The organism is Streptomyces sp. WG7, from assembly GCF_049975785.1.
Classification (GTDB): Bacteria; Actinomycetota; Actinomycetes; order Streptomycetales; family Streptomycetaceae; genus Streptomyces.
The window spans coordinates 1-41,792 of sequence record NZ_JBNGGE010000059.1; the positions used below are offsets into that span (position 1 = coordinate 1).

At 71.4% G+C, this 41,792-nt stretch carries 34 protein-coding genes and 4 pseudogenes; 16 read left to right on the top strand and 22 right to left on the bottom strand.

The genetic code is table 11. From position 1 onward, the window contains the following. From ACP4J0_RS34255 to ACP4J0_RS34275, 5 genes are all read right to left on the bottom strand, one after another. Positions 1 to 3,692 (bottom strand): type I polyketide synthase (locus ACP4J0_RS34255; protein WP_426602716.1); only part of this gene is annotated, 3,692 nt, incomplete at its 3' end. A 267-nt stretch (positions 3,693 to 3,959) separates the two neighbouring features. After that, entirely contained in the window at positions 3,960 to 5,573 is a 1,614-nt protein-coding gene (locus ACP4J0_RS34260; RefSeq protein WP_426602718.1) for a PH domain-containing protein, read from the bottom strand. Next, positions 5,570 to 6,070 carry a PH domain-containing protein gene (locus tag ACP4J0_RS34265; RefSeq protein ID WP_426602720.1) on the bottom strand — a complete coding sequence of 167 codons (501 nt, stop codon included), beginning with the start codon at positions 6,068 to 6,070 and terminating at the stop codon, positions 5,570 to 5,572. Before ACP4J0_RS34265 ends, ACP4J0_RS34260 begins: the two co-directional genes overlap by 4 nt. Before the next feature lie 26 nt (positions 6,071 to 6,096). Then, complete coding sequence (locus tag ACP4J0_RS34270; protein ID WP_426602722.1) at positions 6,097 to 8,925, bottom strand: AAA family ATPase; 2,829 nt, start codon at positions 8,923 to 8,925, stop codon at positions 6,097 to 6,099. 261 nt (positions 8,926 to 9,186) lie between these two features. Beyond that, positions 9,187 to 9,939: a thioesterase II family protein gene (locus ACP4J0_RS34275; protein ID WP_426602772.1), complete on the bottom strand. Its 753-nt coding sequence runs from the start codon at positions 9,937 to 9,939 to the stop codon at positions 9,187 to 9,189. A 247-nt stretch (positions 9,940 to 10,186) separates the two neighbouring features. Between ACP4J0_RS34275 and ACP4J0_RS34280 the strand changes: the two are divergent. The 4 genes and pseudogenes from ACP4J0_RS34280 to ACP4J0_RS34295 form a co-directional block, all read left to right on the top strand. Then, positions 10,187 to 10,672, top strand: a pseudogene (locus ACP4J0_RS34280) (ISAzo13 family transposase); the annotation flags it as partial. Positions 10,673 to 10,813: 141 nt separating this feature from the next. Beyond that, the gene (locus ACP4J0_RS34285) at positions 10,814 to 11,878 is read left to right on the top strand and encodes a lipoate--protein ligase family protein (RefSeq protein ID WP_426602724.1); all 1,065 of its coding nucleotides are present in this window, start codon (positions 10,814 to 10,816) and stop codon (positions 11,876 to 11,878) included. Between the two features lie 445 nt (positions 11,879 to 12,323). Then, positions 12,324 to 12,986 (top strand): hypothetical protein, encoded by a 663-nt coding sequence (locus ACP4J0_RS34290; protein WP_426602726.1) that lies wholly within the window; start codon positions 12,324 to 12,326, stop codon positions 12,984 to 12,986. A gap of 343 nt (positions 12,987 to 13,329) precedes the next feature. Next, positions 13,330 to 13,752 (top strand): cold shock domain-containing protein, encoded by a 423-nt coding sequence (locus ACP4J0_RS34295; protein ID WP_426602728.1) that lies wholly within the window; start codon positions 13,330 to 13,332, stop codon positions 13,750 to 13,752. A gap of 76 nt (positions 13,753 to 13,828) precedes the next feature. On the opposite strand, the gene ACP4J0_RS34300 is transcribed toward ACP4J0_RS34295, so the two are convergent. From ACP4J0_RS34300 to hydA, 3 genes are all read right to left on the bottom strand, one after another. After that, positions 13,829 to 14,260: a hypothetical protein gene (locus ACP4J0_RS34300; RefSeq protein WP_426602730.1), complete on the bottom strand. Its 432-nt coding sequence runs from the start codon at positions 14,258 to 14,260 to the stop codon at positions 13,829 to 13,831. An 88-nt stretch (positions 14,261 to 14,348) separates the two neighbouring features. Then, a complete protein-coding gene (locus ACP4J0_RS34305) occupies positions 14,349 to 15,350 on the bottom strand; it encodes a TIGR03842 family LLM class F420-dependent oxidoreductase (protein WP_426602731.1) in 1,002 nt (333 codons plus the stop codon). Positions 15,351 to 15,360: 10 nt separating this feature from the next. Next, complete coding sequence (gene hydA / locus ACP4J0_RS34310; protein WP_426602733.1) at positions 15,361 to 16,806, bottom strand: dihydropyrimidinase; 1,446 nt, start codon at positions 16,804 to 16,806, stop codon at positions 15,361 to 15,363. Here hydA and ACP4J0_RS34315 point away from each other — a divergent pair. Continuing rightward, the gene (locus ACP4J0_RS34315) at positions 16,805 to 16,969 is read left to right on the top strand and encodes a hypothetical protein (RefSeq protein ID WP_426602735.1); all 165 of its coding nucleotides are present in this window, start codon (positions 16,805 to 16,807) and stop codon (positions 16,967 to 16,969) included. The genes hydA and ACP4J0_RS34315 overlap by 2 nt on opposite strands. Positions 16,970 to 17,033: 64 nt before the next feature. On the opposite strand, the gene ACP4J0_RS34320 is transcribed toward ACP4J0_RS34315, so the two are convergent. The 3 genes from ACP4J0_RS34320 to ACP4J0_RS34330 form a co-directional block, all read right to left on the bottom strand. Then, on the bottom strand, positions 17,034 to 18,317 hold the full coding sequence (locus tag ACP4J0_RS34320) for an aspartate aminotransferase family protein (protein WP_426602737.1): 1,284 nt from the start codon (positions 18,315 to 18,317) through the stop codon (positions 17,034 to 17,036). Beyond that, positions 18,314 to 19,156 (bottom strand): nitrilase-related carbon-nitrogen hydrolase, encoded by an 843-nt coding sequence (locus ACP4J0_RS34325; RefSeq protein ID WP_426602739.1) that lies wholly within the window; start codon positions 19,154 to 19,156, stop codon positions 18,314 to 18,316. The genes ACP4J0_RS34320 and ACP4J0_RS34325 overlap by 4 nt, the downstream gene beginning before the upstream one ends. 177 nt (positions 19,157 to 19,333) lie before the next feature. After that, entirely contained in the window at positions 19,334 to 19,585 is a 252-nt protein-coding gene (locus ACP4J0_RS34330; protein WP_398135859.1) for a helix-turn-helix domain-containing protein, read from the bottom strand. Between the two features lie 63 nt (positions 19,586 to 19,648). On the opposite strand from ACP4J0_RS34330, the gene map reads away from it, so the two are divergent. Further along, complete coding sequence (gene map, locus ACP4J0_RS34335; RefSeq protein WP_426602741.1) at positions 19,649 to 20,425, top strand: type I methionyl aminopeptidase; 777 nt, start codon at positions 19,649 to 19,651, stop codon at positions 20,423 to 20,425. A 131-nt stretch (positions 20,426 to 20,556) separates the two neighbouring features. Next, on the top strand, positions 20,557 to 23,088 hold the full coding sequence (locus ACP4J0_RS34340) for an ATP-dependent Clp protease ATP-binding subunit (protein ID WP_426602743.1): 2,532 nt from the start codon (positions 20,557 to 20,559) through the stop codon (positions 23,086 to 23,088). 6 nt (positions 23,089 to 23,094) lie between these two features. On the opposite strand, the gene ggt is transcribed toward ACP4J0_RS34340, so the two are convergent. Next, the gene (ggt, locus tag ACP4J0_RS34345; RefSeq protein WP_426602745.1) at positions 23,095 to 24,897 is read right to left on the bottom strand and encodes a gamma-glutamyltransferase; all 1,803 of its coding nucleotides are present in this window, start codon (positions 24,895 to 24,897) and stop codon (positions 23,095 to 23,097) included. A 151-nt stretch (positions 24,898 to 25,048) separates the two neighbouring features. Between ggt and ACP4J0_RS34350 the strand changes: the two are divergent. Beyond that, positions 25,049 to 25,336, top strand: a pseudogene (locus tag ACP4J0_RS34350) (hypothetical protein); the annotation flags it as partial. Between the two features lie 225 nt (positions 25,337 to 25,561). After that, a complete protein-coding gene (locus tag ACP4J0_RS34355; RefSeq protein WP_426602747.1) occupies positions 25,562 to 26,449 on the top strand; it encodes a septum formation family protein in 888 nt (295 codons plus the stop codon). Here ACP4J0_RS34355 and ACP4J0_RS34360 read toward each other — a convergent pair. After that, positions 26,352 to 27,146, bottom strand: coding sequence for a transposase (locus tag ACP4J0_RS34360; RefSeq protein ID WP_426602749.1), 795 nt, complete (start codon positions 27,144 to 27,146; stop codon positions 26,352 to 26,354). The genes ACP4J0_RS34355 and ACP4J0_RS34360 overlap by 98 nt on opposite strands. Before the next feature lie 267 nt (positions 27,147 to 27,413). On the opposite strand from ACP4J0_RS34360, the gene ACP4J0_RS34365 reads away from it, so the two are divergent. Both ACP4J0_RS34365 and mgtA read left to right on the top strand, forming a co-directional pair. After that, positions 27,414 to 27,776, top strand: coding sequence for an ArsR/SmtB family transcription factor (locus ACP4J0_RS34365; RefSeq protein WP_426602751.1), 363 nt, complete (start codon positions 27,414 to 27,416; stop codon positions 27,774 to 27,776). After that, entirely contained in the window at positions 27,769 to 30,423 is a 2,655-nt protein-coding gene (mgtA, locus tag ACP4J0_RS34370) for a magnesium-translocating P-type ATPase (protein WP_426602753.1), read from the top strand. The genes ACP4J0_RS34365 and mgtA overlap by 8 nt, the downstream gene beginning before the upstream one ends. A 576-nt stretch (positions 30,424 to 30,999) precedes the next feature. Here mgtA and ACP4J0_RS34375 read toward each other — a convergent pair. Both ACP4J0_RS34375 and ACP4J0_RS34380 read right to left on the bottom strand, forming a co-directional pair. Beyond that, positions 31,000 to 31,584 carry a TerD family protein gene (locus ACP4J0_RS34375; RefSeq protein ID WP_426602755.1) on the bottom strand — a complete coding sequence of 195 codons (585 nt, stop codon included), beginning with the start codon at positions 31,582 to 31,584 and terminating at the stop codon, positions 31,000 to 31,002. 147 nt (positions 31,585 to 31,731) lie between these two features. Beyond that, complete coding sequence (locus tag ACP4J0_RS34380) at positions 31,732 to 32,163, bottom strand: sec-independent translocase (RefSeq protein WP_426602773.1); 432 nt, start codon at positions 32,161 to 32,163, stop codon at positions 31,732 to 31,734. 185 nt (positions 32,164 to 32,348) lie between these two features. Here ACP4J0_RS34380 and ACP4J0_RS34385 point away from each other — a divergent pair, with 185 nt between their 5' ends. Further along, positions 32,349 to 32,924, top strand: a complete 576-nt coding sequence (locus ACP4J0_RS34385) for a TerD family protein (RefSeq protein WP_426602757.1) — start codon at positions 32,349 to 32,351, stop codon at positions 32,922 to 32,924. A gap of 127 nt (positions 32,925 to 33,051) precedes the next feature. Further along, positions 33,052 to 33,636 carry a TerD family protein gene (locus ACP4J0_RS34390; RefSeq protein ID WP_364907053.1) on the top strand — a complete coding sequence of 195 codons (585 nt, stop codon included), beginning with the start codon at positions 33,052 to 33,054 and terminating at the stop codon, positions 33,634 to 33,636. A 641-nt stretch (positions 33,637 to 34,277) separates the two neighbouring features. On the opposite strand, the gene ACP4J0_RS34395 is transcribed toward ACP4J0_RS34390, so the two are convergent. Together ACP4J0_RS34395 and ACP4J0_RS34400 are read right to left on the bottom strand one after the other, a co-directional pair. After that, positions 34,278 to 34,436, bottom strand: coding sequence for a hypothetical protein (locus ACP4J0_RS34395; protein ID WP_426602759.1), 159 nt, complete (start codon positions 34,434 to 34,436; stop codon positions 34,278 to 34,280). A gap of 42 nt (positions 34,437 to 34,478) precedes the next feature. Then, a complete protein-coding gene (locus ACP4J0_RS34400) occupies positions 34,479 to 36,017 on the bottom strand; it encodes an LCP family protein (RefSeq protein WP_426602761.1) in 1,539 nt (512 codons plus the stop codon). 137 nt (positions 36,018 to 36,154) lie between these two features. On the opposite strand from ACP4J0_RS34400, the gene tatA reads away from it, so the two are divergent. The 3 genes and pseudogenes from tatA to ACP4J0_RS34415 all read left to right on the top strand — a co-directional run. Beyond that, the gene (gene tatA, locus ACP4J0_RS34405; RefSeq protein ID WP_426602763.1) at positions 36,155 to 36,436 is read left to right on the top strand and encodes a Sec-independent protein translocase subunit TatA; all 282 of its coding nucleotides are present in this window, start codon (positions 36,155 to 36,157) and stop codon (positions 36,434 to 36,436) included. 473 nt (positions 36,437 to 36,909) lie between these two features. Continuing rightward, positions 36,910 to 37,041: pseudogene (locus ACP4J0_RS34410) on the top strand (hypothetical protein); the annotation flags it as partial. A gap of 37 nt (positions 37,042 to 37,078) precedes the next feature. Then, positions 37,079 to 37,330: pseudogene (locus tag ACP4J0_RS34415) on the top strand (hypothetical protein); the annotation flags it as partial. 217 nt (positions 37,331 to 37,547) lie between these two features. Here the strand turns inward: ACP4J0_RS34415 and ACP4J0_RS34420 are convergent. The 5 genes from ACP4J0_RS34420 to ACP4J0_RS34440 all read right to left on the bottom strand — a co-directional run. Next, positions 37,548 to 37,955, bottom strand: a complete 408-nt coding sequence (locus ACP4J0_RS34420) for a DUF6278 family protein (protein ID WP_426602765.1) — start codon at positions 37,953 to 37,955, stop codon at positions 37,548 to 37,550. A 200-nt stretch (positions 37,956 to 38,155) separates the two neighbouring features. Then, complete coding sequence (locus tag ACP4J0_RS34425; RefSeq protein ID WP_426524003.1) at positions 38,156 to 38,935, bottom strand: exodeoxyribonuclease III; 780 nt, start codon at positions 38,933 to 38,935, stop codon at positions 38,156 to 38,158. A gap of 72 nt (positions 38,936 to 39,007) precedes the next feature. After that, entirely contained in the window at positions 39,008 to 39,643 is a 636-nt protein-coding gene (locus ACP4J0_RS34430) for an MBL fold metallo-hydrolase (RefSeq protein WP_426602767.1), read from the bottom strand. A gap of 44 nt (positions 39,644 to 39,687) precedes the next feature. Beyond that, a complete protein-coding gene (gene pcaC / locus ACP4J0_RS34435; RefSeq protein WP_426602768.1) occupies positions 39,688 to 41,055 on the bottom strand; it encodes a 4-carboxymuconolactone decarboxylase in 1,368 nt (455 codons plus the stop codon). Then, a partial coding sequence (locus tag ACP4J0_RS34440; RefSeq protein ID WP_426602770.1) for a site-specific integrase occupies positions 41,034 to 41,792 on the bottom strand: 759 nt, incomplete at its 5' end. The genes pcaC and ACP4J0_RS34440, both read right to left, overlap by 22 nt.

Consider the following 41,792-nt stretch of genomic DNA (forward strand, 5'->3'; position numbering starts at 1 on the left):
TCCGACCGGCCCACCGACACCGCACCACGCGTCAGACACCACAGCCGAGCACCCACCCCGGCATCACCCAGAGCCTGCACCAACAGCAGGGTGTCGGCGAGCCCGAGCAGCGACACCACACCCGCCCACTCACCACCGACCAGCCCCGCCAGCGCCGCACGATCCGCACCGGCCGCAACCTCGACCCGCCGCACCTCCGCACCACGCCCCGCCAGCGCACCCACCACCGGCCCGTCAACGTCACCCCCAGCCGGAACGACCACCAACCACGCCCCGGACAACCGCGTGCTCGATGCGTCGGCCAGCGGCTTCCACACCACCCGGTACCGCCAGCCCTCCGCCTCCGACTCCGTACGCCGCCTCCGGCGCCAGGCCGACAGGGCGGGAACCAGCTCGCTCAGCGGCCGGTCGTCGTCGAGGTCGAGTGCGGTCGCGAGGCCCGTCACGTCCTCCTGCTCGATCGCGTCCCAGAAGGCGCGGTCGGCGGTGTCCGTGCCGTGGCCCGTGTGAGCACCCACCTGGCCCGGGTTGCCGGTGCCCGGTGCCGAGTCCATCCAGTAGCGGGAGCGCTGGAAGGCGTACGTCGGCAGGTCGACGCGCCGTGCGCCGCTGCCGGTGAAGAGCCGGCTCCAGTCCACCGCCGCGCCGCGGGTGTGGGCGCGGGCGACGGCGGTGAGCAGGGTGGTGGCCTCGGGGCGGCCGGAGCGAAGGGCCGCGGCGAAGGCGGTGCCCCGGGAGTCGACGCAGTCCTGGGCCATCGCGGTGAGCACGGCGTCGGGGCCGAGTTCGAGGTACGTGGTGACGCCGCGGTCCTCCAGCGTCCGCATGCCGTCGTGGAACCTTACGGCCTCGCGGGCGTGCCGCAGCCAGTGCTCGGGGTCGGTCAGTTCGGCGGCGGTGGCGGCGCGGCCGGTGAGCAGGGAGACGAGGGGAAGCGCGGGGGTGCCGTACTCGATCACCTGCGCCACGCGGCGGAACTCGTCCAGCATGCCGTCCATGTGGAACGAGTGGAAGGCGTGGCTGACGACGAGCTGCTTGGTCTTGTGCCCCTGCGCGGTGAAGTGCGCGGCGACGCTCCTCGTCGCGTCCTGGTCACCGGCGATGACCACCGACCGCGGGCCGTTCACCGCGGCGATGCTCACGCGCTCGTCCAGCAGCGGCAGAACCTCGTCCTCCGACGCCTGCAACGCGATCATCACGCCACCCGTGGGCATCGCCTGCATCAGCCGGCCGCGAGCCGCGACCAAGGCGCACGCGTCCTCCAGCGAGAACACCCCGGCCACATGGGCGGCCGCGATCTCACCGACCGAATGGCCCGCCACGAGGTCCGGGCGCAGCCCCCAGCTCTCCAGCAGCCGGAACAGCGCCACCTCGACCGCGAACAGCGCGGGCTGGGTGTAGGCGGTCTCGTCGAGGAGCGCCGCCGCGGGCGTGCGCTCTTCCGCGAACAGCACGTCGAGCAGCGGGTGTTCGAGCTGGTCGTCGAGGTACCAGCACGCGTCGTCGAGGGCGTCGGCGAACACCGGGTAAGCGCCGTACAGCTCACGGCCCATGCCCAGGCGCTGGCTTCCCTGCCCCGTGAACAGGAACGCGAGCCGGCCGGTGGCGGGCTCGTCGTGGATGGCGTCAGGGGTGTCGGTGCCGTCGGCGAGGGCGTTGAGCGCCCGCAGGAGCCCGTCCCGGTCGAAGCCCAGAGCGACGGCGCGGTGTTCGAAGATCCCGCGGGTGGTGGCGAGGGAGTGGCCGATGTCGGCGGGGGTGGGTTCCGGGTCGGCGGTCACCTGGTCGGCGAGCCGCCGGGCCTGGGCGCGCAGGGCTTCGGGTGTCTTCGCGGACAGGGCCCACGGCAGGAGTGCCTGCGGGCGCGGTGCGCCGTCGTGATCGTCGGCCCCGGACCCGGAGGCGGCGCTGCCGTCACCAGGCACGGTGGTGGTGGCGGCTCCCGCGTCCTCGGCCGGGGGTTCCTCGATGATGGCGTGCGCGTTGGTGCCGCTCATGCCGAACGAGGACACGCCGACGCGGCGCGGGCGGTCGCCACGGGGCCAGTCGACGGGTTCGGTGAGCAGGGAGACGGCTCCGGCCTCCCAGTCGACGTGCGGGGTGGGCTCGTCGACGTGGAGCGTCCGCGGCAGTACGCCCTGCCGCATCGCCATGATCATCTTGATGATGCCCGCGACGCCGGCCGCGGCCTGCGTGTGTCCGATGTTCGACTTCAGGGAGCCGAGCCACAGCGGGCTGCCGTCGGCCCGGCCCTGACCGTACGTCGCGAGCAGGGCCTGGGCCTCGATCGGGTCGCCCAGCGTCGTGCCGGTGCCGTGGGCCTCCACCGCGTCCACCTCGGCGGCCGCCAGGCCCGCGTTGGCGAGGGCCTGGCGGATCACGCGCTGCTGCGAGGGGCCGCTCGGAGCGGTCAGGCCGTTGCTGGCGCCGTCCTGGTTGATGGCGGAGCCCCGTACCAGAGCCAGCACCGGATGCCCGTTGCGGCGGGCGTCGGACAGCCGCTCCACGAGCAGCATGCCGGCGCCCTCGCCCCACCCCGTGCCGTCCGCGGCGGCGGCGAAGGGCTTGCACCGGCCGTCGGGGGCCAGCCCCCGCTGGCGGCTGAACGCGATGAAGGAGCCGGGGCTCGCCATGACGGCCACGCCGCCGGCCAGGGCGATGGCGCACTCCCCGGTGCGCAGGGCCTGGACGGCGAGGTGGAGGGCGGCGAGCGAGGAGGAGCAGGCGGTGTCGACGGTGACCGTCGGGCCCTCGAAGCCGAAGGTGTACGCGATGCGGCCGGAGGCGACGCTGGCCGCGTTCCCGGTGACGAGGTACCCCTCGAACCCGTCGGTGGCGTCCTGGAGCCGGGGGCCGTACTCCTGGGTCTCCGCGCCGACGAACACGCCGACCGGCCCGCCGCGCAGTCCCGCGGGATCGACGCCCGCCCGGTCGAACGCCTCCCAGGACGTCTCCAGCAGCAGTCGCTGCTGCGGGTCCATGGCGAGCGCCTCGCGCGGGGATATACCGAAGAACGCCGCGTCGAACTGGGCGGCGTCGTGGAGGAATCCGCCTTCGCGGGTGTAGCTCGTACCGGCCCGCTCGGGGTCGAGGTCGTAGAGCGCGTCGAGGTCCCAGCCCCGGTCGGTGGGGAATGCGGAGACGGCGTCCGTGCCGGCGGCCACGAGGTCCCAGAGCGCTTCGGGGGACTGCACGCCGCCGGGGAAGCGGCAGCCGATGCCGACGATGGCGATGGGTTCGTCACTGCTGACGGCGGCGGTGACGGGCGTCGTGGCGGTGTCGTCCAGGCCGAGGAGCGCGGCGCGAAGGTGCCGGGTGAGGGCGGCGGGGGTGGGGTGGTCGAAGGCGAGGGTGACGGGCAAGCGCAGGCCCGTGCCCGCGGTGAGGCGGGCGTGCAGGTCGACGGCGGCGAGCGAGTCGAAGCCGAGTTCCAGGAAGGGCCGTTGGGGGTCGAGCACGGCCGGTGCGGAGTCGCGGAGCGCGGCGGAGACCAGCGAGACGACCCATTCGAGCAGGGCGGCGTGCTGCTCGGCGTCGGTCAGAGGGCTCAGCCGCTCCCGCCATGACGGAGTGTCCGCGGGAGCGTGCGACGGGACGTCCGGCAGGGCCTGCGGCAAGGAATCCTGGAAGGCATTCGGAGCGGATTCGGAAACGGCGCGGATCTCGGACGGGAATTCTCCGGACTCATTCACCATCGCACGCTCCATTACCCCCGGACAAGAACCCCAGACCAGGGGTCACTCTCGCATGCGGGAGAAGGGCGAGAAACCCCTACCAATCCCCTACGGGCCCCTAGGAGGCAACCGTGGACTTGCCCTTGGGCTCGGCCGCTTGACGTGCGACTGCACCAGGATGCGCGGAGAGGGGAGGCAATTGCAAGAAAGAACGGAAACTGCGGCCGGAATTCCCGGGAGCCGTATCCGCCGGCGCGGGGAAACGGGCTTCCGGAACCCTTTCCGTCACCGGCCGCCGGCTCCTCGCTCCACGGCTCCTCGCTCCACCCCGGCGCGCTCCACGGCCGCGCGTTCCGGGTCGCGTTCGAGGAACGGGGTGAGGAGCCCGGGTACGACCTCCTCGGCGAGGGCGAGCCCGTCGGCGACCCCGACGTCCCGGACCTTGTAGCAGCTGTCGCCCGCGGCGATCGTCGCGCCGAGGGTGAGCAGTCCCCTGCGGCGCTGGAAGGCGGAACGGGTGATCTTCCATCCGATCACGCCGTCGCGCTGAACCGCGGCCGTGCGGCGGGCGAAGGTGCCCGCGCGGACGACGAGACAGCGGTCGCGCAGGTCGTGGCCCAGGGCCCGGTAGGCATCGTGGGCGAGCACCAGGACGGTCGGCAGTCCGAGGAGCGCGGTGATCCAGGCGACGTGCACCACGACCGGGCCGAGCCACGGCAGAAGCAGCGGCGGAACGGCCACCAGGGGCGCGAGGACCAGCAGTCCGCGGTTGATCCTGCGGCGCAGGGCGGCCCGGGGATGCGCGGCGAACTCCGCCGTCTGCGTCGGTGACAGTTCCTCCGAGAGGACGTCGGCGGCGACCCGCAGGGCCTCCTGCCGCGGAACGCCGGGGGTGAGGGAGCGTCGGCTGCGGTTCTCCTCGCTGCTGCCGAGGCCTCCGGCGACCGCGTCGAGGCGGGCGGCACCGGCCCAGCGCAGCGGCATCGGCTCGATGAGTTCGATGCCGCGCAGGCGGCGGCGTTCCAGCGTGACGGAGCGGTGGACGAGCAGTCCGCGGCAGACCCGGTAGGCGTCGTCCCCCTCCCGCTCCAGCCGGTAGCCGCTCCAGCCTTCCACGAAGGCCGCGGTGGAGAGCGCAGCCCCGATGACGAGAAGGGCCACGACGGTCGCGAGGACGCCGAACCACCAGGGCACGGAACCGAAGCGGTCGCGCAGCTGTGTGACGACGGCGAGGTCCAGGGGGTTGATCTTCATCTCGCCCAGGACGCGCGCGACGGTCCCGACCCCGACGAGGACGGCGCCGAGCCCCCACGGGCTGAGCGGCGCGTAGCGGAGCCAGGCCCAGTCCACTTCGGCGACGGGAGGGTCACCGTCCTCGCCGGGTCCCGGTGCCCGCCGTCCTGTGCCGGCGCGCCCGCGCGGGTCGAGCAGCAGTCGGCGGAGGTTGTCCGCGTGGTTGCGGGTGACGCCGCCCAGCCGCAGTTCGCGGCCGGAGGGCGTGCCCTGTCCGCCGGTGCCGATCCGCAGTGACGCGAGGCCGAACAGGCGGTGCAGGGGCTTGGCGTGGATGTCGACGCTGCGGATCCGGTCGACGGGCAGGGATCGGTGGCTGCGGAAGAGGAGGCCGGAGCGCAGTTCGACGCGGCCGTCGGCGATCCGGAAGCGGGTGGTGAGCAGCCGCATGGTGCCGATCCAGGTGATCACCAGGAAGGTGGTCAGCAGGGAGCCGAGGGAGATGAGCGCCTGGAGACCGGCGCCCGTCTGGAGCAGCGTCAGGGCGAACAGGGCGAGGGGCCCGCTGAGCATGCCGAGGTTGACCAGCAGCAGTCGAGGACTGAGCCGGCGCCACCCGTCGCCCCCGCCCGTGCCGGCCGCCCGCTCGCCACCGTCCGCACTCATGCGGCGTCGCCCGGCGTGGCCTGCGTGGCCTGCGTGAGTTGCTCGACGAGATCGCGGGCGGTCCGCCGGTCGATGCCCTTGATCCGCACCGCGCCGGAGGAGGACGCGGTGGTGACGGTAACCCCGGAGAGCCCGAAGAGCTGCTGGATCGGGCCGCGGAGCGTCTCCACCGTCTGCACGCGGGACAGCGGCACGACCCGCCAGGTCTGCCACAGCCAGCCGGAAGCCGCGTAGACGGCCTGGTCCGACACCTCCCAGCGGTGGACCCGGTAGCGCCAGACGGGCATGACGGCCATGTACGCGACTCCGGGTACCAGAAAGGCCAGGAAGAGCCAGACGAAGACGAACCGGGCGGGCGGGATGAAGAGGTACAGCGCGCCGAACACCAGCGGCAGCGGGAGCGCGAACACGGCGGACTGGAGCGTCCACCAGCCCAGGGCGCGGCGGTCGACACGGTGGCGCGGGGGCCTGAGCCCGACTCCGCCGGTCTGCTCCACTTCCGTCTCCTCGGCCGATCGCGGACTCAGGCGGCCCCGGTGAGGCTCAGGTCGGACAGCCGGGCGGGGAGGTCCCGGCGCCGCTTCACGTGCAGCTTGCGGTAGATGCGGGTCAGATGCTGCTCGACCGTCGACACGGTGACGTACAGCTTGGTCGCGATCTCCCGGTTGGTGTGACCGCGTGCCGCCAGCAGCGCCACCCGTGCCTCGGCCTCCGACAGCACCTCGGTCTCCTTGGGCGGTTCGGCCTCGCGGCTGGTCGCCTCGGCGGCTTCGCTGCCGGCCTGGCCGCCGGGCATGAACTGCAGGCACAGCGGCTCGGCGCCGCAGGACTTGGCGACGTGCCAGGCCTTGCGGACGAGGATCCGGGCCCGGTGGAAGTCGCCGAGCGCCCGGTACGCGCGGCCCAGTTCGCCGAGCGCCACGGCGAACTGCAGCCGGTCCTCGCCGCCTTCCAGGATGTCGACGGCCTCGGTGAGCCGCTTGAGCCGGTACGTGAGGTCGCCTCCGGTGCGGGCGAGCATGAGCAGCAGCGCGCCGCGGGAGCGGCTGCCCTCCGGTCCGGTGTCACGCTGGTTCTGCTGTTCGGCGTACTCGCGGGCCCGTCCGGAGTTGCCGAGGGCCAGCCAGGCCTCGGCGGCGTCGAGCCGCCAGGGGACCAGCTCCACGGCGTCCATGTCCCATGCCTGCATCAGCTCGCCGCAGGTGAGGAAGTCGCGGAGCGCGGCGTGGTAGCGCCCGGTGGCCAGGTGGCAGCGGCCCCGCGCCCTGAGGTAGTGCAGACCGAGGAAGGTGGAGAACATCGCCTCGGGAACGGGCTGCTCCAGGAGGTTCATCGCCTCCTCGTGGTTGCCCATCTGGACCTCGGTCTCGATGAGGATGGCCAGCGGCAGCGCGATGCCGACACCCCAGCTCTGCGTGCAGATCCGCGAGAGGGCCTGGCGGGCCTGGGCCGCGGCGCCGGGCAGGTCGCCGCGGCGCAGGGCGATCTTGGCGCGGACGACGCCGAGCGCGGCGTGCCAGGTGGGGGCGTTGCGTGCGGAGCACTCGCCCAGGAGCCGTTCGCACCATGCGAGCGCCAGGTCGAGGCGGCCGGCGTAGACAAGCGTCAGCAGGGCGATGACGAGGGGCTGAATGGTGCGGTCGCCCAGGTGGTAGCGCTGGAGGACCTGGGTGGCCTCCGCGATGGCGGCGTCGGTCCGGCGCTCCCGCAGGGTCGTCAGGACGGCCTCGGCGGCCTCGACGTAGGCGCAGTCCGCGGAGTCGTAGGGGGCCGCCGCCGAACCGCCCGCGACCGGCGTGTGCGCGCCGCCGGGCCGTACGGATCCGGACGGGCCGGTGTCCGTGCCGGTGTCCGCGAAGAGCGCGGTCAGGGCCGGGCTGATCGTCGTCAGCCAGGTCCGGGCGGTGGTGAGGCTGGCCGGGGCGTAGGCGGGGGCCGCGGAGGCCAGTTGGTGCCGCAGGGCCTCGCCCGCGCCTTCGGTCTGTCCCATCCACACGAGCGCGGAGACGGCCTGGATCACGTCCCGGTCGGCGAGCCGGCCGGCCGCGAGTTCGCGGCACAGCTGCCGCAGGTGGTTCTCGGCGGCCGCGGGGCTGCTGCGCCACACGAGGCTGACCAGGCGGGATTTGAGGGCGGCGCGCTGCGGGCCCTCGGGGCAGGAGGCGACGGCCAGTTCCCAGCAGTGCTGGGCGAGTTCGTCCTCGTCGTCGACGAGCGCATACTCCGCGGCCTCCTGGAGGACGGGGATGGCCCACTCCTCGACGTTCTTGCGGGCGGCCACGAGGTGCCGGGCCACGTCGAGGGAGGCCGCGCCCTCGTGGTGGAGCAGCTTGGCGGCCCGCAGGTGCAGCGCGGACAGCGCGGCGGGCGGCGCCGCGTCCAGGACGGCTTCGCGGGCGGCGGGGCTGCGGAAGGCGCCCTTGTGGAGGACACCGCAGCGTTCGAGGTCCTGCAGCGCCTGCTCGGTGGGCTTGACGTGGAGGTCGACGATCTGGCTGAGCTGGACGGCGGAGCAGCCGTCGCCGAGGACGGCGACCCCGCGGGCGGCGGTCAGCATCTCGGGGTCGCCGCGGTGCAGGCAGTTGAGGACGGCCTGCTGGAAGGTTTCGCCGGGGGCGGCCGGGGTGCCGTCCTCCAGCAGTGCCTTGAGCAGCAGCGGGTTGCCGCCGGTCGTGCGGTGGATCTCGGTCGCGAGCCGGCCGGCCGCCGCCTCGGGCAGGTGGTCGCCGACGACGCCGGCCGTGCCCTCGGGGGTGAGCAGCCGGAGCCGGATGCTGGTGCAGTTGGGCTGGCGCTGCAGCTCGGCGTGGAAGGCGAGTTGGGCGGGCCGCAGCCGTACCGCCTCGGTGAGCACGATCAGCACCCGGGCCTGGCGTACCCGGCGGGCCAGGAAGAGCAAAAAGTGCAGGGAGAGCTCGTCGCCGTGGTGGACGTCGTCGACGGCGATGACGACGGTCCTGTTCCGGGCGAGCCGCAGCAGCGCGGTGGACAGGTGCGGCATGATGCGCATGCCCGCCTCGGTGCCGTCCGCGGCCTGTGCCGTCTCCTCCGAGGCGGCGTCGAGCAGTTCGGTGGCGTAGGCGTGGACCTCCGGCGAGTGGTGGCCGGCGCTGTCGAGGATCCTGCGCAGGATTCCGAAGGGGAGGAAGCGTTCGGAGCGGGAACCGGAGGCTTCGAGGACGAAAGCGCCGGCGGACATCGCCTCGTCGGTGAATCCCTCCAGAAGACTGGTCTTCCCACTGGCGACGGCCCCGTTGATCACGGCGACCCGTCCCCGGCCGCGCATCGCGCTGCCGAGGAGTTCGCTCAGGGTGCCCAGCTGCTTCTCGCGCTCGAACAGCTCTGCCGACACGGAGTTTCCCCTCCCGCTACCACACGCCTACGGAGGACGTGACGACTGCGCGCCGTGCCGGTGGGTCCGTGCCGTGCCGTCCTGTCATCTGTGCACCGCGGGGCCAGGCCGAACTGCCCGGCCGTTGTGCGGCCCTGCCCCATACGGTCGTCCGCCAGGACACCGATGTCCTGCCGTTTTCCGCCCCCGCCGTCGGGCGGGGGCGTCACTCGAACTCGCGGCCCGTCGGACGCGATCCCCCATGGTGCCGAAGCGCTTGGTTCAGTTCGTCCGAGCGTCCGCGGTCAACCTCTCGGAAACAATCTTCATGATGCGCTCCTGATGGTTCGCCAAAAAGAAGTGACCGCCAGGGAAACAGTGAATTTCAAGATCACTGGTCGTGTGCTTTCCCCAGGACTCCGCCTCTTCGCGGGTCGTTCTCGGATCCGCCTCTCCGGTCAGCACCGTGATGGGCGTGTGCACGACATCTTCCGGCGCGGCCCGGTAGTTCTCGATCGCGGTGTAATCGGTGCGAATTGCGGGCAGCACCATGCGGAGGATCTCCTCGTCCCCGAGAATCCTCGAATCGGTCCCGCTGAGTTCACGCATCTCCGCTACGACGCCGTCGTCGTCGCGCAGGTGCACCGTCTCGTGGCGGTGGCTCGACGGGGCGCGGCGCCCGGAGGCGAAAATCCGCACGGGGGTGACACCGTGGTCGCGCTCCAGTCTCCGCGTCACCTCGAAGGCCAGGACCGCGCCCATGCTGTGCCCGAAGAAGGCCAGCGGCCGGTCGAGCCACGGCAGGAGTTCCTTGGCCAACTCGTCGGCATAGCACGCCATGTCGGTGATGCCGGGCTCGTCCCTGCGGTCCTGGCGGCCGGGGTACTGCACCGAGAGGACGTCCAGCGCCGGAGCGAGCGCCTGCGACATCGGGAAGTAGAAGGAGGCCGAGCCACCGGCGTGCGGCAGACAGACCAGTCGGACCTGGCTCCCCTCCGACGGGTGGTAGCGGCGGATCCAGCGGCTGGAGGCCATGTTTTCTGCCAACTGACTGAAACTTTCCACTCAACGTCGGGACGCGATCACGCGCTCGATGCCGCGGCGGCATGAACACGTTTCCTTCACAGCGCCATGTCTAGCAGAGGCACCAAGCGGCGGAGTACCCCTAATCGGCACCCCTACATGCCCGGAACACCCCCTGGCCCGGGGAGCTGCCGAACGGTGGCCGGAGCGGCCGGGGTGGCGGAGTCCACGGTGTCGCGGGGGTAAGCGGGAGCTGTAGTGGCACGGCACCTGGAACCACACCCTGCGCCCCGAACCACTCGCTCCTGAATTGTCCCTGTCCAGCGTCGAGTTCGGACGTTTTCCCGCCGGCGACAAGCTCCCCATGTGGCTGCGGCACCCCAGCCTCACCGGACTCGAACCCGCCGCCTTCGACGATCTCGCCGCCCGTTACCAAGCCTGGTGTGCCGAGCACCCGCCGATCTTCTTGCCCGGCGAACGTCCCGACGGCGGCCCCGGCGCCGGCAGCAGACGACCCTCCGCCGCCGACCGGCTTGTCGTCTTCCTTCTCACGAAGCGCCGGTCCATGGCCCAGACGCCACTGGCCGAGGCAACCGGCCTGGCCAAGAGCCGGATCGGCGCGACCCTCCGGGAGGCCACACCCGTGCTCACCGCGCTCGGGTACGCGGTCCCGGCCGGCACCCTCACCGTGACCACGGCACAACAGCTCGCCGAGATCGCCGGGCACGACCTCACACCCCCATAATCCTCACCAAGATCCAGAAGCTCTTGTTCGGCAGCCCCCACGGGCGATCGTTAAGGTGCAATCCGAAAGATGTACGCATCTGTCCGAACACCGGAGCAGCAGGCTCAGGGTACGTACAGCGCACTGGAAGGAAACGAAGCCGTGCATGGCGAGTACAAGGTGCCCGGCGGCAAGCTGGTCGTCGTGGATCTGGATGTCGAGGACGGTGTCCTGCGCAACGTACGAGTCGCCGGGGACTTCTTCCTGGAGCCGGACGAAGCGATCCTCTCGATCAACACAGCCCTTGAGGGTTCACCCTCATCGACGGACGCCGCAGGGCTGGCCGCCCGGATCACGGCGGCGCTGCCGGAGTCGACCGTGATGTTCGGGCTGACAGCAGAGGGCGTCGGCATCGCCGTCCGGCGCGCTCTGGCCCACGCGACCGAGTGGAGCGACTACGACTGGCAGCTGGTGCACATGGAGCCGCAGGCACCGGCCCTGCACATGGCGCTGGACGAGGTGATCACCGCCGAGGTGGCCGCCGGGCGACGAGCCCCGACCCTACGGGTATGGGAGTGGGCCTCGCCTTCCGTGGTGATCGGCAGCTTCCAGTCCCTGCGGAACGAGGTGGACCCCGAAGGGGCCGCGAAGCACGGGATGACCGTGGTTCGCCGTATTTCCGGTGGTGGGGCCATGTTCGTAGAGCCCATGAGTACGATCACGTACTCCCTGTCCGTGCCGGAGTCCCTGGTCTCGGGCCTCTCCTTCGCAGACAGCTACGCCTACCTCGACGACTGGGTGCTCGGCGCACTCGGCGACATGGGCATCAAGGCCTGGTACCAACCCCTGAACGACATCGCCACCGAGGCCGGCAAGATCGCCGGTGCGGCCCAGAAGCGCATGGTGGGCCCTGATGGCGGTCCTGGAGCCGTCCTCCATCACGTGACGATGTCCTACGACATCGATGCCGACAAGATGCTCGAGGTGCTCCGCATCGGCAAGGAGAAGATGTCCGACAAGGGCACCAAGAGCGCCAAGAAGCGTGTCGACCCGCTCCGCCGGCAGACGGGCCTCGCGCGGGAGCAGGTCATCGAGAACATGGTCGCCTCCTTCCGCAATCGCTACGGGCTGACCACCGGCGAAGTCACGGCGGAAGAGATGGCCCGTGCGGAGGAACTGGTGCGGACGAAGTTCGCGACCGAGGAGTGGACCGCTCGCGTGCCGTGAACGCCGCGCCCTGCCGGGTGCCGCCTCGCACCCGGCAGGGCGAGTAGGCCCTTGCCCGTGATCACGCCGGCTCATAGTGTCTTCCCCGTCCGGCCTTCGTGGAGCCCGGCAACACGATCACCTACTCGCTGTCCGTGTCTGGTGTGCTCCGCGCGCCGCCACCGGGCCCCGGCTCGGTGGCGAACACCCACGCGCTGCGAGCCACCGGGTCCGTTCGCCGCCGACGGCCGGCTACGGGCGGGGTAACGGGTGCGGGCCCGGCGTGTGGCCGGTGACGCCGCCCGGCCAGACGGCCCCCTCGTCCGGACCGGGCGCTCCCGTTCGCCTGCGTCACCGCGCGGCCACGCACCGAGTTCGCCCTTCCGCCCCACGGGGTCTCGTGTGACACTGGCGTCCCGTCCGCAGTGCGGACCGTCTCCGCACCGTCCCCCACGAGAAGTGCGCCGTGCGTTCTCTTCCCCTGCCGCTCGCCCTGACCGCTCGTCTGGCGCCGGTCGCCGTGCTCGCCACGGCGGGCTGGGCGCTGTCGTCCGGGCCTGACACGACATCGGCCGCGAAGGACCCGACCCCGCCCGACACCGCGAACCGGTCGGCCTCCGCACCGGCGACCGCGGCGGTGACGAAGACGTACGCCGCCGCCCCGGCGCCCTGCGAGAGCCTGGCCGGGAAGACGGTCGCCTCGCTCGTCCCGGGTGCCGAGGCGGACGGCAAGGAGATTCCGTCCACGGACACCGAGGTGCGGCGCACGTGCTCCTGGAACGCGCTCAAGGGGTACGACTACCGCTGGCTCGACGTCTCCTTCGAGGTGATGGAGTCGGACGAGGCGGCGCGGAAGTCGTACGAGGAGCGGACCGCCGACAAGGGGGGCGGGGGCGCGGTACCCGGTCTCGGTGACGCGGCCTACTCCGTCGTGAACCTCACCACCGAGGACAAGCAGCAGACGCGTGAGGGCACCGTGATGACCCGTGCCGCCAACGCGCTGGTGATCATCACGTACAACGGCAGCGACTTCGAGACGCGGAAGGCTCCCAGCACGGAGGAGATCAACAAGGGGGCCATCAAGGCCGCCAAGGAAGCCGTGTCGGCCCTGGAGAGCGGCGGGGGCTGACCCTGCCGCGAGGGCCGGCGCCTGCACGGGGCCGGTCCGTCCTCGTCCGGGGCCTGGCAGCCCGCCGCGCATCTCCGAACGGCCGGTCGTCCGGGTACGGGAGCGCACTCGACGCCAGGCCCATGAGTTCGGGACGCGTGGTACCACCCGGATGCTTTCGTCGCCGTCAACCGGTCCGGTGCAGGGCGTCGTTGACAAGGCCGCCGCTCTCGGGCACGTGGTCGTGGAGGACGAGGTGCCCGCCGGCCGGGCGACGCGGCACTGTAGGTTCCCCTCTCGAGGTGTGCTCTGTGCGAAGCCCCTCTGCTGTAGTGGTCCGATGTCGGAGGTGTGTGCTGTGTTGATGACCGGCAAGGTTGTGCGTTTTGACGAGATCCGCGGCTACGGGTTCATCGCACCCGCGGACGCGGGTGAGGACGTCTTCATGCACGCGAACGACCTGCTTGACGAGAAGTACCTCTACCAGGAAGGCCGCGAGGTCGAGTTCTTCCTCGAGCAGGGGGACAAGGGCCCCAAGGCCTCGCAGATCCGCCTCGTCCACCAGCCGACGGCGATTCGGCTGCCCTCCCGTCCGGCCGGCGCCCCGGACGACCGGCAGGCCGTCCGGGGCGCCGGTGGAGACGGCGCGACGGACGCCGCGCGGTTCCGCGCCGAACTCACGGAAGCCCTGCTCGACTCGTCGGGCACCCTCACGGCGGACCAGATCAAGCAGGTCCGCGAGTGTGTCGTCGCCCTGGCGCGGAAGCGGGGCTGGGTCGCCCACTGACAAGGGATCAGCAGGGGGACGCGCGCACGCTTCCCCGCCCTGTCCGTGACCGGCGCCGGGCGCCCGGCGCCCGGCGCTAGAGCTCGTAGTCCTGGGCCGACTCCTCCCAGCGAAGACCGCGAAGCGCGAGGTCGGCTTCCTCGCCCGACGGGACGTCCACCGTGGTCTGGAACCAGACCACGGTGAGGGCGGAACGGTGCAGCACCGGGTCGAGCCCAGGGGCGACCGCTGTCGAGCGGAAGGCGCCGACGCAGGCCACGGAAGGCAGCATCTCGACGGGTCCGAAGGCGCCGGCGGGCTGATCCGGATACTCGCGGGAGGGCGGGACCAGATGGACCGGCGTGGCGGGAAACGCACGTTCAGCCTGCCTCTGGAGGCTCCTGACGCGCATATCGTTGATGCGCTTGCACGGGTGGCCCTCCAGCATCCCCTCATAGGTCGAAGACATCCGCAGCTCGGTGAGCGCGATCGAACGTCCGGACAAGAGGGCCACGTGGCTCAGCGACATGCGGACACCCTATGCGCAGGATTCCCTCCCGATACACGGCCTGACGGCCGCTCCCCTCACCGCTCCGGAGCCGTGGTGAGCCCCGGGCCTACGCGTTCAGTGCCGGGAGGACCTCCGCGCCGTAGGCGTCGATGGTCGCCTCCTTCGCGTCGTGCATGGCGTAGACGGCGAACTGGTCGACGCCCAGGTCGCGCAGGGCCCGGAGCCGGTCGACGTGCGCCCGGGGCGGGCCGAGCAGGCAGAAGCGGTCGACGATCTCGTCGGGGACGAAGTCGGCGGACGGGTTGCCGGCGCGGCCGTGGTGGCCGTAGTCGTAGCCGTGCCGCTCCTTGATGTACGCGGTCAGCGCCTCGGGGACCATGCCGGAGTGCTCGCCGTAGCGGGAGACGAGGTCGGCGACGTGGTTGCCGACCATGCCGCCGAACCAGCGGCACTGCTCGCGGGCGTGGGCCAGGTCGTCACCGACGTAGGCGGGGGCCGCGACGCAGACGGTGACGGAGACGGGGTCCCGGCCGGCGTCCGCGGCGGCGGCGCGCACCGCCCTCACCATCCACTCCGTCAGGTACGGGTCGGCGAGCTGCAGGATGAAGCCGTCGGCCTTCTGCCCGGCCAGGGCGAGGGCCTTGGGCCCGTACGCCGCCATCCAGACCGGCAGCCTGCCGTTTCTCACCCACGGGATCCGCAGTGGCTGCCCCTCGATCTCGGTCTCGCGTCCCTCGGCGAGGTCGCGGATGACGTCGATCGCCCGGCCGAGCGCGGCCAGGGTGTGGGGCCGGCGGCCGGCGACCCGCATCGCGGAGTCGCCTCGGCCGATGCCGCAGACGGTGCGGTTGCCGTACATGTCGTTGAGGGTGGCGAAGGTGGAGGCGGTGACCTCCCAGGTCCTGGTGCCCGGGTTGGTGACCATGGGCCCGACGGTCAGGTCGCGGGTGTGCTCCAGGATGCGGCTGTGGATGACGAAGGGCTCCTGCCAGAGCACGGCGGAGTCGAAGGTCCAGCCGTAGCGGAAGCCGTTGTGTTCCGCGCGGCGCATCAGCTCGACGACCGCCGACGCGGGCGGGTCGGTCTGCAGGACGATGCCGAAGTCCACGGCGGCCTCCCTAGCGGTCGAGGTACTGGCAGGTGGAGCGGGGGGTGTACGTGCCGTGGCCGGCGCGGCCGGTGTAGGTCCGCCGGTCCACGACGACCTCGCCGCGCGACAGGACGGTCTCCACCCGGCCGGTGACGCGCCGGCCCTCGTAGGCCGAGTAGTCGACGTTCATGTGATGGGTGTCGGCGGAGATGACCTGCTCGGCGTGCGGGTCGTAGACGACCACGTCGGCGTCGGCGCCGGGCGCGATGGTGCCCTTCTTCGGGTAGAGGCCGAACATGCGGGCCGGGGTGGCGCAGGCGATCTCGATCCAGCGGCGGCGGCTGATGTGCCCGTCGACCACGGCCTGGTGGAGCAGGTCCATGCGGTTCTCCACGCCCGGCATCCCGTTGGGGATCTTGGAGAAGTCGCCGCGGCCCAACTCCTTCTGGCCGGTGAAGCAGAAGGGGCAGTGGTCGGTGGAGACGACCTGGAGGTCGTTGGTCCGCAGTCCCTTCCACAGGGCCGCCTGGTGCTCACGCGGGCGCAGGGGGGTGCTGCACACGTACTTGGCGCCCTCGAAGTCCGGCTCGGCGAGGTTGTCGGTGGACAGGAACAGGTACTGCGGGCAGGTCTCCCCGAAGACGTTCAGTCCGTCGTCGCGCGCCCGGGTCAGCTCGGCCAGTGCCTCCGCCGCCGAGACGTGCACGACGTACAGCGGGGCCCCGGCCACCTGGGCGAGCTTGACGGCCCGGTGGGTGGCCTCGGCCTCCAGGAGCGCCTTGCGGACCTCGCCGTGGTGGCGCGGGTCGGTCTCGCCCCGGGCCAGGGCCTGCTCGACCAGGACGTCGATCGCGATGCCGTTCTCGGCGTGCATCATGATCAGGCCGCCGTTCCCGGCGGCGCGCTGCATGGCGCGCAGGATCTGGCCGTCGTCCGAGTAGAAGACGCCGGGGTAGGCCATGAACTGCTTGAAGGAGGTGACGCCTTCCTCCACCAGCAGGTCCATCTCCTTGAGCGTCTCCTGGTTCACGTCCGAGACGATCATGTGGAAGGCGTAGTCGATCGCGCAGTTGCCCTCGGCCTTCGCGTGCCAGGCGTCCAGGCCCTCGCGCAGGGAGTGGCCGACGCTCTGGATGGCGAAGTCGACGATCGTGGTCGTGCCGCCCCAGGCGGCGGCCCGGGTGCCGGTCTCGAAGGTGTCCGCCGCGTAGGTGCCGCCGAAGGGCATCTCCATGTGGGTGTGTCCGTCGACCCCGCCCGGGATCACGTACTTGCCGGTGGCGTCGACGACCCTCCCCCACCCTGCGGGCGGGTCGCCCCCCAGGTCGCTCCGCCCGGCCGTGAAGGCCGCGGCGGCCGGGGTGCCGGTCGCGGCGAGCGCCGCGACGCGGCCGTCCTCGATCAGGACATCGGCGTGGATCTCGTCCGACGCGGTGATGACGAGGCCACCGCGGATGACGGTACGGCTGCTCATGCTGTTCCCTCCTGTCAGGGCCCGGTTCGTCGGTCGCGGGCTGCGCGCGGTGCGGGCGGCGTACGCACCCGGCCCGCTCGTCGGTGTCGTCGGCGCGCGGCGCCCGGTGGTGAGCACCGCCGCGCCGCCGCCGGGACACCGGGACCGGGCGCCGGGCCGGTAGGCGCCGGCCGGTAGGCGCCGGGCCGGTAGGGGCGGGTCCTTCCCCTCCGCTCAGTGCGCGGTGGTCACAGGCTCCGCAGAGCGCGTTCCAGGATCGCCGCGCCCTCCTCCGCCTCCGCGACGGTGAGGGACATCGGCGGGGCGATGCGCAGGACGCTGGTGTCGTGGCCGCCGCCCTTGCCGATGAGCAGCCCGCCGGCGCGGGCCTCCTCCAGCACGGCGGACACGGCTTCGGGGTCGGCCCGGTCGGTGCCGGGCCGGGTCACCTCCACCCCGATCATCAGCCCGCGCCCCCGCACCTCCCGCACGTGCGGAACCTGCGCGGCGACGGCCCGCAACCGCTCGATGAGCAGTCCGCCGACGCGCCGGGCGTTGCCCTGGAGGTCGTGTTCCAGGAGGTGGTTGAGGTTGGCGAGGCCGGCCGCCATGGTGACCTGGGTGCCGCCGAAGGTGGAGATGCTGTTGGCGTCCAGGCAGTTCATGATCTCGGCGCGGGCGATGACGCCGCCGATGGACATGCCGTTGCCGATGCCCTTGGCGAAGGTCACGATGTCCGGGGGTCCGCCGCGCCCGTGGGCCTGCCAGCCCCAGAAGTGGTCGCCGGTCCGGCCCCAGCCGGTCTGCACCTCGTCGGCGATCCACAGGATGCCCCGCTCGTGCAGCACGTCCCGGAAGGCGGCGTACAGGCCGTCCGGCGGGGAGGTGAAGCCGCCGACGCCCTGGACCGGCTCGGCGATCAGCGCAGCGGGCGGGCGGGTGTGGCCGAGGAGGTCCTCGAGGTCCGCGACGCAGGCGTCGATGAAGGCACGGTCGTCCAGGTGGGCGTAGGGGCCTCGGGTGCGTACGCCGCCGTGGACGTAGAGCGTCTGGAGCGGGGACAGCGAGGTCGGGGACCAGCTCCGGTTGCCGGTGATGCCGACCGCGCCGAAGGAGCGGCCGTGGTAGCTGTTGCGCATCGCCAGGACCGTGTTGGAGCGCCGGTGGGTGGTGGCGAGCAGCAGGGCGGTGTCGTTGGCCTCGGTGCCGGAGGTGGTGAAGAAGACCCGGGCGTCCGGGATGCCGCTCACCTGGGCGATGCGCTCGGCGAGTTCGACCATCGGCCGGTTGAGGTAGAGGGTCGAGGAGTGGTTGATCCGCCCGGCCTGCTCACTGATCGCCTTGGTCACCTCGGGCAGGGCGTGCGCGGTCATCGTGGTGAGGATGCCGCCGAAGAAGTCGAGGTACCGGTTGCCGGCGGCGTCCCAGACGTGGCGGCCCTCGCCGTGCGTGATCTCCAGCGGGTCCTCGTAGTAGAGGGCGAGCCAGTCGGGCAGGACGGACCGGTGGCGGGCGAACAGGTCGCGGGTCACGGGCGCACCAGTCCCTGGTAGGCGTCGGGGCGGCGGTCGCGGTAGAAGGCCCACTGCTGCCGCACCTCGTCGATGAGGTCGAAGTCCAGGTCGCGGACGACGAGTTCCTCCTTGGTGTCGCTGGCGGTCTCCCCGACGAACTGGCCGCGCGGGTCGACGAAGTACGAGGTCCCGTAGAAGTCGTTGTCGCCGTACTCCTCCTGTCCGACCCGGTTGATCGCGGCGACGAAGTACTCGTTGGCGACGGCCGCCGCGGGCTGTTCGAGCCGCCACAGGTGGGCGGAGAGGCCGCGGTGGGTGGCGGAGGGGTTGTAGACGAGCTGGGCGCCGCCGAGGCCGAGCTGCCGCCAGCCCTCCGGGAAGTGGCGGTCGTAGCAGATGTAGACGCCGACCTTGCCGACGGCGGTGTCGAAGACGGGCCAGCCGGCGTTGCCGGGACGGAAGTAGAACTTCTCCCAGAACCCCTTGACCTGCGGGATGTGGTGCTTGCGGTACGTCCCGAGGACGGTGCCGTCGGCGTCGATCACGGCCGCGGTGTTGTAGTAGAAGCCGGACTGCTCGACCTCGAAGACGGGGGCGACGATCACCATGCCGGTCTCGCGTGCGAGCGCCTGCATGCGGCGGGTGGTCGGCCCGTCGGGCACGGGTTCGGCCCAGCGGTAGTGGGCGGGGTCCTGGACCTGGCAGAAGTAGGGGGCGTTGAAGACTTCCTGGAAGCCGATGACCCGGGCGCCCTGCCGGGCCGCCTCGCGGGCGTGCTCCTCGTGCTTCGCCACCATGGACTCGGTGTCGCCGGTCCAGGTGGCCTGGACGAGAGCGGCACGAACGACGTTGGCCATGAGCTGCTCCTTCGACACGACGTCAGAGCCTCTACGCCCGTAGAGCAGGCCGTAGAGGGACGAACGTAAGCCCGGCCGGGCGGGCTTGCCAAGACCATCGTCGTCAAGGCGCGGCGTCGATCGGTTTTCGCACCCCTGTGGGCGAGTGGAGGGGCCGGTGGGGTGGCTGGGGCGGTCTCAGACCCCCGCGAGCGAGCACCGCCCGGCCAGCTCGTCCATGGACAGCCCCAGCGCGCGGGCCAGCGCGACGACCGTGAAGAACGCCGGGGTGGGCGCCCGTCCGGTCTCGATCTTGCGCAGCGTCTCGGCGGAGAGGCCGGCCTCGGCAGCGACCTCCGTCATGCTCCGGTCGCCGCGGGCCGCGCGGAGCAGCCTGCCGAGCCGCTCGCCGCGTTCGCGCTCTTCGGGGGTCAGGGGGGTGCGCACCATGCCGTCATTGTAATACCGGTCCCCCGGAACGGACCCAATTCAAATACCGGTATAGTAATTGGCATGGTGGAACTGAAGACAGACACATCGATCGACGCCATGCACGCCGCCGGCCAGGTCGTCGCGCGCGCCCTGACCGCCGTACGGCAGGCCGCGGACGTGGGCGTGTCCCTGCTGGAGCTGGACGCGGTGGCACACGAGGTACTGCGGGAGGCGGGCGCCGGTTCGCCGTTCCTCGGCTACCGCCCCTCCTTCGCGCAGACCCCGTTCCCGGCCGTCGTCTGCGCGTCGGTGAACGACGCGATCGTGCACGGCATCCCGGACGGCTACCGGCTGCGCGACGGGGACCTCGTCTCCATCGACTGCGGCGCGACACTCGACGGCTGGGCGGGCGACTCGGCGGTCAGCTTCGTCGTGGGCACCCCCCGCCCGGCGGACGTGGCGCTGATCGAGACCGCCGAGCGGGCCCTCGCGGCGGGCATCGAGGCGGCCGTCGTCGGCAACCGCATCGGCGACATCGCGCACGCCATCGGCTCGGTGTGCCGAGGGGCCGGCTACGGCATCATGGAGGACTTCGGCGGCCACGGCATCGGCCGGCACATGCACGAGGACCCGGGGGTGCCCAACGAGGGCCGGCCGGGACGCGGCCTCCCCCTGCGCCACGGCATGGTCATCGCCATCGAGCCCATGCTGATCAGCGGCGGCCGGGACGACTACCACTGCGCACCCGACGGCTGGACCCTGCGCACCAACGACGGCTCCCGGGCGGCTCACGTGGAGCACACGGTGGCCGTCACGGACTCCGGTCCGCGGGTGCTGACCTCGCGCGACGGCCTCTGAGGCGGGCCGGGGGCCGGGGTTCCCGCACATGCCCGACGGAACAGAACGTGTCATGTTGGGCATGAGCGCACCCCGACCGGGTTACCCGGCCCCGGCACGTCGATCAGCGAAGCAGCGGAGGACCGGAAACGATGACCAGCGGCTTCATGGGCCCGGAGGGTGACCCGTTCGCGGAATTCCTGGCACGCTTCTTCGGCGGGCCCAGGCCGAGGCAGATCGACATCGGGCGGCTGCTCAGCCAGCCCGCCCGGGAGCTGGTGCGCGGCGCCGCCCAGTACGCCGCCGAGCACGGCAGCCGGGACCTGGACACCGAGCACCTGCTGCGGGCCGCGCTCTCCACCGAGCCGACCCGGGGCCTGCTCAGCCGGGCCGGTGCCGACCCCGACGCGATGGCGTCGCAGATCGACGAGCGGACCGGCCCGGTGCAGCACCCGCCGGGTGAGGCACCGCCGCCGACCTCGCTCTCCCTGACCCCGGCCGTCAAGCGCGCCCTGCTGGACGCGCACGAACTGGCCCGGTCGACCGGCACCGGGTACATCGGCCCGGAACACGTGCTCAGCGCCCTGGCCGCCAACCCGGACTCGGCCGCCGGGCACATCCTGAACGCGGCCCGGTTCGCCCCCTCGGGCCTGCCGACGGAGGCGCCGGACGCCGCGAAGGCCGGCCGCCCGGAGGGGCCGCGGTCCACGAACACGCCGACCCTGGACAAGTACGGCCGCGACCTCACCGACCTGGCCCAGCAGGGCCGGATCGACCCGGTGATCGGGCGCGAGGAGGAGATCGAGCAGACCGTCGAGGTGCTCTCCCGCCGCGGCAAGAACAACCCGGTGCTCATCGGTGACGCGGGCGTCGGCAAGACCGCCGTGGTGGAGGGGCTGGCGCAGCGCATCACCGACGGCGACGTGCCCGACGTGCTGGTCGGCCGCCGGGTGGTCGCGCTGGACCTGACCGGCGTGGTCGCCGGCACCCGCTACCGGGGCGACTTCGAGGAGCGGATGAACAACATCGTGGGCGAGATCCGCGCCCACTCCGACCAGCTGATCATCTTCATCGACGAGCTGCACACCGTCGTCGGCGCGGGCGGTGGCGGCGAGGGCGGCTCGATGGACGCCGGGAACATCCTCAAGCCGGCGCTGGCCCGCGGCGAGCTGCACATCGTGGGCGCCACCACGCTGGAGGAGTACCGCCGGATCGAGAAGGACGCGGCCCTCGCCCGCCGCTTCCAGCCGATCCTGGTGCCCGAGCCCACCACCGCGGACGCCGTCGAGATCCTGCGCGGCCTGCGCGACCGCTACGAGGCCCACCACCAGGTGCGTTACACCGACGAGGCACTGGTGGCGGCCGTGGAGATGTCCGACCGCTACCTCACCGACCGCAGGCTGCCGGACAAGGCCATCGACCTGATCGACCAGGCGGGCGCCCGCGTGCGACTGCAGTCGCGCACCAAGGGCACGGACGTACGGGCCATGGAGCGCGAGGTCGACCAGCTGATCCGGGACAAGGACCAGGCGGTCACGGACGAGCAGTACGAGCAGGCCATGCAGCTGCGCGACCGGATCACCGAACTGAAGCAGCGGATCACCGAGGCCGACGGCGGCGGCGAGGCCGACGAGGGCCTCAACCTGGTCGTCGGCACCGAGTCCATCGCCGAGGTGGTGTCCCGGCAGACCGGCATCCCGGTCAGCAGCCTCACCCAGGAGGAGAAGGACCGCCTGCTGGGCCTCGAGTCCCACCTGCACGAGCGGGTGGTCGGCCAGGAGGAGGCCGTACGGGTCGTCTCCGACGCCGTACTGCGCTCCCGCGCCGGGCTCTCCAGCCCCGACCGGCCCATCGGCAGCTTCCTCTTCCTCGGCCCGACCGGCGTCGGCAAGACCGAGCTGGCCCGCGCGCTGGCCGAGGCGCTGTTCGGCAGCGAGGACCGGATGGTCCGGCTGGACATGAGCGAGTACCAGGAGCGGCACACCGTCAGCCGCCTGGTCGGCGCCCCGCCCGGCTACGTCGGGCACGAGGAGGCCGGTCAGCTCACCGAGGTGGTGCGCCGGCACCCGTACTCCCTGCTCCTGCTCGACGAGGTGGAGAAGGCGCACCCGGACGTCTTCAACATCCTCCTCCAGGTGCTGGACGACGGCCGGCTGACCGACTCGCAGGGCCGGACGGTGGACTTCAGCAACGCGGTCGTCGTGATGACCAGCAACCTGGGTTCCGACGTGATCACCCGGCGCGGCGCGGGCATCGGCTTCGGCGCCGGCGGCTCGGAGGCGGACGAGGAGGCCCGGCGCGAGCAGGTGCTGCGCCCGCTGCGCGAGCACTTCCGGCCCGAGTTTCTCAACCGCATCGACGAGATCGTCGTCTTCCGCCAGCTCAGCGGCGAGCAGCTGCGGCAGATCACCAGCCTGCTCCTGGAGCAGACCCGCCGGATGGTGCACGCGCAGGGCATCACCGTCGACTTCACCGACGACGCCGTGGACTGGCTCGCCGAACGCGGCTACCAGCCCGAGTACGGCGCCCGTCCGCTGCGCCGCACCATCCAGCGCGAGGTCGACAACGAGCTGTCCCGGCTGCTCCTCGACGGCCGCATCGCGGAGGGCGGCCGGGTCACGGTCGACGTCGAGGACGGGCGGCTGGCGTTCCGGACGCCCGAGCGGCCCGTCCCCGAGCTGTGACCCGCGCTACCGGACGGGCCTGACCACCATCGCCGAGCCGCCGCCGCGCCGTTCCTTCTCGGCGGCGGCCAGCCACCTGCCGTCCGGCAGCCGCTGCACACCGGTCGCCGCGCCGATCTCGGGGTTGGCCCTGAACGCGTGCCCGAGCGCTTCCAGCTCCGCCCGCAGCCCGCTGTCGTAGAGCCCGGGTTCGAGCTCGGTCCGCGCGGCGTTGCGCTGGCTGGCGCGCGGGGCCGCGATCGCGTCGACGAGCGGGAGTCCGCGGTCGATGAAGCCGGTGAGGGTCTGGAGCACGGTGGTGATGATGGTGGCGCCACCGGGCGAACCGACCGCCACGACCGGCCTTTGCTGCTGGTCCAGGACGATCGTCGGCGCGATCGACGACCGCGGGCGCTTTCCGGGTCCCGGCAGGTTCGGGTCGTGGACGGCCGGGTTGGCGGGGGCGAAGGAGAAGTCCGTCAGCTCGTTGTTGAGCAGGAAGCCGCGGCCGGGCACGGTGATGCCGCTGCCGCCGGTCTGCTCGATGGTGAGCGTGTAGGCGACGACGTTCCCCCACCTGTCGGCCACCGTCAGGTGCGTGGTGTTCTCACCCTCGTACGTCGTCGGCGCCGCCGTGCCGCCGCCCGCGCACGGGGCGGGGTGCCGCGGGTCGCCGGGCGCGAGCGGGCTGGTGAGCACCGCGTCGTCCTTGATCAGGCATTCACGCGAGTCGGCGTACCGCTGCGACAGCAGTTCCCTCGCCGGTACGTCCTCGAAGGCCGGGTCGCCGACCCAGCGCCCCCGGTCGGCGAAGGCGATGCGGCTGGCCTCGATGAAACGGTGCAGGTAGCGGGCCTTGCTCGCCTTGGAGAGGTCGGTGCGCTCGAGGATGTTGAGGGCCTCGCCGACCGTGGTGCCGCCGGAGGAGGAGGGCGCGATGGAGTAGACGTTCAGGCCTCGGTACGAGGTCCTGGTCGGTGCCTGGAACTCGGCCTCGTAGGCGGCGAGGTCCTTGGCGGTCAGGTCGCCCGGGCGGGCGTTCCAGCCGGAGTCCGGGTCGACGGGCGGCTTGTTGACGGTGGCGACGATGTCCTCGCCGAGCTCACCGTGGTAGAGCGCGCCGACGCCCTCGCGGGCCAGCTCCTTGTACGTGCGCGCCAGGTCCGGGTTCTTGAACGTGGAGCCGACGACCGGGAGTTCACCGCCCGGCAGGAACAGCTCGGCGGTGTCCGGGAAGTAGCGGAACCGCTGTTCGTTGGCGGCCGTCTGGGAGCGGAAGGTGTCGTCGACGGTGAAGCCGTGCCGGGCCAGACGCTCGGCGGGCTTGAGCACGGAGCCGAGCTTCCGGCTGCCCCACTTGTCGAGGGCGGCCTGCCAGGTGGCGGGCGTGCCCGGGGTGCCGACGGCGAGGCCGCTGCTGACGGCGTCGGCGAAGGCGATCGGCTCGCCGTTCTCCGTGAAGAGGTGCTCGTCGGCGGTCAGCGGCGCGGTCTCCCGGCCGTCGATGGTGCGCACGGTACGGGACTTGGCGTCGTAGTAGACGAAGTAGCCGCCCCCGCCGATGCCGGCGGAGTAGGGCTCGGTGACGCCGAGGGCGGCCGCCGTGGCCACCGCCGCGTCGACGGCGTTGCCGCCCTTGCGCAGGATCTCGATGCCGGCGGCGGAGGCGTCCGGGTCGACGCTGGCGACCGCGCCGCCGTACCCGACGGCGACGGGTGTCTTCGGTGGGGCGGGTCTGCTCTGGGCGGCGGGCGGCGCCGCCGCCCCCACCGACACCACGGCGGCCGAGACCGCCAGGACCATCAGTTTCCGTGCGACAGGGCGACGCATCCGCACCTCCAGGGAAGGGCCGTTCGGGCAGCTTAGTTGATCGTCATGGCCGCGTCAGGAGCACGCGGGGAGCACCCGCGCCGCGGCCCGTCGAGCACCGGTACGCCAACGCCCGTCGGCATGCGCGCCCACGACTGACGACGTACGCGACATCGTCCCCCGGCATGGACCGGCCGGCATCGGCTGCCGCGCTGGGCCGGCCCGCCCGCACCTGCCTGTGGAAGCGCAGACTCCGCCGCAGGCAGGCGTCCTTCGGGTTGCCGGACGGTTCCGAGTCGCTGCCGGCCGTCAACCGGGACCCCGCCGCCTCCGAACCGGCGGTCCACCGCTTCGACGTCTTCGCGCTGCCGGACTGTCCGCGCCGCTCAAGGACTGCGGCGCGCACGTCCAGGTGGTCACGCAGGACATGGCCCACCAGGGCTCTGGCGAGCGTACGGACCCGGCGGACGCGCACTCGGCGCGAGTTCAGGGCCCCACCGGTGCCCGGCCGGGGGCACCGGTGCCCCCGGCTCAGTACCGGTACAACCCTCGCGGCCCGTCCCGAGTCTGATACGCCGCGACGAGGTGAGAGCTTGCCCTCGAGCCACCGGGTCACGACCGGGTGCAGAGATGGCATACGATCCGCATGCCCCTCATAAAGATCAAGTAAGAGGATGTACACGTCATGACTGCCCGTGCCCCCTATCGTTCCCTTCGCGGCATATCCGCCGTTGCCGCCCTGCTCGCGATCGGCGCGGTGGGGTGCTCGGACGTCACCGACGCCGTCGACAGCGCCAAGGACGGCGCGAAGAAGGTGGCCCGCCAGCGCTCGGTGTTCTCGCTGGACACCGGTGACTGCTACAACCCGTCCGGCAAGGCCGAGGGGACGGCGTACACCGTCGAGATCGTGCCCTGCGACGAGGCGCACGAAGGCCAGGTCGTGGGCGAGTTCTCGATCGACGAGGGCAAGGCGTACCCCGGCGACGACGGGGTCTCGGCGATCGCGGACACCCGCTGCCCGGTCGAGGCGCAGAAGTACGCCCCGGACACCTGGGCGCTCCCCAAGGGCGCCGAGCTCTTCTACTACACCCCGACCGCGGAGAGCTGGGCGACGGGCGACCGCTCGGTGAGCTGCACCTACACCGCCGAGAAGGGCGTACTGAGCGGCACGCTGGACACCGCGAAGTCCCTCAAGCCCGAGCAGCTCACGTACCTCAAGGGGTCGAACGCGGTCTACGAGGCGCTGTGGGCGAACCAGTCCGAGAAGGACACCGTCGAGGCCGACCTGCCCGGTTACAAGGCGCAGGCCAAGGCCGTCGCGGCCGCACTCCAGGCCCACGTCGAGGGCCTGAACGGCATCGACGGTACCGAGGTCGGCACGCTGCGTTCGACGCTGGCGAAGGCGGCCGGCGACTGGAAGAAGGCCGCGGACGCCGCCGACGCCGACACGTTCTACGCCGCCTACGACCCGGCGTTCACCGGCATCGACCCGAACAAGTCGGTCGCCGCCCGCAAGGAGCTGGGCCTGGCCACCACCGTCCCGGCCGAAGAGGCCGAGGTCTGGGCGGGCTGACACATCCGAGCGGCGGGCACCGGTCGGCCGGTGCCCGTCCCCGCCTGACGGGGACGGACCGGGGCCGGGGCCGGCTCTCGTGGAGAGCCTCCTGCAGGGACGATGTCCGGACGACGTCCGCGAGCCCAGCGGGCAACCCTGCTGACCTGCCCGGACAGCGTCCGGACGCCGCGTCCGGACGCGAGCCGGCTCCGCTACTCCCTGAGGTCGATGTCGAGGCCCTCGCCGCGGTCCTCGCCGACGGCTGGTACGTCGGCCTCCTCACCGTCTCGCCGGCGTCGATGCCCTGACCGGTCTCGGCCACGTTTGCCGAGGTCCTCACGCTCTGCGCGTCGATCACGGCCGCAGTCGGCTGAGTGCTGCGGCCGTGGGGTCGACGGGCCTTGTCCCGTAACAGGTCGTGGACCTGCTGGGTGGTGCCGTCGGCTTCCCGCTCGGCGCAGTAGTCGTAGACGGTCTTGTACGGCGGGGAGTCGTGGGGCGGGTACTCCCACGGGATGCCGGTGCGATCGACGTACAGGATCGCGTTGACGATCTCCCGCAGGTCGTGCACCCGGGCCGCTGTGCCGGGTCCGGTTCTGCGGGCTCGCCATGCGGCGAAGACCGGTTCGATCAAGGCCGGCGGGCGTCGGAGACAGCTACGGTACGGACACGAGCACTCACACCTCACCCAACGACCGCCAACACCGACAGTCACAAAACCATCCCTGACTACCAACTACATAGATCGGATGCCCTCTGAAGCACGTGCCGGATCCGGAAGGTCTCAAGGGTCCGAGCCATCCGGCGTTTGATGAGGAGCAGAGCCGGCACCGGACGGGCGGCTCCGGCGGCATGATGCAGCTGATGGGGTGGAGACCGCGCCGAGTATCGCCACAGCCGAAGCGCACCGGGCACATACGGGGCGCGGCCTAGACTGGGTCTCTCCGGGGGCACGGATGTCGCCCGAGCGGGATGGGAGAACATGGTGGCGAGCAATGGCGGGCGCTTCGAGGATCCGCCCGCCGAGGTGCTGGCGGAGGCGGCCGCGGCCTTCGGGCTGCTGGCCTCGCCTGCCCGTTTGCACATCGTCTGGGCGCTGGCACAGGGCGAGAGCGACGTGACCGGGCTCGCGGAGCGGGTGGGCGGCGCGCTGCCCGCGGTGAGCCAGCATCTGACGAAGCTGAAGTTGGCCGGTCTCGTGAGGTCGCGACGGGAGGGGCGGCGGCACGTCTATCTGGTCGACGACCCGGATGTGGTGACCGTGGTGCGGCTGATGGTCGGGCAGCTGTCCGACCGCGCCGAGCACGCCTCACGCCCGGTACGTCTCGGCGGCTTCGGTGCTTGAGACTGCCGCAGTCCCCGGTCCCGGCCGTACCGCCCCGGACACGCAGGGCATACCGGAATCGGGCAGCGGACCACCGTCGGGTGACGTCTTCCGCGGCCTGGCCACGCTCACGCCACTGCAGGTACTGCGTTTTCTGGGCAGCGGGCCGCGTGGGCTGGTGGAGGCGCGGGCCGATGAGCGCCTGGCCCGGTTCGGCGAGAACACCCTGCCCGCGTCGCGGTCCGTCTCCTGGCCCCGCCGTGTCGCGGGCGGTCTGCGCGATCCCTTCACCACGGTGCTGCTCTGCCTCGGACTGGTGTCGGCCGCGGTGGCCTCCTGGGGCACCGCCTGCGTGATCCTGGTCCTGGTGGCGGTCAGCTGTGTGCTGCGCGCCGGCGGGGAACGGCGGGCCGAGCAGTCCATGGCCGCCCTGCGCGAGCTGGTGGCCACCACCGCGACCGTACTGCGGCGCACCGACGAACAGGCGCAGCCGCTGGCCAGAGAGGTCCCCGTCGACCTGTTGGTGCCGGGGGACGTGATCCGGCTGGGCCCGGGCGACCTGGTGCCGGCCGACGTGCGGCTGCTGCGTGCCAACGGTCTGACCGTGCATCAGGCCGCGCTCACCGGGGAGTCGGCGCCGGTCCCCAAGTACCCCGTCGACGCGCCCGAGGATCCGTGTACGGACCTGCTCGGGCAGCCGCAGCTGTGCTTCCAGGGCAGTAGCGTGGCCTCGGGCAATGCCTCGGCAGTGGTCGTCGCGACCGGCGCACGTACCCGTTTCGCCGCCGCGCACAGCGACACCGGGCGGCAGCGAGAGCGGACCGGGTTCGACCGGTCGGTGCACGGGATCTCCTGGATCCTCATCCGTTTCATGCTGCTCACTCCACCGCTGGTGCTGATGGCCAACGCCGCGCTGCGCGGGCGCGGTCTGGAGACACTCCCGTTCGCGGTGGCGGTGGCGGTCGGCCTGACCCCGGAGATGCTGCCGGTCATCATCACCACCGTGCAGGCCCGCGGCGCGGCGCTGCTGGCGCGCGCCGGGGTGATCGTCAAACGGCTGCCCGCCCTGCACGACCTCGGAGCGGTCGATGTGCTGTGCCTGGACAAGACCGGCACCCTCACCCAGGACCGTCCCGTCGTCGAGCACTCGCTGGACGCCCGTGGCCGCCCCGATCCGCAGGTACTGACCTGGGCGGCGGCGAATGCCTGGTGGACGCTGCAACTCGCCGACCTGCCCGTTCCCGACGTGCTGGACGAGGCGATCCTGGACGCCGCCCAGACGTGCGACATCGACCTGATGGAGTACGAAGGTGTTGCCGCGCTGCCGTTCGATCCGGTACGCCGCCTCGCCACCGCCGTCGTACGCCGTCCCGCCCGCCTGGGCGTGCACACGCTGGTCGTCAAGGGCGCCGTCGAGGACGTGCTGGAGCGATGTGTCCTGGAGGAGGCCGAGCGGGACCGGCTGCTCGCCCTCGCCGCCCGGGAGGCCGAGAGCGGTTTGCGGGTGATCGCGGTCGCCCGGGCCGAGCGCCCCGCCCGACTCGGGGCCTACGGCGTGAAGGACGAACGCGGCCTCACCTTCAGCGGTTTCGTCACCCTGCGGGACGCCCTCGCTCCGACCGCCGCTGACGCCCTGGGCGCCCTCGCCCACCGCGGTGTCGCCGTCAAGATCCTCACCGGGGACCATCCCGGCACCGCCGCCCGCGTCTGCCGCGAGCTCGGCCTCGACGCGGGCGAGGTGGTGACGGCGGCCCGCCTCGATGCGCTGTCCGAACGCGAACTGGCCGACCTGGCCGGCCGTTCCACCGTCTTCGCACGCTGCACCCCCGCGCACAAAGCCCGTATCGTCGCCGCGCTCCGCGCACGCGGGCACACGACCGGTTTCTTCGGCGACGGAGTCAACGACCTGCCCGCGCTGCACGCCGCCGATGTCGGCATCTGCCCGCGTGACGCCGTCGACGTGGCACGCGAGAGCGCCGACGTCGTGCTCGCCGAGAAGGACCTCACCGCCATCGACCAGGCGATCACCGCCGGGCGCGGCAGCAGCGGCAACATCGCCACCTACTTGCGCATCACGCTCTCTTCCAACCTCGGCAACGTCATCGCCATGCTCGGCGCGGGACTGCTGCTGCCCTTCCTGCCCATGCTTCCCGTACAGGTCCTGGCCCAGAACCTGTGTTTCGACGCCGCCCAGCTCGCCTTCGCCTACGACCGGCCGGACCCGGCCACGCTGCGCCGGCCCACCGTCCTGAAGCCGCGCGCCTTCCTCCGCTTCATCACCGGCTTCGGCCTGCTCAACGCCGCCACAGACCTGGCCACCTTCGCCGTCCTCGCCCTCGCGCTGCACGAAACGACCGCAGCGGACGGCGAGGCGGCGTTCCACGCCGGGTGGTTCACCGAGAACCTCCTCACCCAGGCGCTGGTGATGCTGCTGCTCAGGTCGGGCCGCCGCACCGCCGAGCGTGGCGCCCCGGGACCGGTCCGGCTCGCCGCCACCGCGCTGGCCGCCATCGGGGTGCTGCTGCCGCTCACCCCCCTCGGACCCTGGCTGGGCATGGCCGCCCTGCCGCCCGTGTACTACCTGCTGCTCGGCCTCGTCCTCGTCCTGTACGCGGCCGGCCTCGCGGTCGCCAGGGCCCGCTACGACAAGCGCCATGCGGATGCGTAAAGGGGCCTGCACCGGCGTCCACGCGGGCCACACACTCCACAGTCCGCGGAACCCACCGCGTGCCGCGGCGCCTGGTGCATCCAGCACGGCGACACCTGACAGGAGTCGCACGACGTCTCCGCCACCTCCGGGGCGGTCCGCGGACTACACCCCCGCGCGCTTTTCCCTCAGGTCCACACACACGCGGGAGCGTGCCTGACAACGCTACAAGCCAGGCGCCGCGTTCGGTATCGCGAACTTGGACCGCGCCGCTTTCGGACGAGGCCAAGCAGGGTCGGGGCTTCGCCGGCCGGGACTGGGAAGAGCTGCCCGACGACCGGGACCTGGCTGTCGAAGCCGCCGCCTGGCACCCGCACGACCTGAACGCACGATTGCCGTCCGGGCCGTACACCATCAACGAGTTGCCGGCGCTGGGCTACAACACCAGGGGGCAACATGCTGGCGTTCGCCTCGAGTGCGAAGCCGGGTACTCGGGCCCGTTTCTCTCTCGACCGCCTGCACGAGCGAACGCGACCTGGGTGGACGCCTGCCAGGCCGCCGCGGAGTCCCCTTCGGCGACAGTGTCAGGAACTGCCGCTACTTGCTCACGGCGAAGCGCATCAGGGCCTGCTCGTCGCCCTGCTTGATCTTCCCGGTCTCATTGATCACCTGGAGTTTCCAGCCCGCACCGTCCCGCATCGCCTTGGCCACGGCGCAGCCGTTGTCGTTGGTGAGCAGGCTCGGCCAGATGTCGGCGACCTGCTGGGTGCTGCCACCCGTCGCGTCGTACACCCTGAAGCTGATGTTCCGCGCGTTCTGGAAGGCGCTGCGCTTCTTGTAGGCGGCGGCGATGAACACGATGGACGTGATGTTGGACGGCACCCGGGACAACTCGACCGTCACCGTCTCGTCGTCGCCGTCGCCGTGCCCGGTCTGGTTGTCCCCGCTGTGGATCAACGAGCCGTTGCCCAGCGGGTCCAGCGAGTCAAGACCGGCCAGCCGCACCGGCTCCGCGCCCTGCATCGCGATGGCGATCAGGTCGAGATCGGTGCCCATCTTCCGGCGAAGCTTCCCCAGCAGCCCGCCACTGCTCCCGGCGGTGGGATCCCAGGACGCCCCGATGGAGAGATGGGTCACCCCGTCCAGATCCGCCGGGCCGTCTTCCTTCGTCAGTGTGATCATGCTTGATCCTCTTGGTCGTTGAGACTGCTGCACGTGAAGTGCGCCTGGTGCCCTCGGTACTCAGCCCGCCAGGGGCGGAATCATTCGGGACGGCCGTTTCCGGACCCCGCGGGGCTGCGGAGAATACGCCGCCGACATTGCTGCGGCTCACGTCATGTCACGATCGAACCGTGGGTGTTCTGGCGGGACGGCCGCGGTGCCGCTCTTGAGCAGGCTGACGGGGGCGGACGAACCGCCCTCGTCCCCGCCGCCCTGTCCCTGGCGGACGGCGTCCGCCACGTCCGTCATTTCCTGTCCCAGATCGAAGGCGCTGCGGATTTCGTCGAACCCCAGGGCTTCGTTGTCCATCAACTGCTTGCGGACAAGTGTCCTGGGATTGAGGTCATCGAACTCGAAGTCCTCGAACTCCGGGCCGAGTTCGGAGCGGATCTCCTGCTTGGCACTGTCGGAGAACTCCTTGACCTTGCGGATGAATCCCACGACGTTCTGGATGACCTCCGGCAGCTTGTCCGGCCCGAAGAGCAGAACGGCGAGGATCCCGAGCGTCACCAGCTCAAGAGGCCCCACATCAGAGAACACCCTGCCCACTCCTTGATCCGTCGCCGCCGGAAGAGAGGCGCCCGGCTGCTGCCGTTTCGCCGGACGCCGTATCGCCGGGCCCCCACTCGATACTCTACCAATTGCGCAAGCATGCAATCATGGGAGGGTCCTGCGCGTTGACGCAGGATGACGGCACAAGAGCACTGGAACAACGAAGGAGAACCATGGGTGTGAGTCTCGCCAAGGGTGGCAACGTGTCACTGAGCAAGGAGGCGCCAGGCCTGACAGCGGTCCTGGTCGGCCTGGGCTGGGACGTGCGGACCACGACCGGTGCGGATCACGACCTGGACGCCAGCGCGCTGCTGTGCGCCGAAGCCGGGAAGGTCGTCTCCGACCAGCACTTCGTCTTCTACAACAACCTCAAGAGCCCCGACGGCTCGGTGGAACACACCGGCGACAACCTCACCGGTGACGGCGAGGGCGACGACGAGATCATCAAAGTCAATCTCGCCACCGTGCCCGCCGATATCACCAAGATCGTGTTCCCGGTCTCGATCCACGACGCCCAGGCCCGCGGGCAGAGCTTCGGACAGGTCCGCAACGCCTACATCCGTGTGGTCAACCAGGCCGGCGGCGCCGAACTGGCCCGCTACGACCTGAGCGAGGACGCCTCGACCGAGACCGCGATGGTCTTCGGGGAGCTCTACCGCCACGGGACCGATTGGAAGTTCCGCGCCATCGGCCAGGGCTACGCCTCCGGCCTTGCCGGCATCGCCTCCGACTACGGCGTCAGCGTCTGACCTCTCCGGTACCCCCGCCGCCCGCAGGTCTCCCTGCGGGCGGCGGGCCCACGCCCGGCGCCCCTCCGGACCGACACAGCACCGGGCCATACCGCCACACACGCATCGCACAGCAGAAGGGCCGCACATGATCGTCAACCTGGGCAAGGGCCAGCGGATCAGCCTGAGCAAGTCCGACGGCGGAGCACTCAGCGTCGTACGGATGGGCCTGGGCTGGCAGGCCGCACCACGCAAGGGCTTCTTCGCCAGACTGGCCGGCACCCGCGAGATCGACCTCGACGCCTCCGCCGTCCTCTTCGCCGGCCAGGAGCCCATCGACGTTGTCTTCTTCCAACACCTGGTCAGCGACGACGGATCGGTGCGGCACACCGGCGACAACCTCGTCGGCGGCACCGGGCAGGGCCAGGACGACGAGTCGATCCTGGTGGACCTGCGGCGCGTACCCGCTCGCGTCGACCAGATCGTCTTCACCGTCAACTCCTTCACCGGCCAGACCTTCACCGAAGTGCAGAACGCCTTCTGCCGCCTGGTCGACGAGGCCACCGGCCAGGAACTGGCCCGCCACACCCTCACCGGCGGCGGCGACCACACCGCCCAGATCATGGCCAAGGTCCACCGAAGCGGCAGGGGCTGGCAGATGGCGGCCATCGGCGAACCCGCCACCGGCCGTACCTTCCAGGACCTGATGCCCGCCATCACCTCCCACCTGTAGCGGGCAGCCAGCCGGGCAGACCGCCTTCACCGGCTCGCCGGCCATCCCGGTCGACGGGCACGACGTTCGCCGAGCCCGGACGCTCTCGTGGACTGACCTGCCCGGGTGTACCGCATTCCGGGCGGCTGCGACAGGCACTCAAGGTCGCCGCCCGGCACCTGCACGACATGACGGCCCCGCTCCCCCGTCATGTTCTCTGCGGTCCTGCGAGAGGGCCGCCGGCCTCCGGGCCCGGCATGACTGTTGCCCCCTGTCGACGGGATGACCTGGGGGTGATGTCACCGGGCCCGAGGGGTGCCGTCGGAGACGCTGATCAGAGGCCCGACCGCCGCCGGGCCGGGCGCAATGCCCGGCCGCTCGCGGGCGGCAGGTCTGCATGACGTGGATGCGCGAGAACGGCTCCCGGCCTTGGCGCCGGCACGCATCGACGCATGTGGGGGCACGGTGATCGACATCAACCAGGTGGGCGTCTTCATCGGCCTGGACGTCGGCGAGCACGCGCATCACGGCCCCCCAGAGCGGGCCATCACGTACTCGAAGGACGAGCTGCGCGCTGGACTACGACACCGGGGCGGGCAACACGCTCGTCTTGACACGCGAAGCGAAATCCGGAAGCCCGTCGCAGTCCTACCTGGGCCGCGCTACGGCTGGGGCAAGGCTGAGGCAGCCGTCGCACGCTGAGCCGAGTCGGCCGTGGCTGAGCTGCGCTCGCGGTCGGCCTCCAGCAGCTGACGCAGCAGGTCCGCGCGCAGCAGCAACCGCTCGACGACATCGTGAGACGGTTGCGATGGGGCAGGCATGGGAGTACCTCCTTGCAAGTCGGGGCAGGGATCGCGCTCTGCTCAGCCGTAGGAGAGGTCGGAGCAGGCGTCGTCGTCGGCCGAGCGGGCATCGTCGGCCACCGTGGGGGGCACGGCAGTTGGCTCGGTGGAAGCGGTAGCCGAGGGATTGGCTGCATACGACTGGCCCAGGGTGACGTTGATGCCCGCGGTGGAGGCCGCCCGGAGTTCCGCGCCGGCGAAGAACTGTGAGACGGCCTTCGCGTCGTCCTTCTGGCCGGGCCCGTATTCGATCACCGTGGTGCTGTAGTCCTGGGTGCGTGCCGTCTCCGTACCCGTGACCGTGAAGGCGTGCTCCTTGAGGGTCTCGGCTGCGCGGGCGGCCAGGCCGGTGACCGTGGTGCCGTTGTAGACGGCCACAGCGATCCCGTCGCCGGACGCCGGCCCGTCGGGGTCCGGCGACGGGGACGCGGCTTGCCTATCGCCGTTGTTGCCGCTGGCGTCCTCGCCGTCGATCGTGCGGTCGGCCTTCAGCGCCGCCCACAGGGCGTCGGCGTCCGGCTCGACGATCGCGACGCGCTCACCCTCGTAGCGCCAGGGGATGGTGATGAACTTGGTGTTGTGCAGGTCGATGCTTTTCAGCGACATCACAAAGGAGATCAGCTTGTCGGCCGAGCCGAGGCCGGGGTCGACGGTCATGGACTGCGTGGCGGCGTTCGCGAGCGGCAGCAGCTTGGTCGGGGTGAAGCCGTCGCTCTTCACCTTCTTGATCAGCGCAGCGACGAAGGCCTGCTGGCGTTTGATCCGGCCTATGTCGGAGCCGTCGCCGATGCCGTGCCGGATGCGCACGTAGTCCAGGGCCTTCGAGCCGGACACGCTCTGCTCGCCCTTGGCGAAGATGCGCTCACCGCGGGTGGTGCGGTTGGGATTGAGGTCCTTCTGGTAGATGTCCTGTGGCAGGCACACGTTGACACCGCCGACGACCTCGGTCAGTTCCGAGAAGCCCTTGAAGTCGACGACGACGGTGTGGTCGACACGCAAGCCGGTCAGTTTCTCCACTGTGTTCTGGGTGCAGGCCGGGTTGCCCTTGGCCGTCTGACCCACGGAGTAGGCCGCGTTGAACATCGCGTTGGCCTGCGGCTTGGTCCAGGTGCCGTCGGGCAGTTTGCAGGGCGGGATGTCGACGAGCGTGTCGCGGGGGATCGACACCGCAATGGCGTGCTGATGGTCGGCGTACACATGCAGCAGGAAGGCGGTGTCGGAGCGGCCGATGTCCCCCTTGTCCCCACCGCCCAGTTCGCTGTTGCCCTCGGTGCGCGCGTCCGAGCCGATGACGAGGACGTTCTGTCCCTTCGTCGAGCCGTCGGGCCGGTCGTCGGAGATCCCGTCCGCGCTGAAGGTGTCGATGTTGCCGCTCAGCGTGAGATACGTCCAGCCGACACCGGCTGTCACAAGGACCAGCAGCGACAGCGCCATCCCGAGTCCGAGCCGCACCCGGCTGCGCTTACGCCGCCGACTGCGGGCGGCGGCCCGCGGTCGGACCGGACTGTCAGCCGTGGTGTCGCCGCGGCGCGGCGGTGCCACCCGATGGCTGCTGGTCATGCGTGCACCTCTCATTCGTCCGGCCTCATACGGAGGGGACGACTGACCCCATCCAATGGTTGTACAGTTGCGCAATGTAGCAATCTTTTCCGGGCGCATTCTCGTGGCGCTCACCCTGTACTTGCGAGAGGACGAACATGTTCCGTAATGCGCTGCAGCCCTGGCATCTGCTGGTCGTGGCGATCGTCGTCATCGTGCTGTTCGGGTCGAAGAGGCTGCCGGACACGGCCCGTGCTCTTGGTAAGTCGCTGCGGATCCTCAAGAGCGAGGCCAAGGCCATGAAGGAGGAGGACGCGCCGCAGACCGCGGCAGCCTCTCCCGACGCGGCCGGACAGCAGGCGCACCGGCCCGTTCAGGCCGCCTCCGGTGATGCACCCCTGGCAAGCCCCGCCCCAGGAGGCGACGCCGCGCCCCGCTGACGATCCAAGGGCCGACCCCGTCGAAGCCGTACCGAAGAGGCCCACCCGTACGCGGAAGTCGAAGCGACAGACGTGCAGCGCCCCGGCCCGCACCTCGGCCTCGCCGTTCTCGACCACGCACGGACAGGTCACCTGCGACACCCACGGCCGGCGGGCCACGCGCGCCCGCAACCCATCGGCCGGGCCACCGTCGAGCGCCGCACGCTCCCAGGCCGTGGCTTCTTCAGCGTCCATGGACACACTTTAAAACTTGCGCAATATTTGAACTATTGTGGGATCCGTCACGCATCCGTCACGCAGGACGGACTCGCGGACGGTTGGCTCGCCTCGTCCCCGCGAGGAGAAGCCGGCGTCCACGGGTGTGAGTCTCGCCAAGTGCCGGAACGTCGCCCTCAACCAGGACTGCACCCCGCCCGGGCGGCGCCCCGTCGGCCTGGAAGGATGTCGCAGCGCCCAATCCGTATCCGAAGGAGTTCCGCGAGGACGTCGTGCGGGTCGCGCGCAACCGCGAGTCCGGCGTCACGCTGGAACAAATCGCCGCCGACTTCGGCGTCCACCCGATCACGCTGTCGAAGTGGCCGCGCCGCGCCGCCACCGATGAGGGCGCCAGGCCCCCGACCGCGTCGGGCGAGTCGGCCGAGCGAGGCCCGGCCCGCGTTCCTGTTCTGCGGCCAGCGCGCGATCACCAACCAGGCAGCCACCCGCTCCCTCGCACGTCACCACGAGCAGTTGGCCCACAAGCACGGCAACAACCCCTTCGTGCTGCTGCTGAAGGTGGTCAACTCGCAGGCGTACGGCCCCGATGCCGTCGAACTCGTCGGGGACGTGACGCGGGCGGCGACCAGCCCCCCGCGGGCACCGGCGCCGGCACCCCGCAACTCCCACCGGGCCTGAGTCCGGTGCGCAGCTGACCTTCCCCTCGTCCGCGGACGGCCCGACGTGGTGTCCGATCCGCCGCGCGAGCAGTGATCTCCGGCTGCACCCTGCGCATGCCTCTGTACGTTCGTGTGTGCCCTGACCACCGCAACGTATCGGCACAATCGGCATGTATGCCTACGACACGCGCCTTCCGGTCATTAGCCCGATTTAAGGTGCTCGGGGAGCCGAAGGTTCATGCTTCCGCGACTTCTCCGTAGAGCTGCGAGAGTTCGGGCACTCCGTCCTCCGCCCACGCGTGGCCTGACGCCACCACGTCGAACTCCCGGCCGGAGGCGAGCCGGACGACGGGCTGCCCGTCGGACCGGATGGACCAGGAGGCGCCGGGCACGGTGCGCACGATCACGGTGCCGAGGTACAGACCGGCGTCGTTCCCGAGCCAGGCCAGGATCTCCTCGTCGCTCCGCCAGCGGGGCAGCACCTGGTCGAGCTGCTCCAGCGAGACCTCGGAGTCGTCGAGCCGGACCCCCTCCCGCAACGCCTGCGAGCGCAGCAGGTCGCAGTCGGCCAGCAGGTCACCGATGCCCTCGGCGTCATGAGCCCGGGGATCTTCGCGCCGCTTGCCCAGGAAGGGGAAATTCATACCGCCAGACTGTCATTCGTACCGCCATGTGCACCACAGGGCACGCAGGAGCGAGGAGCAACGAGGGGCGAGGAGGGGCGAGCGGAAATCCGGAGGGGCGCGGGAGCGGCACGGGAGACCCGGACGGGGCGACAGCCCGAGCAGGGCGACAGCCCGGACGGGGCGACAGCCCGGACGGGGCGACAGCCCGGACGGGGCGCCTACACGTCCAGGTCCACCACGACCGGCGCGTGGTCCGATGCGCCCTTGCCCTTGCGCTCCTCACGGTCGACGTAGGAGTCGGTGACCGCCTTGGCGAAGGGCTCGTTGCCGTACACCAGGTCGATGCGCATGCCGCGGTTCTTGGGGAAGCAGAGCTGGCGGTAGTCCCAGTAGGTGAAGGGGTGGTCGTACTTCAGCGGGCGCGGGACCACGTCGGACAGGCCGGCGCCGCGCAGGGAGGCCAGGGCGGCACGCTCGGCGGGGGTGACGTGGGTGGAGCCTTCGAAGGCGGCGGGGTCGTGGACGTCGTCGTCCGTCGGGGCGACGTTGTAGTCGCCCAGGACCGCGAAGGGGCGGCTGCCGGCCGCGTCGCCCTCGACGGCCGCGCGCAGTGCCTCGAACCACTGGAGCTTGTAGGCGTAGTGCGGGTGCTCCACCTCGCGGCCGTTGGGCACGTACACCGACCAGACGCGGACCGGGCCGCAGGTGGCGGAGATCGCGCGGGGCTCCTGGACGCCGTCGTAGCCGGGGTCGCCGGGCAGGCCCTTGACCACGTCGTCGAGGCCGACGCGGGAGAGCACTGCCACGCCGTTCCACCGGCCGGTGGCGTGCACCGCCGCCTCGTAGCCCTTCTCGCGCAGCTCGTCGAAGGGGAACTGCTCCTCGGCGACCTTGGCCTCCTGGAGGCAGAGCACGTCGGTGCCGCTGCTCTCCAGCCAGGCGAGCAGCCTCGGCAGGCGGGCGGTGATCGAGTTCACGTTCCAGGTCGCGATGCGCATGTCCCACAACCTACCCGGCGGCACTGACAACCCGGCCCCGGTCCCCGTCTCGCCGGGGCGCCGGGGCGCGCGTCACACCCGGGCGGAGTCCCCGGGGCTCAGGCGCAGGTGCTCCGAGCCGCCCAGCTGCCCGATCTGACGGTCGTAGATCGGGCGGGCGAGGTCGGTGAGCAGGGCGTCGTGAATGTCGTAGGCGCGCTGCGGCTTCACCTCACGGACGTAGTCGATGACCTCGGAGATCTTGTTCCAGGGCGCCATGACGGGGAGCATCAGCGTCTCGACCGGGTGGCCGGGGACGGTGAGGGCGTCGCCGGGGTGGAAGACCTTGCCGCCGTCGACGAGGAAGCCGACGTTGGTGACGCGCGGGATGTCCGGGTGGATCACCGCGTGCAGCTCGCCGTGGACCTGCACGTCGAAGCCGGCGGCGGTGAAGGTGTCGCCGTGGCCGACGGTGTGCACGCGGCCCGGGAACGCCGCCGAGATCTTCTCCGCGACGGACTTCAGCGTCCAGATCTCGGCGGTGGGGTTGTTCTCCATGGCGGCGCGCAGCCGCAGCTCGTCGAAGTGGTCGGGGTGCTCGTGGGTGACGAGGATCGCGTCCGCGCCGAGGGCGGCGTCCTCCTCGCTGAATCCACCGGGGTCCAGGACGAGCGTCCGCCCGTCCTTCTCCAGGCGGACGCAGGCGTGCGACTTCTTGGTGAGCTTCATGACTCCATCCTGCCGCCGCGGGCCGTCCCACGGCCTGGCGGGACTCACTCCGGCGGCGTGGTCTCCTCGCGGATGACCTGCTGCGCCACCCGGAAGGCGCCGTTCGCGGCCGGTACGCCGCAGTAGACGGCCGCCTGGAGCAGTACTTCCTTGATCTCGGCCGGGGTGAGGCCGTTGCGCAGGGCGGCCCGGAGGTGGGGCGCGAGTTCGTCCAGGTGGCCGCCGGCGACGAGGGCGGTGAGGGTGACGCAGCTGCGGGTGCGCCGGTCCAGGCCCGGCCGGTCCCAGACCTCGCCCCACGCGTACCGGGTGAGGAACTCCTGGAAGTCCCCCGAGAACTCGTCCGCCTGCGCCAGCGCCTGGTCGACGTGCGCGTCGCCGAGCACTTCGCGGCGCACCTTGAGCCCCGCCTCATAGGGGTCGGGCCGCCCCTGCCCGGGTACCTGCGGAGGTACGGCGGGCGGGGCGATCTCCGCGATGGGCGACGCGGCCTGCGGCGGGGCCAGGGCAGGCTGAACGGGGGCGGTGGAAGCCGCGGGGGCCGCGGCGACCGCCGGTGTGATGGCGTGGGCGGCCGGGATGGCGATCTGACCGGTGGACGTGTCGTGGGCGCTCTGCCAGGCGGTGGTGAAGTGCCGCACCAGCAGGTCGGTGACGGCCGCGGGCTGCTCGACCGGGACCAGGTGGGAGGCGCCGGGGACGACGGCCAGGCGTGCGTCGGGGATGCCGGCGACCAGGGTGCGGGCCTCGGCGGGGCCGGTGACCTGGTCGTCGGAGCCGACGAGGACCAGGGTCGGGGCGCCCACGCGGCCGAGTTCGCCTCGTACGTCGAACGCGGCGAGCGCCTCACAGGCGGCGATGTAGCAGCCGGGGTCGGTGGTCCGCACCATCTGCACGGCCCACTCGGTGATGGCGGGCTGAGCGGCGGCGAACCCTCCGGTGAACCACCTCTCCGGCGCGCTGCGGGCGATGGGGTCCAGGCCGTTGGTGCGGACGATCACGCCACGCTGACGGAACTCGTCGGCCGTACCGAAGCGCGGCGAGGTGGCGATCAGCGCGAGGGAGGCGAGGCGTTCGGGGTGGCGCAGGGCCAGTTCGATACCGACGGCGCCACCGAAAGCGCAGCCCGCGTAGCCGAAGCGCTGCACGCCGAGTCCGTCGAGTGTGGCCAGCAGGCGTGTGGTGAGCTCGGTGACGGAGCCCGCCGGGTGGGCGGGGGCGCCCCCGTGTCCGGGCAGGTCGAAACGGAAGACCCGCCACTGCTGAGCCAGCTCGGGCACCTGCCGGTCCCACATGTGCCATGTAGCACCGAGGGACGGCCCCATGACCAGGACCGGGGCCTGTTCCGGCCCGTCAAAGCGGTATTGCAGGATGTCGACGTTCTTCTCACTCACCCGTTCACGCTCCCACATCTCACATTCTCTTCGTGAACGGGGGCGGAGCCACTCGCCAGACCTCCCCACGTGTCCGCCGCCGGCCGCAGGTCCTCCACATCCGGCTTCACGTACCAGCGCTTCGTGGTCCGAGCGTCGGCGTGGCCGGCCCACCGGGCGAGGAGATGGTCCGAGACCCCTTGGTTCGCCAGGTACGTCAGGCAGCTCGCACGGGCGTCGTACAGACGGACCCGGCGCAGCCCGCTGCGGTCCATGACCTTGTAGGCCCGCTCACGCAGTTGGCGTCCGTTGAGCGCTCTGCCCCGAGCGTCTACGAGAACGTAACCGCTGTTTTCGTACCCGTGCCCGGCCGCCGTCTTCTCGTCTGCCTGAGCAGCCCGGAACGCGGTCAAGGCAGCCGTTACCGGAGCCGGCAGCGGAAGTTGCCGCTCACCCGCGGGTGACTTGGTGTCCTTCTCTACCACGATGTCGTTCCCCATGACCGTCCGGGTGTTGGTGATGGACACGGTGGCTCCGTCCAGGTCGACGTCCGCCCAGCGCATGCCACAGATCTCCGCCGGCCGAAGACCCATCAGAGCCAGGAGGAAGGGTGCCTGCAGACGGTCACCTGCGATCGCACGAACGAAGGCGCGTACTTCCGCGACGCTCCACGGCAGCACTGCCGCCCTGGCCCTGCGTTCTGCCTTGCGTGCCTTACGGGGAACGGTCACCTCACGAGCGACGTTCACCTCGACCAGGCCCCGTGTCACTGCCCG

Excerpts from the sequence above, each read along its gene's own strand:
- ACP4J0_RS34390 (WP_364907053.1), top strand. The coding sequence starts at position 33,052 with ATGATCGTCAACCTGGGCAAGGGCCAGCGGATCAGCCTGAGCAAGTCC.
- ggt (WP_426602745.1), bottom strand. The coding sequence starts at position 24,897 with ATGCGTCGCCCTGTCGCACGGAAACTGATGGTCCTGGCGGTCTCGGCC.
- ACP4J0_RS34275 (WP_426602772.1), bottom strand. The coding sequence starts at position 9,939 with ATGGCCTCCAGCCGCTGGATCCGCCGCTACCACCCGTCGGAGGGGAGC.
- ACP4J0_RS34315 (WP_426602735.1), top strand. The coding sequence starts at position 16,805 with ATGCTGTTCCCTCCTGTCAGGGCCCGGTTCGTCGGTCGCGGGCTGCGC.
- hydA (WP_426602733.1), bottom strand. The coding sequence starts at position 16,806 with ATGAGCAGCCGTACCGTCATCCGCGGTGGCCTCGTCATCACCGCGTCG.
- ACP4J0_RS34330 (WP_398135859.1), bottom strand. The coding sequence starts at position 19,585 with ATGGTGCGCACCCCCCTGACCCCCGAAGAGCGCGAACGCGGCGAGCGG.
- pcaC (WP_426602768.1), bottom strand. The coding sequence starts at position 41,055 with ATGTGGGAGCGTGAACGGGTGAGTGAGAAGAACGTCGACATCCTGCAA.
- ACP4J0_RS34375 (WP_426602755.1), bottom strand. The coding sequence starts at position 31,584 with ATGATCACACTGACGAAGGAAGACGGCCCGGCGGATCTGGACGGGGTG.
- tatA (WP_426602763.1), top strand. The coding sequence starts at position 36,155 with ATGTTCCGTAATGCGCTGCAGCCCTGGCATCTGCTGGTCGTGGCGATC.
- ACP4J0_RS34300 (WP_426602730.1), bottom strand. The coding sequence starts at position 14,260 with ATGTCGCTGAGCCACGTGGCCCTCTTGTCCGGACGTTCGATCGCGCTC.
- map (WP_426602741.1), top strand. The coding sequence starts at position 19,649 with ATGGTGGAACTGAAGACAGACACATCGATCGACGCCATGCACGCCGCC.
- ACP4J0_RS34425 (WP_426524003.1), bottom strand. The coding sequence starts at position 38,935 with ATGCGCATCGCGACCTGGAACGTGAACTCGATCACCGCCCGCCTGCCG.
- ACP4J0_RS34260 (WP_426602718.1), bottom strand. The coding sequence starts at position 5,573 with ATGAGTGCGGACGGTGGCGAGCGGGCGGCCGGCACGGGCGGGGGCGAC.
- ACP4J0_RS34325 (WP_426602739.1), bottom strand. The coding sequence starts at position 19,156 with ATGGCCAACGTCGTTCGTGCCGCTCTCGTCCAGGCCACCTGGACCGGC.
- ACP4J0_RS34400 (WP_426602761.1), bottom strand. The coding sequence starts at position 36,017 with ATGACCAGCAGCCATCGGGTGGCACCGCCGCGCCGCGGCGACACCACG.
- ACP4J0_RS34340 (WP_426602743.1), top strand. The coding sequence starts at position 20,557 with ATGACCAGCGGCTTCATGGGCCCGGAGGGTGACCCGTTCGCGGAATTC.
- ACP4J0_RS34430 (WP_426602767.1), bottom strand. The coding sequence starts at position 39,643 with ATGAAGCTCACCAAGAAGTCGCACGCCTGCGTCCGCCTGGAGAAGGAC.
- ACP4J0_RS34420 (WP_426602765.1), bottom strand. The coding sequence starts at position 37,955 with ATGAATTTCCCCTTCCTGGGCAAGCGGCGCGAAGATCCCCGGGCTCAT.
- ACP4J0_RS34365 (WP_426602751.1), top strand. The coding sequence starts at position 27,414 with ATGGTGGCGAGCAATGGCGGGCGCTTCGAGGATCCGCCCGCCGAGGTG.
- ACP4J0_RS34295 (WP_426602728.1), top strand. The coding sequence starts at position 13,330 with ATGACCGGCAAGGTTGTGCGTTTTGACGAGATCCGCGGCTACGGGTTC.
- ACP4J0_RS34385 (WP_426602757.1), top strand. The coding sequence starts at position 32,349 with ATGGGTGTGAGTCTCGCCAAGGGTGGCAACGTGTCACTGAGCAAGGAG.
- ACP4J0_RS34395 (WP_426602759.1), bottom strand. The coding sequence starts at position 34,436 with ATGCCTGCCCCATCGCAACCGTCTCACGATGTCGTCGAGCGGTTGCTG.
- ACP4J0_RS34355 (WP_426602747.1), top strand. The coding sequence starts at position 25,562 with ATGACTGCCCGTGCCCCCTATCGTTCCCTTCGCGGCATATCCGCCGTT.